The sequence below is a fragment of the Stenotrophomonas sp. YJH_SMC_36 genome, assembly GCF_059369935.1.
Map to the genome: position 1 here is coordinate 163,647 of NZ_JCAFTD010000007.1, position 56,131 is coordinate 219,777.

Below are 56,131 nucleotides of genomic sequence, written 5' to 3' on the forward strand. Positions count from 1 at the left end.
TTCTCGGTCTGCGGCGCGGCCTGGTAGTCGTGCTGGCGCACCTTGCCCATGTCGACGTAGCGGTAGTGCATGGCCACGCCCGGGCGGGCATCACGCATGATCGCCAGGTTGATCAGCAGGGCGCTCTGATCGCCGGCCTGCAGCGGAATGGGCTGCGCGCGATCCTTTTTCACATCGCCGGTCCACTGCGCGGTGCCGGCCTGCCAGTTATAGGTACCGACGGCCTTCTTGCCCAGGAACAGGCCCTTGCGCACCGTGCTCTGGCTCAGCGGCGCATAGACGCCGCCGCGCTCCTCGAACACCGTGCTCTGCTCGATGTTCAGGCCGAGCACGCTGGCAAAGCCGCGGCGGCCCACCACCTGCATGTCCACCCGCCACTGGTTGCCGCCGGTATGGGTGACCTGCATGGTGGCATCGCCGGCTTCCTTGCCCTTGTAGAAGGCCTGGTAGGTAGCGGTGAACGGTTGCAGCGGCGGCGGTTCCCAGGCCAGCGCGGGCAGCATGGGCACGGCCGGTGCTGCCGGGGCCTGCGACGGAGCTGCCGGGTCGGCAGAGGGCTGTGCTTGGCCCCAGCCCACGCCAGGCAACACGGCAAGCGACAACAGCAGGGGCGTGCACAGCAGCGTCGTGGTCTTCATGGGGGACAGGGGCCGCAGGAGTGGGGCAGGATGCCAGCCCCGCAGTCAGCGGGGCGTGTGCAGAACGTTATCGGTTCAGGTTTCCGGCGGAATCTAGGGCCAGCGGCCTAAACAGGGGGTGACCGTCGAGGATCGCCTGTCCTTCCCGTTCAGCCAGCCGGCCATCGCACAGCAGCTGCAGGCTGGCGATCAGCAGCGGGTGTTCCACCGCCAGCACGCGCTCGGCAAGGGTCTGTGCATCGTCGCCTGCCAGCACCGGCACGCGCGCCTGCGCCAGCACCGTACCCGCGTCCAGCTCCGGCACCACCAGATGCACGCTTGCGCCATGCTCGGCATCGCCGGCTTCCAGCGCCCGGGCGTGCGTATGCAGGCCCTTGTACAGCGGCAGCAGCGACGGGTGGATGTTGACCAGGCGACCGTTGAAGCGCTGCACGAAGCCAGCGCCGAGAATGCGCATGTAGCCGGCGCAGACGATCCAGTCCGGAGCGGAGGCGGCAACCGCGTCGCCCAGGGCCAGCTCGTAGGCGGCACGATCGCTGAATTCCTTCGGTGCATGCGCCCAGCGCCGGGAAGGATCGACCCGCTGCAGGGCCGCGGCATCGGGGCGGTCGGAGAACACGCCCACTACGTCGGCCGGCAGGCGGCCCGATGCGATGGCATCCAGGATGGCCTGCAGGTTGCTGCCGCGCCCGGAGGCGAGCACGGCGATGCGGCGGGGTGCGTTCATTACCGGCAACCCAGGCGGCTCAAACGCTTGCCGACGGAGTGTCGAACACGGCTTTCACCTGGGGGCGGAGCAGGGCGATCAGGGTGAACACCCCCAGCACCGTGCCCACGGGGGTGAACAGGCAGGACAGGCCCGCGACCACCAGGCACAGCACGTAACGGCGGCGCTGCGCCAGGCAGCGCCCGGCGTAGGCGACGAAGGCGCCCAGGGTGACGCCGCCCACCACGATCACGCTGCCGATGATGGTGAACATCCAGCCGAACATCCGCTGCTCGGCGGGCGATGAGGGCTGCCCCTCCGAGCTCAGCGGCAATGCCCCGGTCAGGGCGCTCACGCCCAGCACGATGTGGATGATGAAGATCAGCGAGAACAGTGCGATGAGCGCACCAACCACGTAGTGGCCGATGGACAGCGCCCGCAGATGGCTGGCGTCCTGCGGGCCGAATACGGGTGCCGTCAGCAGCGGCGGCGGCACCGGGTTCGAGGGGGATGGGGGCATTGCGTCCATGCGGGCTCCTCTGCAGGGGTCAGGCGATGCGGACGCGCTCGGCGCCTTCGGTGGTGACGACCTGGCCGATGGTCCAGTGATCCAGGCCCTGGGCCGTGACCGCGGCGGACACCGCCTCGACCTGGTCCGGCGCGACGATCAGCACGAAGCCGATGCCGCAGTTGAAGGTGCGCCACATTTCGCTGTCGGCGACCGCGCCTTCCTTCTGAAGCCACTGGAACACCGGCGGCAGCGTCCACGAGGCCGCCTGGATGTCCAGGCCGAGGCCGTCCGGGACCACCCGGATGATGTTCTCGGTCAGTCCGCCACCGGTGATGTGGGCCATGCCATGGATGGCATCGCCGTGCGACTTCAGCAGCGACAGGATCGGCTTGACGTACAACCGGGTCGGTGCCATCAGCGCGTCGACCAGCTTCACGCCGCCTTCCAGCTCAAGATCGGCCGGACGCCCGGCGCGGTCGTAGATGCGGCGGACCAGCGAGTAGCCGTTGGAGTGCGGGCCGGACGAGGCGATGCCGATCAGCACATCGCCGGCCGCCACGCTGGCGCCATCCTTCAGTTCGCTCTTTTCCACCGCGGCCACGGTGAAGCCGGCCAGATCGTACTCGCCCGGGGCATACATGTCGGGCATTTCAGCGGTTTCGCCGCCGATCAGTGCGCAGCCGGCCTCGGTGCAGCCGTTGGCGATGCCGCTCACGACCGCCGCGGCGGTATCCACGTCCAGCTTGCCGGTGGCGAAGTAGTCCAGGAAGAACAGCGGCTCGGCGCCCTGCACCAGCACGTCGTTCACGCACATCGCGACCAGATCGATGCCGATCGTATCGTGGCGGTTCAGCTGGTGGGCCAGCTTCAGCTTGGTGCCGACACCGTCGGTACCCGACACCAGCACCGGTTCGCGGTACTTGTTGGACAGGTCGAACAGGGCGCCGAAACCGCCCAGGCCGCCCATCACTTCCGGACGGAAGCTGCGCTTGACCAGGGGCTTGATCCGCTCGACCAGTTCGTTGCCGGCGTCGATGTCGACGCCCGCGTCACGGTAGGTGAGGGGGGAGGGGGCGGAAGACGGGGTGTTGGTCACGGGCGTCGGCGCTGGCAGGGGTTGAACGGGCGATTTTAACAGGCCGCATTGGCGCACAGGCCGTATTCGGGCAACAATTCCCCCCGGATACGTCGAGCCAATGGATGTCCTGATGCGCCGCAGCCTGATTCTCACCCTGCTTCTTGCGTTGAGCCTGCCGGTGGCCACGATGGCCCAGAGCGGCCTGCGCACCGAGGGGGATGTCGCCACCGCCAGTGGGGCCTACGAGGCCGAAGTGCCGGTCAACAGCCAGGCCGAGGCCGACCGCAATGGCGGGCTGGCACGTGCCCTGAGCGTAGTGCTGGGCAAGCTGTCGGGCGACCGCAGCGTGATGTCCCGGCCAGGCGTGGTGCAGGCCCTGCGCAATGCCAAGGATTACGTGGCCAGCTACGACTACAAGCAGGACCAGAGCGTCAGCGCCAGCGGTGCGCCCAGTTTCCGGACCCTGCTGGTGGCCCGTTTCCGCGAGGATGACGTCGATTCGCTGGTCGCCGCGCTGGGCCTGCCGCTGTGGCCGCAGCCCCGACCGAAGCCGGTGCTGTGGCTGGCCGTCGATGACGGCAGCGGCCCGCGCCTGGTCAGCGTGCAGCAGGCCAATGCCGCGCGCCCGCTGCTGAACCGCGCCATCGAGCGCGGCTACAAGCTGGGCCTGCCCAGTGGGGGCGCTGCCGAACAGGCGCTGGCCGGTGCCATCTGGCGCCAGGACAGCGCCGCCGTGGCCCGCGCCTCTTCGCGCTACTCGCCGCCGATGCAGCTGATCGGCAAGCTCTACCGTGCCAATGGCGGCTGGCAGGCGGACTGGGTGTTCGTCGACGATGGCCGTGAACTGAACAGATGGACCAGCAAGGACGCCAACGCCATGCGCGCGATGGCCGCGGGTGCCGACGGCGCGGCCGACGCGCTGGTCAAGCGTTATGCCAAGGCGGGTGTGGCCACCGGCCAGGCGGGCAGCTACCGGGTGGTGGTCACCGGCATCAACAGTGCCGATGACTACCTGCGACTGGCCGCGGGCCTGCGCGACGTGCCGGTGGTGCGCAATGTCACTCCGCTGCACGCCAGCGCGGGCCGGCTGGAGCTGACCGTGGAAATGACCACCGGCCTGGCCGGCTTCAACCGCATGCTGGGTGACAGCGGCGTACTGGTTCCGAACGCCCCGCTGCCTGCCCTTCCGACACCGATCGATGACACCACCGGCGTGCCGGTGCAGGCGCCGGTCAGCAACGAGTACCGACTGCGATGACCCTGACGCCGGAAGCTGAAATCGCGCAGTTCCTGCGCCGGGTCAAATACATCCTGCTTGCCGGCCTGATCGGCTGGATCGTGTGGCTGCTGGCGCCGATCCTGACGCCGTTCGTGCTGGCGCTGGCGCTGGCCTGGCTGGGTGATCCGCTGGTGGACCGCATCGAGGCCACCGGGCGCTCGCGCATGACCGGCGTGGTGCTGGTGTTCGTGGCCATGGTGCTGGTGATCGTCGCCGCGCTGCTGGTGCTGGTGCCGATGATCGAAAAGCAGATCACCACCCTGGTGGCGGCCGTGCCCCAGGCGCAGGCCTGGCTGATGCAGACCGGCATTCCGTGGTTCGAGCAGAAGACCGGCCTGGAGGTGATGCAGTGGCTGGACCCGGATCGCCTGATCGAATGGGTGCGCAGCCATTGGCAGCAGGCGGGCGGCTTCGCCAAGACCTTCATGGGATATGTCTCGCGCTCGGGCTTCACGATGGTGACCTGGGTGGTCAACATCCTGCTGCTGCCGATCCTGGCGTTCTACTTCCTGCGCGACTGGGACAAGCTGGTGGAGCGGGTCGCCTCGGTCATTCCGCGCAACCACATCGGCACCATCACGGCGCTGGCGCGCGAATCCAACGAGGTGCTGGGGGCCTTCATCCGCGGCCAGTTCCTGGTGATGCTGGCACTGGGCGTGATCTATGCCGGCGGCCTGTCGCTGGTGGGGCTGAAGCTGGGGCTGCTGATCGGCATGATCGCGGGCCTGATCAGCTTCATTCCGTACCTGGGCGCGACCACCGGCATCCTGATGGCGATCATCGCCGCGCTGGTGCAGGCGCAGGGCTTCGACCTGAAACTGCTGATACTGGTCGGCGTGGTGTTCACGGTCGGCCAGTTGCTGGAGAGTTATGTACTGACGCCGCGCATCGTCGGCGACAAGATCGGCCTGCATCCGGTGGCGGTGATCTTCGCGGTGATGGCCGGCGGCCAGCTGTTCGGCTTCCTCGGCATGCTGCTGGCGCTGCCGGTGGCTGCCGTGTCCAACGTGCTGCTGCGCTATGCGCACCAGCGCTATCGGCAGAGCGATCTTTACGCGGGTGAGAAATCGGCGATCGTGCTTGACGGTGTGGTCGAGCCGCCCCACATCATCCTCGACACGAACGACAAGGGCCCCGACCTGAAGTGATGGGTGTGCCGCAATTGCCGCTGGCCCTGCACTACCCGCGGGACCAGCGCCTGGAGACCTTCATCGGCGCACCGGATGGTGCGCTGGCGCAGCTGCGCGCGATCGCGGTCGGTGCCAGCCACGACTGGGTCTACCTGGAAGGCGCGGCAGGCACGGGCAAGACGCATCAGGCGCTGGCGATGTGTTCCAGCGCCGAGCAGGCCGGGCGGCTGCCGACCTATGTGCCGCTGGCCAGTGCGGCCGGCCGTGTGCGTGCAGCGCTGGAGGGGCTGGAGGCGCGCGAGCTGGTCGCGCTGGACGGATTGGACGAGATTGCCGGCAACCGTGAGGACGAGATTGCCCTGTTCGATTTCCATAACCGTGCGCGCGCTGCCGGCGTGACCGTGCTCTACACGGCGCAGAAGGCGCCGGCCGAACTCGGACTGGTGCTGCCGGACCTGCGCTCGCGGCTGGGCCAGTGCGTGCGGGTGCTGTTGCAGCCGCTGGACGAGGAAGGACGCGCGGCGGTGCTGCGCGAGCGCGCGCTGCGACGGGGGCTGGCCATCGACGAGGCCGCGATCGAGTGGCTGCTGTCGCACACCGGGCGCGAGCTGGGCGGGCTGATCACGTTGCTGGACTGGCTGGACCGCGAATCGCTGGCGGCCAAGCGTCGGATCACCGTGCCGTTCCTGCGCCAGGTGCTGGAAGAAGGCCGCCCTCGCTACTGAGGTTGGGGTTTGTTTTGCAGGGCTGCCGCCCTGCACCCGCCGAAGCCAGTGCCGAAGCCGGAGCAACGTCAACGTCAAACGCTGGCTTCCTCAGGGGAGGCGGGGTGGCTCAGGTTGCGGGGGACGGCGCAAGTACGTCCATGTAGCCTCGGTCGCGCCATCCATGGCGCTCACGCCCCCGCAACCTGAGCCACCCCGCCTTCGACAGGTTCCCGCAATCTGCCGGGATTGCGTACTGCACTGCTGTTGGTGGGTGTCGACCTTGGTCGACACGGTAGAGCCACGCTACGCGTGGATGCGCTTTCGCTTCGTGAGCGAAGCGACCTGCTTCTGCTTTTCTTTACTCTCTTCCGTGGCTGGACGCGCACGGAAACTGTCAGAGGCCCGGCCAGGCACGGCTTTGATTGGAGCGACCAACCACGAGGGGCTCAGCCGTTCGCCGCCAACTCAACATCCAGCGCACGAAGGCGATCCACCGTGCCGACGTCGGTCCAGCGCCCGCGATGGTGCTGCCCCATCATCAATCCCTGCGCCATGAAGTGCTTCTGCAGTGGCACCACCGAGAACTTCGGCGGCAGCCGCTCGCTGCCCGGCGCATCACCAATCACCGTGCGCCAGTCGGCCACGATTGAAGGGCGGTACACGCCGATGCCGGCATAGGTCAGGCACGGTCCTTCGCGGTCATGGTGCAGCAGGCCCTGTGTGTCCAGCCGGTAATCACCGTGCGGATGCTGCGTGGGGTTGTCGACCAGCACCAGATGCGCCTGGCCCTGCGGCTCGCGCGGCAGTGTGTCGAAATCGAAATCGGTCCAGATGTCGCCGTTGACCACCAGGAACGGATCCTCACCCAGTGCCGGCAGAGCATTGAGAATGCCTCCGCCGGTCTCCAGCGGGGTATCGCCTTCATGCATGAAGTGCAGGCGCACACCCCATCGGCTGCCATCGCCGAGCATCGCCGGGAACTGTTCCGCCAGCCACGCGGTATTGACCACGATATCGCGCACGCCGCAGGCGGCCAGGCGCTCCAGGTGCCAGACGATCAGCGGCTTGCCGGCCACTGCGAGCAGCGGCTTGGGTGTGTGCAGGGTCAGCGGGCGCATACGCTCGCCCAGACCGGCGGCGAAGATCAGCGCCTTCATCGGGCCATGCGCATCGGTGCACCGAGCTCGGCCAGCGCCGGCTTGATGCGTGTGTCCAGCAGCTGCCGCAGGGGGGCCAGCTCGCGGTAGCGCGGCAGTACTTCGTCCAGATAGGTGATGAAGCGCGGCGCATCGTCCAGGTAATGACCCTTGTTGTCGCGGTAACGCAGGCGGCAGAACAGGCCCAGGATCTTCACGTGGCGCTGGATGCCCATCCAGTCCGCGTCACGCAGGAAGGTCGCACGGTCGGGCACCGGCAGGCCCGCAGCGTGCGCGCGCGCGTGGTACTGCGCGAGCCACTCGTCCACGCGCTGCAGCGGCCAGCTCAGGAACGCGTCCTTGAACAGGCTCACGGCATCGTAGGCGATCGGGCCCCGCACCAGGTCCTGGAAATCCAGCACGGCCGGACCGTCGGCAACGGGCATCAGATTGCGCGGCATGTAGTCGCGGTGGGTCATCAGCTGCGCCTGGCCCAGTGCGTTGTCCATCAACCGGCGATGGACCAGCTGCAGGCCCTCGACCTCGCCGCAGTCCAGCTGCAGGTTGAGATGGCGCTGCAGGAACCATTCGTCGAACAGGCCGGCATCACGCTGCAGCAGGGCTTCGCCGAACTGGCCGAAGTCGGCCGGCACCGGGATCGCCTGCAGGCGCAGCAGCTGATCGATGGCGCGGCCGAACCATTCATCGGCGTTGCGCTCGTCGAGGATTCTCGCCAGGGTCGGACCGCCGAGATCCTCCAGCAGCAGGAAGCCGGCGTCCAGATCCTGCGCAAGCAGGGCCGGCACACGCAGGCCATGGTCGTGCAGCAGGCCGCGCATGCGCAGCCAGGGGCGGGGGTCTTCCAGTCCCGGCGGAGCATCCATCACGATGTGGCTGCCGCGTGTACCGGTGACGCGCCAGTAGCTGCGCATGCCCGCATCGACCGAGGCACGTTCAACCACGGCCTGTGCATCGCCAAGCTGGATACGGGCCCACTGCAGTCGCTGCGCGCTGCGCTGGGGATCGGAGGCGGGTTCGGTCATGCGGGCATATCCGGGCGCGCGGGGCGCGCCGACGTCGGGGACAGGAGGGAAAGGTGGGGCCGTTTCAGCGGCGACCGCTGAACAGGCGCAGGATCGCCAGCACGGCCACCGCGCCGACCACGGCACCGAGGAACCCAGCCGGTTCGCCGGGGGCGTACCAGCCCATGTACTGGCCGAACCAGCCGGCCAGCAGGGCACCGAGGATGCCCAGCACGATGGTCAGCAGGCAGCCCATGCGGTTGTTGCCCGGCATGACGAAGCGCCCGAGCAGGCCGACGAAGAAGCCGACCAGCAGGATGTACAGCCAGCTGCTGCTGCCGAACAGACCATTCATGCGTGTGCGTTCCGCTTGAGAAGAACGCAGCCTAGCAAGGCCGGGCTGCGTCCGTCACGGTGTGCCGGATCAGCAGCAGCCGTGGTCGCCATGGCGCGTGCCGCTGTCGGCGGCCACCGGCGAACCACTGGTCTCGCCACGCAGGCTGGCGGCGTAGTGCTCGCTGATCACCTTGGACACGCAGGCGGTGACCTTCTTGCCCATCGGAATGTGCAGGAACTCGTTCGGGCCATGCGCGTTCGAGTGCGGGCCAAGCACGCCGGTGATCATGAACTGGGCACCGGGGAACTTCTCGCCCAGCATGCCCATGAACGGAATCGAGCCGCCTTCGCCCATGTACATCGCCGGCTTGCCGAAGAAGGTCTGGCTGGCTTCGTCGATGGCCTTGGTCAGCCACGGCGCCATGGCCGGGGCATTCCAGCCGGTGGAGGCCTTTTCCAGATCCAGGGTGACCTGCGCGCCGTTCGGAGGATCGCGCAGCAGCGCTTCTTTCAGCAGCTCGCCGCAGGTCTTGCCATCGGCGGTGGGCGGCAGGCGCAGCGACAGCTTCACCGAGGTCTGCGGGCGCAGCACGTTGCCGGCCGATTCCAGCGGCGGCATGCCGCCGATTCCGGTGACCGACAACGCCGGGCGCCAGGTGCGGTTGAGCACCAGCTCAGTGAGGTCTTCGTTCATCGGGCGCAGGCCATCGACCAGCGGGAACTTCTCGAAGATGGCCGTATCGACCACTTCGGCGGCACGCTTGGCCTGTTCCTGGCGCTCGGCCGGGATTTCCACGTTCATGCCGTCGATCAGGATGCGGCCGGTGTCCTGGTCCTCGATGCGCGACAGCAGCTGGCGCAGCAGGCGGAAGCTGGACGGCACCACGCCGGAGGCATCGCCGGAATGCACGCCTTCGTTGAGCACCTTGACGGTGAAGTTGCCCCCGGTGAGACCGCGCAGCGACGTGGTGCACCAGAGCTGGTCGTAGTTGGCGCAGCCCGAATCCAGGCAGACCACCAGCGACGGCTTGCCGATGCGGTCGGCCAGATGGTCCACGTAGGCGGGCAGGTCGTAACTGCCGGACTCTTCACAGGCTTCGATCAGGACCACGCAGCGCGCGTGCGGCAGGCCCTGGGCCTGCAGGGCCAGCACGGCGGCCAGCGAACCGAAGATCGCGTAGCCATCGTCGGCGCCGCCGCGGCCATAGAGCTTGTCGCCACGCAGGACCGGGGTCCACGGGCCCAGGTCGTCGTCCCAGCCGGTCATTTCCGGCTGCTTGTCCAGGTGCCCGTAGAGCAGGATGGTGTCGTCGCCGGTTTCACTGCCGGTGGCGGGAATTTCCAGAAGAATCAGCGGGGTACGGCCTTCCAGGCGGACCACTTCGACCTTCAGGCCCGGCAGCTCCTGTGCCTTGGCCCAGGTCTCCATCAGGGTGACCGCCTGTTCCATGTAGCCGTTCTGCACCCAATTGGCGTCGAACATCGGCGACTTGTTGGGAATGCGGATGTAGTCGACCAACTGCGGGACGATTTCGCTGTCCCACTTGTCATTCACGAATTGGCCGAGCTTGGCGCTGTCCATCTGAAACTCCGGTTGCATGGCTGATCCAGCCATTCTACGCCTGCGCCGGGGGTAGGGTTTTTCCTACATCACGTCGGGTATTTGGCTGGCTTTTAGAAATCCACGAAACCGATAGTCTGTGTGTATGTGGTGACGGACACTGTTCCTACCGACGGGATTGCCGGTCGGGGCGGCCAGAACCACAAGGAGTTATACGTCGTGCCTTGGTTAGTCGTGTTGAGGGCACTGGTACTGGCAATGGGGATCGCAGGGGCGCATGCCGCCGAACCGATCGACATCAACCGGGCCGATGTCCAGGCGCTGCAGCAGGGATTGACGATGGTCGGAGCCAGGAAGGCTGCGGCGATCGTCGAGCACCGGCGCAGACACGGGCCCTTCAAGCGCGTCGAGGATCTGACGCAGGTGAAGGGGATAGGGACAGTGATCGTCGAACGGAATCGACAGCGGATCACCGTAGGCGACAGGCTGTTGCCCGCGGATCCGGTACCCGGATCGGTACCGGTGCGGACCGTACCAAGGCGTTGACAACAGGAATCGTCGGGACCCGCAGGAGGCCGGTCCACCGGGCACCGCCAGGGAGGCTGTGTTCACCGACCGTCGCAGGAGGCGGCACCAATCACCAGGATGGTGGCATCACAGACCTGTGGAAGGGGCTGAGATACAAGCAGGACAGACGCGGCCGCGTGCAGGATGCAACGCCACCCCCACCTCGCAGGACGCGCGGGGGAGGCAGCAGGCCGACAAGGACGTGACGATTGCCCGGTACGACACAGGGTTGTGTCGCCGGGCATTCTCTTTTGGCGCGTTCGCTACGGCGCGATGGTGTACGGTGACCGCTTCGCATGGAATGGAACCTCCGCTGGATGCGTCTGCACCGTCCGTCCCTGATGCTCTCCCTTGTCCTGGCACTGCCGCTGACCGTGCAGGCCGGGCCGCCGTCTTCGCACTCGACCGACCCGTCCGGGCCGGTGGCCGCCGAACGCGGGCCTACTGATCTCAAGCCGGGCGAATTCCTCTGGCATCCGGAGATTTCCCCGGCCGGCCCGATCGTGCTGGTCGTCAGTCTGGACGAGCAGCGCGCCTACGTGTATCGCAACGGGATCGCCATCGGGCTGACCACGATCAGTTCGGGCAAGGCGGGACACGAGACGCCGACCGGGGTGTTCACGATCCTGCAGAAAGACAAGGACCACCGCTCCAACCTCTATAACAGCGCACCGATGCCGTACATGCAGCGGCTGACCTGGGACGGCATCGCCCTGCATGGCGGCAGCCTGCCGGGGCATCCGGCCTCGCATGGCTGCGTACGGCTGCCCCAGGCGTTCGCGCAGAAGCTGTTCAGCGAGACCCGGCGCGGCGATACGGTGGTGGTGGCCGATGCCAAGAGCGCGCCGATGACGCTGGCCTATCCCGCCGTACTGGCGCCGGTCAACGCGCGCGGCGAGGCCCTGCCCGAAACCGGCGACGGCAGTGTGGCGGCGGCCTGGTGGAACGACAGCGCGGCGCCGGCCGGGCAGGTCGGCATCCTGGTCAGCCTGCACGACCAGCGGCTGTACGTCCTGCGCGACGGCGTGATGATCGGCGAATCGCCGCTGAAAGCCGACGCGCTGCCAGCCTTCCAGGGCACCACGCTGTTCGTGATGGGGCAGGGCTACAGCGATGTTCCCAGCCCGCTCGATGCGAAGCAGCGCCTGCATCAATGGACGGCCTATCCGTTGCTGGGCCAGGACCGTGCGCAGGCGACCCCGGACCTGTTGGCCACGCCGTCGCTGCCACTGGCGCTGCCGGCCGATTTCGCCCGCCAGCTGTACCAGGTGCTGGTGCCGGGCACGACGCTGCTGGTGACCTCGCTGCCCGCCGTGCGCCCAAGCCCGGCTGAATCCGGCCTGCAGCCGGTCTTGGAATCCGAGCCGGCAGGGTCCACTCTCACAGGCAACTGAGTCCTGTGTCCCGTCCATGACCGCATCCCGCCTGTGCCGGCTGGCCACGCTTGGCCTGCTGGCAACCTCGGCCAGCGCACCCGCGTTGGCGCAGACGCCCGCCATCGCGACCCGTGCCGAGGATCTGGCCGCCCTGCTGGCACGCACCGCGCCGAAGGCCGATCGCCATGTGCTGCAGCTGGCGGCGCAGGCCATGCGCTGCGCCCTGTTGCGACCGGAGCTGGGCATCAGCGGCGAACGCCTGAGCGTGATCGACTATTCGCGGCCCTCCACCGAGCCGCGCCTGTGGGTGTTCGACCTGGCGCACCAGCGGCTTTTGTTCGAGGAATGGGTGGCGCACGGCCGCAACAGTGGTGAGAACCGGACCGAGCATTTTTCCAATCGCGACGGCAGTTACATGTCCAGCCTCGGTGTGTTCACTGCGCAGGAAACCTACATGGGCGGCAACGGCTACTCATTGCGGCTGGCCGGGCTGGAACCGGGCTTCAACGACCGCGCGCGCGAGCGTGCGATCGTCATCCATGGCGCCCCCTACGTGAATCCGGCGACCGCCCAGCTGCAGGGTCGGCTGGGCCGCAGCCTGGGGTGTCCGGCGGTGCGGCTGTCGGTGGCCAGGCCGCTGATCGACGCGTTGCGTGGTGGCACGATGGTGTTCGCCTATTACCCCGACCAGGACTGGCTGAAGCATTCGCAGCTGCTGGGTGGCCAGTGCGGCGCGCAGGGTACGGTCGCCACGCGCTGATGCGCGATTGCACGTGGCGTGGTGCAATGCAGACATGGATATCGATGCGCTGCTGAAGACTCCGAGCCAGGTGATTGCCCGCCTGGATTACCGCCGCGAACGCTGGCGCAATGGCCTGGGCTGGACCCGCGAAATCCTGCGGCTGCCGGCGCACGGGGACGACTGGGCCCTGCGCCTGTCCGTGGCGGAGATCGAGCAGGATGCCGCGTTCTCCGCATTTCCGGGCGTGGAGCGCGAACTGGTACTGCTGCAGGGCAACGGTGTGCGCCTGCGCTTCGCCGATGGCCGGGTGGCGGAGGTGCTGCCGCCGCATGGTCGCGTGCGCTTTGCCGGCGAAGAGGCACTGCACGGCGAACTGGTCGATGGCACCACCCATGATTTCAACCTGATGTGGAAGCGCGGGCAGTTGCACGCCGAGCTGCTGCACCGGCCGCTGGTGGGGTCGATGTTCTTCTTCTGCGAGCCAGGCGTGGCCTGGGCGCTGCACCTGCTGGCGGGTGAGGCCGGCTTTGCCGAGGACAGTGGCTTGCCGCCGATGCAGGCAGGCGACACTGCATGGCTGGCGGCCGGCGAGCGCCAGCGGCATGCGCTGCAGGGCAGTGGCGAGCTGCTGGCGATACGGGTGAGCGCCGCGGACTGATGATTCGCATGCGCCGATGGGCATCATCCGCGCATGCGCTGGGCGCTGCCTGGGCTAATACACATCACGGCGGTAACGGCCGGCCACCAGCAGGGCCTCCTTGCCGTCGGTACCCAGCACCTGCTCGATGACCGCATCCACGGCTGGCGCCATGCCCTGCAGGCTGCCGCAGACCAGGATCGTGGCACCTTCATCGACCCATTGCCGCAGCGTTGCCGCCTCCGCCAGCAGGCGGTCCTGCACGTAGCGGTGGCTGCCGCCGTCACGGCTGAACACCGTATCCAGACGCTGCAGCGTGCCGGCCGCCAGCATCGCCCGCAGTTCGTCACCGAAATGGAAGTCGTGCGCGGCCGAGCGCTCGCCGAACAGCAGCCAGGTGCGGTGCGCGCCGACGGCCGCGCGCTCATGCAGGTGTGCACGCAGGCCGGCGATGCCCGTGCCATTGCCGATCAGCAGCAGCGGCGCCGCAACGGCGGCACCGTGGAAGTTGTCGTTGCGGCGCAGGCGCAGTTGTACCGGCTCGCCGATGACGGCGTGGTCGCACAGCCAGGCACTGCCGATGCCGGGCGTGCCATCGGCACGCAGCTGCCGGCGCACCAGCAGTTCCACCGCACCATCCTCCATCACCGAAGCGATGGAGTACTCACGATGCGGCAGCGGCTGCAGGGCCGCCAGCAGGGCGGGCAGATCACCCGGTGGCACCAGCGAGGGCAGGTGCGAGCGTTCGACACGGGCCAGCAGCGTCTGGCCGTCCTCGATCACCGTCTGCGGATCGAAACCCTGTGATTCCAGCCAGGCCCGCGCGCTGTGCCGCGCGTGCTGCGGGCCGATCTCGGCAATGTCGCCGGCCTGCCAGCGCACGCCGTCGATGGCAGGCGCCTGCAGGCGCAGCCAGTACACCGGTCCGCCCTGGCTGCCGGGATTGAGGTGCCGGCGTTGCAGCAGCGTCCACGGCTGATATTCGGCCGGGCTCCAGTCGGGCAGTTCGCTGGCGCCACCGGCAAGTTGTCCGAGCAGTTGCTGCCAGTGCCGCAGTGCAGCGGGATCGGCGTTGTCGACCTCGATGGCGTCGAACAGGGCATGTGCGCCGTGCTGGCGCAGCCAGTCGTCGAGCTGGTGACCGAAGGCGCAGAAGTGACCGTAGCTGCGATCACCCAGGGCGAGAACGCCGTACGAAAGATGCTGCAGCGATGACGGCAGGGCCATCATATGGCGCAGGAAGGGCACTGCATGATCGGGCGGGTCGCCTTCGCCGGTGGTACTGGCGATGAACAGTGCACGCTGGCTGCCGGCCAGCAACGTGGCGTCGACCTCATGCAGACCGCGCACACGCACCGGCACGCCGGCACCACGCAATGCCTCGGCACTGCGTTCGGCCAGTTCGCGGGCGAAGCCGGTCTGGCTGGACCAGACCAGCAGGATCGGCGCGACGTCGCCAGAGGCAGCATCGTCGCGCGGTCGCCCACGCCACCACAGTGCGGTGCAGACCAGCGCATAGAGCGCGGTGGCGATGATGGCGATCTGCGATTGCCGCGCCGGCGGTGCGCCCTGCCACCAGGCTTCGCCGAGATGCAGTCGCAGCAGCGCCCAGCCGATCAGCGCCAGCAGGATCAGTACAAGCGCGTTGCCGAGCAGCGCGCGCGACGGCCGTGCGCTCATGCGTCCCGCTCGTCGAGCAGACGCTGGAAGGCGCTGCTGAGAAACTCGTGCGGGCCATCCGCTGCGCGATGCAGGTAGCGTGCGGCCAGTCCTTCGCGTTCGGCCAGCGCCATGCCGTGCTCGCGGCCGAGTACGGTGAGTGCGGTGGCCCAGGCATCAGCATGCATCGCGTCGTCGGCGACCACCGTCACCGCCGCTGCAACCTTGCGTACCGGCCTGCCGGTGCGCGGGTCGAGGCTGTGGCTGTAGGCCTCGCCATCGGCCTGATAGTGATGCCAGCGATCGCCGGAGGTAGCGACCGCCTTGCCGTCCAGCGCCAGCACCCGCGGTGGTGTTTTGGCGTGCGCGTCTTCTTCCGGCGCCGATTCCACCAGCACGCGCCACCGTTGGCCATCGGGCTTGCGGCCGTAGCCGGCCAGTTCGCCACCGACCTCGATCAGTGCAGCAGCGATGCCCTGATCGCGCAGCCACGCGGCCACGTGATCGACGCCGAACCCCTTGGCGATCGCAGAGAGATCCAGTTCCAGTCCGCCGGGTTGCAGCAGCGCATCGCCGCGCCATTGCAACCGCTGCCAACCGCAGCGCTCGCGCGTGGCCTGCACGGTGACGGCATCGGGTTGGCGGCGTTCGCCGGCACGTGCACCGAAACCCCACAGTGCCACCAGCGGGCCGATGGTGGGATCGAACGCACCGTCGCTGGCGGCAGCGATGGATTGCGCGCAGGACAGGACGTGACGGGTTTCGGCAGGCAGGGGGTACCACTGGCCTGCATCGGCGCTGTTGTAGCGGCTGAGGTCCGAGCCGGCGTCCCACGTACTCATCTGCGCGACCACATCATCCAGGCGCGCCTGGATGCCGGCGTGCAGCGGGTGCAGGTCGCGCTGGCGCGGCGCGACCAGCGACACGCTCCAGGTGGTGCCCATGGTGGTGCCGCCGAGGCGGGCGATGTCGAGCAGGGTATTGGTCATGACGGGGCGTGGCGGCTGCGATGCCGGGGCGTGCCCGGCATCGCGGTCCCCATTACTGCGGCAGCACTTCCAGCGTAGCCACGTAGCTCAGGCGACGCTTGGCGGCCTGCTTCACCGAGGTCTTGTTGTCTTCAGTACCGGTTTCCAGCCAGTACATGCCAGCTTCCGGCCAGGTCACCTTGATCTCGCCCTTGGCGTCGCTGGTCACCTTCAGTTCGTCCTGCGCGTTGCGGTAGCGGGTGGCGCCGCGCACGATCTCGAAGGCAAGGCCAGCCGTCGGCTTGCCGTCGACCAGCACGCGGAAAGTGGCTTCCTCGCCGGCGAACAGGTCGTTCGGGTGACCGACCGCAACCAGCTCGATGCCGCGGTTGGTCGGCTTCAGTGCGGTATCGTTCGGCGCGCCATTGGTCACGAACGTCTCCACGCGGCCGACCGACTGGCTCACTTCCAGCTTCTCCGCGTCCTTGGGCAGTTCGCCGAAGGTGGCGGCGGTACCGCGCCAGCGCTTGCGCTCGCCGTTCTGTTCGTAGGTGGCGAACAGGCCGTCATTGACCGAAGCGATGCGGTAAGTGCCCTGCTGCTTCAGCTCCAGATCGAACACGCTGCGGTACTTGCCGGTCGAGGCGTTCTGCGGCTGCACGGTGCTGCCGTCCGGCGCGGTGATCACCAGCGATTCCAGGCGCAGCGGCACGTGGTTGAAGTAGAACAGGTCGTTGGAGACCGCACCATCAACAGTGATCCACGGCGCATTGCCGGCGATCACGGTCTGCGAAGGCAGCAGCCAGGCCTTGTGGGCGAGTGCGGAAAAGGGAAGGGCAGCGGCCAGAGCGGCGGCGAGGACGAGCGTGCGCTTCATGCGGAAGACTCCAGGGACGTTGGATGGGTGGGGTCAGAGCCCTTCCTGTGGAAGGGGGCCGACCCCGGGGTCGGACCCCTTTCCAACGGAAAGGGCTCTGACCCCGGCTCAGGCGGTTACGGTTTGATGGCGAGGGTGACCTGGCCCAGTTCGGTGGCGCCCTGCGCCTTGCCGTTCTGTGCGGCGGTGGCCGGCCAGGTGAAGGGGATCTTCAGCAGTTCGCGGCCACCGACTTCGCGCACCGCTTCCACCACCAGGGTGTAGTTGCCCGGGGCCAGCTGCTTCAGCGCCGGCTGCTTGTCGTTGAACGACAGCGCGTGCTTGCCGGCCGGGCGGGTCGGGCCGGTCACGCCGTCCACCGGCACCTGCAGGGTGCGGCCGCTCTTGCGCCACCACTGGCGCAGGTCGGGCAGCCACTTGGTGCCATGGCCTTCGCTGTTGCTGGTCTGCTGGTACCAGACCGACAGGTTGGCGGCCACCTTCTGGTCGGCACCTTCCAGCCACACCGCTACGTAGGGACGGTGATACTCGGCGACATTGAGCTTGGGCACCTCGACGTTGATGTCGAGCGTGGCGGCATAGGCCGGCGAGGTGGCCAGCAGGCCGCTGAGGGCGATGGTCAGGGTGACGCGCATGGGGCGGCTCCGGAAACGGGGAAAAGTCAGTGGATCAGCAGCAGGGCGATCAACAGCGGGATCATCAGGCCCAGGCCGACCAGCGGCCAAGTCATGCGCCGCTGCCGTGCATGCAGGTGCAGCAGGAACAGGCCGGTGATGCAGAACACCAGGCAGGCCACGGCGAACAGGTCCAGGAACCAGCCCCACGCCGGGCCCGCGTTGCGGCCCTTGTGCAGGTCGTTGAGGTAGGACACCACGCCGCGGGAGGTTGATTCGTACTCCACCGCGCCGGTTTCGCGATCGATGCTGAGCCAGGCGTCGCCGCCGGGGCGTGGCAGCGACAAGTAGATCTCCTCGGCCGACCACTCGGCCGGGCGACCGCCGATGGCGATGCCCAGCTGCGTATCCAGCCATTGCCGGGCCGGGCGGGGGATCGGCGCGTGGCCGTCCTCGCGCGTGCCGAGCTGGCCGAGCAGATCGGCCGGAAGTTGCAGCTGCTGGTTCTGCACCTCGGGCTTGGCCTCGATCTTCGCTGCATGGTTGAGGGTCAACCCGGTCACCGCGAACAGCAGCATGCCGATCAGGCACACCGCCGAGCTGATCCAGTGCCACTGGTGCAGCGTCCGCAGCCAGAAGCCGCGGCTCTGTTGCTGCTGCACGTTGGAGGGAACGGAACGGCTCACGACGGGGATTCAGGGCGGATGCGGACTGCGCATTACATCATTGATGAGAATAGCTCGCAATTGCGTATCGTTCTGTATCCCGGCGCCGGCCACGGCCGGCACCGGTCAGGGTCGCCTCAGAACTTCGCGTTCAGCGAGATCCAGTAGCTGCGGCGCTGGTCCTTGGTTGCGTAATCGTCCACGCAGCTGAACTCGCTCTGGCTGATCAGCAGGCACGACTGCGAGACGAAGTCCTTGTCGAGCAGGTTGTTGACGCGTGCGTTGACGGTCAGCCATGCGTTGGCCTTCCAGCTGCCGCCGAGGTGGAAGATCGTGTAGTCCTCGTAGACGCGGTCGTGGCTGTTGCCGGCCGCATCGAGGATCGTATCGCGGTAGCGGTCGTAGCGGCCTTCTCCTATCAGCGACAGACTGACCGCGTCGCTGACCTGCCAGTTGAGGCTGGCGTTGGCCATATGCCGGGCCGGCATGGTGCCACTGATCGGCAGTCCCTTCTGCGGGCCACTGGTCTGTTCGCTGCGGGTCCAGGTGTAGTTGCCCCGCAGCTGCAGGGTTTCCAGCAGATCGACGTGCGCGGCCAGTTCGGCGCCACGGGTTTCGGCCTTGTCGATGTTCACGCTCTGGGTGAAGGTGCTGTACCCCAGCGAGGCCCAGCCCGGCCCGATGTCCACGCAGTAGCCGCTGCCGGCCGGAGCCACTTCGCAGTTCGGGAAGGTGCCGCCGCTGGCGATCTTGTCGTCGAACCGGTTGAAGAAGCCGGTCACGTTGAAGCCCCAGCGCTGGCCTTCGTAGTAGGCAGCCAGCTCGTAGTTGGTGCTGGTTTCCGGCTTGAGGTTCGGCGAACCCACCAGCGGCAGCACGCCCTGCCCACCGAAGCCGGTGATGCCCGGGAACAGCTGGTCCGGGCGCGGTGTCTTGTAGCCGGTGCTGACACCGCCCTTGAAGGTCCATGCGTCGCTCGCATTCCACACCAGGTAGCCGCGCGGGCTGACATGGCTGCCGAACACGTTGTGGTCGTCGTAGCGCAGGCCGAAGGTCGCCGTGAGGGTATCGGTCAGTGCCCAGTTGTCCTCCGCGAACAGGGCCCACATGCGGTGCTTCTGCCGGGTGTTGCTGCGGTAGCCGGCGCCATCCATGCCGAACACGCCGTCGACCATGTCGGTGTCGTTGTACTGTCCGCCAACGGTCAGTTTGTGCGCGCCGAAATCGAGGTCGAGCATCGTGTCGAGCACGTAACCCTCAAGCTCCATCGTGCGCAGCGGACGTGGCAGGAACGCCTGCAGGCGCGCCATCTCGCTCGGGTCGAGGGCAGACAGCGCATTGCCACGACCGGCCGCGCAGTTGTTGGCGGCGCCGGTGCGGCGGCAGACGTCATTCCACAGCGTCTGCAGGTTGGCGCGCTCGTCCAGGGTCAGTGGCAGCGAACGGCCGAGGTTGCTGCTCTTGCTGTGGGTCAGCGAGGTCTGCCAGGTGCCGAAGCTGTAGCGGCCCTGATGGGTCAGCGAGACCTGGTCACGCTCATAGCGCTGGTAGGCGGTGTAGCCCACGCGCGGCTGCACCACGCGGCGGGTGATGGTGCCGCCGCCATCCGGATCGGGGATGACCGCATTGCCGACGCGCCACAGGCTGGCCAGGCTGTCGAGCGTGCCGGTCTGGCCCCCGCTGTTGTCGTACTTCTGCCGCGACACGTCGTAGTCCAGCCACAGTTCGTGGTCGTCATTGACGTGGACGTTCAGGCGCACGCCCGTGTTCCAGTTGGTGTTGGCCACCGACTTGCCGCCACCTCCGAAGCCGATGCTGCGTTCCCACAGGGTGCCATCGGGCAACGGCAGCGCATCCCATTCCGGATTGGACGCCTTCGCATCGTAGTAGCTGCCGCGCACGGACAGGCCCAGGCGGTCCTTCAGCAGCGGACCACTCAGGTACACGTCGGTGCTGCGGGCATCGCCGAACTGGTCGTCCTGCTGCACGGTGAAGCCCTGGGTCAGCGCGCCGTGCCAGCTGTCCTGGTTGCGGCGGGTGATGATGTTGATGACACCGCCCATCGCATCCGAGCCGTACAGCGTGGACATCGGGCCGCGCACCACTTCGATGCGCTCGATCGCATCCAGCGGCGGCAGGTAGGAGAACTGTCCGCCACCGAAGTTGTTGGGATACAGCTGGCCGACGTTGCTCTGGCGGCGGCCGTCGATCAGTACCAGGGTGTATTCCGAGGGCAGGCCACGCATGGAGACGGTGGCGCGGCCATTCTTGTCGGTGGCTTCCAGGCCGACGTCGATGCCTTCCACATCGCGCAGCGCATCGACCAGGCTGGTGTAGGGGCGCTTGCTCAGTTCCTCGCGGCTGACCACGCTGATGCTGGCCGGGGCATCGGTGATCTTCTGTTCGAAGCCGGAGGCGGTGACGACCACCTTGTCCAGGGTCTGCGGCGCTCCGGCGATCTCTGCATGGGCGAAAGCTGGGGCCGCCATCGCCGCCAGCACGGCGCTGGTCAGCAGGGGGCGGGACAGGGACGAACGGACACGATGGCGCTGGGCCATGGCAGATACCTCGAAGGATGTAAGGCAGCGCGATGCCGGGTGCGGAGCGCACACGGCAGGCAGGGAAAGCCCGGTCAGGGGCGGCAGGGAAGAAGCAGTCAGCGGCGTGTGGACGCGACCGCGCAGGCGGTCACGTCGGGCCGTGGATCAGGCGAGCGGCGGCGCCTGACCGCGTTGCTGGCGACGCCCGGGCGCGTCGGCCCAGGGCGTGTCCGGAGCGGCCAGTGGCCAGTCCGGGCGCACACCGGACATGGCCGGCGTGACGGGTACGAGTTCAAGTTCGGTACGCAGCCACTGGCTGGCCAGCAGCAGCGGCGGCGCCTTCTCGGCCGCTTTTACCGGGGCGGAGGCACAGCGGCGCAGCTTGGCCGGGGCTTCTTCCTGCAACGGGCCTTCGCCGCCACGTTCTTCCAGCGGCATCTGCAAGGTCATCGCTGTGGCCGGGTGCGGCAGCAGCGGCAGGGTGCCCAGCAGCAACGCCAGCATCGCCACCCATGCCAGCAGGCTGGCCAGCGCGGGACGCTGGCCGCGCATGGCGGTGCCCATCTTGCGATGGATGAGTGGGCGAGGGCGGAGCGGGCGCAGCAAGCGGGGGTCCCCAGATGGTTTGCCGGCAACGGCCAGCATCAACGGGGCGTGATTGTAATGAGAGCTGTTAGCGGATGCAAATGAGAATGATTGCTAAAATGTAGGGCGCGGCCTGGAGTGGCTCAGACCTCGCTCCAACGTCGCAGCAGGTTGTGATACACGCCGGTCAGCTGCAGCACCGCCTCAGCGTCGCCTCCGGTCTGTCGCAGGCGCTCGATGGACGTGTCCATTTCCCACAGCAGGCGACGCTGTACATCGTCGCGGACCATGCTCTGCACCCAGAAGAACGACGCCACGCGCGCGCCCCGGGTAACAGGATTGACCTGATGCAGACTGCTGGAGGGATAGACGATCAGGTCGCCGGCAGGCAGCTTCACCTCGTGCTCGCCGTAGGTGTCGCTGATGATCAGCTCGCCGCCGTCGTACTCGTCCGGCGCCGACAGGAACAGGGTGCAGGAGATGTCCGAGCGCAGCTGCTCGCCGTTGCCCAGGTTCATCACTGCGCCATCGACGTGGAAGCCGTAGGTGCCGCCGCCGCGGTAGCGGTTGAAGCGTGGGGGGAGGATCTTCAACGGCAGTGCCGCAGCGAAGAACAGCGGGCTGCGCCGCAGTGCGGCGAGCACGCCGGCACCCAGCTCGGCTTTCACCGGTGACGCGTCCGGCAGCTGTTCGTTGTGCTTCACCTGCGCACCCTGGGCACCCACGGTCTCGCGGCCATCGGTCCAGTCGGCGGTGTCCAGTTGCTGGCGGACCTGTGCCACTTCATCAGCGGTGAGCACGTTGGGAATGTGCAGCAGCATGGTGTCGTCTCGTCGTTGCGCGGGGGAGCCGGGCTCCCCCGCGCCAGGACATCAGAAGCGGATGTCCGCGCTGAGCAGGAAGGTGCGCGGGGCACCCGGGGTGTAACGGTAGCCGCTCTTGTTGATGCTGGCCACGTAGGCCTTGTCGAACAGGTTGTAGCCGTTCAAGCGCAGCGAGATGTTCTCGTTGACCGCCCACGACACCACGGCGTCGTACACCACGTAGGACTTGGTGAATGACGGCGTGCCGACAGCACCGTCGGTGCCACGATGCATGCCGGCGGCGTAGCGCACGCCACCCCCGACGGTGATGCCGTGGGCCAGCGTGTAGCTGGTCCAGCCGGTGAACGTATCGTCCGGCGTGTACGTCAGGTTGGTGGTGCCGTCGGCAGCGACCTTGGCGCCTTCCTTCACTTCGGTGTCGAGGTGGCTGAAGCCGGCCGACACCGACCAGTTGTCGGTCAGGCGGCCCACGGCGGACAGCTCCACGCCCTTCACGCGCTTGCTGCCGGTCTGGGTCGGGTTGCCGGCCTCGTCGAGCACGGTGGTATTGATCTCGTTGTCGACGTCGGTCTGGAACAACGCCAGGTTGACGGCCAGTGCATCCTCCAGGAATGCCCACTTGCTGCCGACCTCGAAGGTCTTGGCCTTCTGCGGGTCCAGCTTGGGGTTGTCGGCGCTGCTGGCCGAGCTGCTCAGCTGGAAGTTGGCACCGCCCGGGGGCTGCTGCGAGATCGCGTAGTTGGCATACACGCTGACCGTGTCGCCCACCTTGTACAGCGCGCCCAGCTTCCAGTTCAACAGAGTGTCGGAGGCCTCCAGCGTGGGGTTGCGCAGCACGGTGCCGGCCGGATTGCTGCCGCAGGCGGGACCACTCCGGCCGCCGCAGACCGAGGCGCTGGCGTACTCGGTCTTGTAGTGGTCGGCACGCACGCCGGCAGTCAGCAGGAAGCTGTCGCCGAATGCCAGCGTGTCGAACAGATACGCCGAGGACGTGGTGGTCTTGCCGTGGGCATCGGCGCCGTTATGCGCCCAGGTCAGCCCGGTCACGTTCCAGTCCGGGTCGTACAGGTTCGCGGCAGGCCAGCTGGTGCCGCCGGTGGCCGCCTGGCCGTAGCTGTCCAGTTCTTCGCGGGTGAACTCCAGGCCTGCGCTCAGGGCATGGCCGATGGCGCCGGTGCTGAAGTCGGCCCGCAGGTTCAACTGGTCGGTCAGGATGGTGTTGCGCTGGTCCTTGAAGGTCGGCAGGCTGCGCGCGATCGTGTAGGTCGAACGGTCGGCGGGGTTGGTGTAGCCGATGTTGCCGGTCGGACGACCATTGGCGCCGAGCGCGCCGGTACCCATGAAGGCGGTGAGCAGGTAGTCCTGCTCGGTGCGGCCCCAACGCGCGGTATTGGTCAGGCGCACGCTGTCGTTGAAATCATGTTCGAAGCGGAACGTGGCCATCTTCGCGGTCACGTCGTCGTGGTCGGCGCGGGTACCGTAGAAGTTCTCCGGATCCACCGGATGCCCGGCCAGGGCTTCGAGTGTCGGCTGCGGCGTCCAGCCCGGCAGCCCCAGGGTCGGCACGCCGCCGTCGGGCACGTTGTCCTGCTTCACGTACAGCAGGTTGAGGTAGTAGCGGGTCGCCGTGCCCAGGCCGAACGCCAGCGACGGGGCCAGGCCCCAGCGCTTGTTCTGCACGTGATCGCGGCCGGGCTGGTCGCTGTCCTGCCACATCGCGTTGACGCGCAGCGCGCTGGTCGCGCCCAGCGACTGGTTCCAGTCACCGGTCGTCCGGCGCTGCTGGTCACTGCCCAGCGAAACGCTGGCCGACGTGGCGTCCTGCAGGGTGGCCTGCTTGCTCACCAGGTTGATGGCGCCAGTCGGCGCCGAGCGACCATTGTCGGTCCCTGCTGGCCCCTTGGTCACTTCCACCTGTTCGATGTTGAACACGTCGCGCGAGATCGAGCCGAGGTCACGCACGCCATCGACGAACAGGCTGTTGGAGGTGTCGAAGCCGCGCATGAACAGCGCATCGCCGGTGGTGGTGTTGCCGTTCTCGCCGGCATAGAAGGTACCCACGCCCGGGCTGTTGCGCAGCGCTTCGGTCAGGGTGGTGGCGCCCTGCTGGTTGAACAGGTCGCTGGTGATGACCTGGATGGTCTGCGGGGTGTCCTGCAGCCGCTGGGTGAACTTCGGCGAGGCGACCTTGTCGGCCTTGTAGCCATGTGTGGCGTGCACGTCGATCTTGTCCAGCGTGCGGGCATTGTCGGTCGCTTCGGCGTGGGCCAGCGCGGGCAGCGTGGCCAGGCCGAGGCCGGCGGCCAGGCTGGCGGTCGCCAACGGCAGGTTGCGGAGTGGGGAGGCGTGCTTGCGGCTCTTGATCGGGTTCATGGGTCTGGGTGGGTAGCGGGACAGGAACGATCCGCCGGTGCCGGATGACGGCGCGGCAGGCAGGATCGGAAGCGGACTCGAAGCGGGATCGGAGGTGGAGGTCCGGCAAGCGCCGGACGCCCGGGCGCGGCCGGGGGAAGCGTCAGCTCAGCAGGGACGGAGGCGCCTGGCCGGGGGGATGCTGGTAGCGCGACGGCAGCGCCGGGGCCGGGTAGGGCGACGGCGCGGCTGCCGGCACCAGTGGCGGCACCGGAAGCGGGCCACACAACCGCCGCAGCAGCGGGGACTTGATGCTCCGGCTGTCATCGGGCTCGGCTTCCACCCGTGGCATGGCCTGCTCGCGGGGCGGCGTGCCGAAAGGCGCTGCGGGCAGGCTGTCCTGCGCCTGCAGCGCCGGCGTGGTGACCAGCGAGCTGCGCGACCCTTCATGCAGCGCCGACCATCCCAGCAGCAGTGCCAGCAGCAGCGCAGCCAACAGCGGCCCGCCCGTGCGGGCAAGCTGGCAGAGCGTAGCGATGGGCGCGGGCGAGGCCATGGCGCGGCGGTGGGCATTACGAAGATGTTACGTAGAGTAACAGCAACGATAATGATTCGCATCTTCGGTGTTGCGGGAGGTCTTTACCTGGCCACTCGCGGCCCTGTGGGCGCCTGCAGGGCCCTTCCCAGGCGGGGCGGATGGGCCGGTCAGTCCCGGTCGTCGCGGGTCCAGATGGCGTCGTGCTCGCGCTTGACCGGGAACTTGGGGACCGGGCTGTACGCGGGGGCACACAGGGCACGACCATCACGCACGTCGAAGCGGGCACCGTGCAGCACGCACTCGACGCTGCCTTCGGTGGTGTTGAACTCGCCGGAGGACAACTCGAATTCCTCGTGCGTGCACTGGTCTTCCAGGGCATACAGCTCGCCATCGAGGTTGAACACCACGATCGGCGTACCGGTAACCTCGTCGAACACGCTCTTCATTTCACCCGGCAGCAGGTCGCTGCCGGCGCAGACGAAGGTCCACGCGTCGCTCATGCGGTGGCTCCCGCCAGCGGCTTTTCCAGGATCTCGAAGCGCAGATCGTCGCGCTTGGGAATGCCGAAGCGCTCGTCGCCGTAGGGAAACGGCTTCTTGATGCCGGTGCGGCGGTAGCCGCGGCGCTCGTAGAAGGCGATCAGTTCGTCGCGCACGTCGATCACGGTCATCTGCATCACCGGCACGCCCCATTCGCGCGCGGCGTGGGCTTCGGCCGCATCCATCAGCTGCTTGCCGACGCCGCCACCCTGCTGGGCCGGATCGACCGAGAACATGCCGAAGTAGCCCTTGCCGTCGACATCGGCGACGTGGGCGCAGGCCACGAGGCGGCCCTCGCGCTCCGCCAGCAGGATGGTCGAGCGGGGCCGGTCGAGGTCGGTCTGGATGCCTTCGGCATCGATGCGGGCGCCGTCCAGCAGGTCGGCTTCGGTGGTCCAGCCGGCCCGGCTGGCGTCACCCCGGTAGGCGGAGGTCACCAGCGAGATGAGGGCGGGGATATCGGCCGACGTAGCGGCGCGGAAGGTCAGGGTGCTCATGGCGCCATTCTAGGTGGGGCGTGGGCGGCCGCAAATGGGGAGGTGGGGTCAGATCCCTTTCGCGCGACGAAAGGGATCTGACCCCGGCGTCTACTGACCCGACGCCACACCATGAACCGACTGGCACGGGCGCTGAATCGGCAGATGCTTGGGGTCAGATCCCTTCGCGCAGTGAAGAGCTCTGACCCCTTGTTTCCAGGAGGAGCCCATGCCAAGGCCACCACGGATCGATGCACCCGGATACCCGCAACATGTCGTCCAGCGCGGCAACAATCGCCAGCCCGTGTTCTTCACCGAGGGCGACCGCGTCGCCTACTTGCGCCTGCTGTGCCACCACGCGGGCCAGCAGCACTGCCGGATTCACGCCTATGTCCTGATGGACAACCACGTCCACCTTCTGGTGACGCCTGATGTTTCCGGTGGGCTGTCGCGGATGATGCAGGCGGTGAACCGGGCCTACGTGCGCCGGGTGAATGATCGGCAGGGCCGCACTGGAACCCTGTGGGAGGGGCGTTTCCATTCCACGCTGGTGGATACGGATCGCTATCTGCTGGCCTGCCAGCGCTATATCGAGCTCAACCCGGTGCGTGCGGGGACGGTGGAGCATGCCGGACACTATCGCTGGTCGAGCTATCGAGCCAATGCGCAGGGCAGAGCGAATGCGCTGGTCTTGCCGCATTCGGCATTCGAGCTGATTGCCTTGGATCTGGATGAACGGCGCAGGCGCTATGCGGAGTTCATCGAGGAAGGTATTCCTGCCGCGGATGTGGCGGCGATCCGGCGAGCATTGCAGTCGCAACGGCAGTTGTCGGGAATGCTGATGGGGTCAGATCCCTTTCGCGGTGCGAAAGGGATCTGACCCCGGTGTGCTGGGCGGCGTAGGCGTTATGCGGAATTCGTTGCGCAGGGCATTCCTGCGGGTGATCTGGCGGAGATTCGGGGAGCGTTGCAGTCGCAGCGACGGTTGTCGCGGATGCTGACGGGGTCAGAGCCCTTTCGCGATGCGAAAGGGATCTGACCCCGGTGTTCCGGGTCAGCCGAGCAGCTTACGTACCTTGGTCAGCGCGGTCATGAACCGCTCGATCTCTTCGTGCGTGTTGTAGAACGCCAGCGAGGCACGGCAGGTGGCCGCGACGCCGAAGTATTGCAGCAACGGATGTGCGCAGTGCTGGCCGGAACGCACAGCCACGCCTTCCAGGTCGAGCAGGGTGGCCAGGTCGTGTGCATGCGCGCCGTCGATCAGGAACGAGACCACGGCCGCCTTCTCCGGCGCTTCACCGATGATGCGCAGGCCCTCGACGCGGCGCAGCTCTTCGGTGAAGTGAACGAGCAGCTCGGCTTCCCGCGCCTCCACGTGCTCCTGGCCGATGTCCTGCAGGTAGTCGGCGGCCACGCCCAGGCCGATGAAGCCGGCGATGTTCGGGGTGCCGGCCTCGAACTTGTGCGGGGCATCGTTGAACACGGTGCCGTCGAAGCTGACTTCCTTGATCATCTCGCCACCGCCGAGGAACGGCGGCATCGCGTCCAGATGCTCGCGGCGTGCCCACAGGGCGCCGGTGCCGGTCGGTCCGCACATCTTGTGGCCGGTGATGGCATAGAAGTCGCAGCCGATCGCGGCGACGTCGACCTTGCGGTGTGGTGCGGCCTGCGAACCGTCCACCACAGTGATGATGCCGCGCTTGCGCGCCTCACGGCAGATCTCGCGCACCGGGTTGACCGTGCCGAGCACATTGGACACGTGGGTGACCGCCAGCAGCTTGACCTCGGGGGTCATGGCCGCACGCAGCGCATCCAGGTCGAGCGCGCCATCCGGGGTGATCTCGGCCACGCGGAGGGTGGCGCCGGTACGCTGCGCGACCAGCTGCCACGGCACGATGTTGGCGTGGTGCTCCATGCGCGAGACCAGGATCACATCACCGGACTTCAATCGCGGCAGCGCCCACGAGTACGCCACCAGGTTGATGGCGAAGGTGGTGCCGCTGCACAGCACCAGATCGCTGGGGCGCACGTTGAGGAAGCGCGCCAGTTTGTTGCGCGCACCTTCGTAGGCATCGGTGGCTTCGCTGCCCAGGGCATGCACCGCGCGGCTGACGTTGGCGTTGTAGCGGCGATAGAACTCATCCACCGCGCCGATCACCTGCACCGGTTTCTGGCCGGTGTTGGCGTTGTCGAAATAGACCAGCGGCTTGCCATGCACTTCACGCATCAGCAGCGGGAAGTCGAGACGCACGCGATCCCAGTCAGGGGCGCTGGCGCGTTCTTCGATCGGACGCGGGGTGGAGAGATTCATGCCACACCCGCCTCGGCCAGGGCCTTGTCCAGGCGGCGTGCCAGCTGCTCGCGCAGCGCGTCCGGCAGTACCTTCAGCGGCTCATGGCAGAACGCGGCACTCAGCAGTGCCTGCGCCTGTGCCTGCGGCAGGCCACGCGAGCGCAGGTAGAACAGCGCGTTCGCGTCGAGCTGGCCGACGGTCGCACCGTGTGCGGCTTTCACTTCGTCGGCATCGATCACCAGCACCGGCTGGGTGTCGATCTCGGCGTCGGCCGACAGCAGCAGGTTCTTGTTGGACAGGTTCGCGTCGGTGCCGTCGGCGCCTTCGCGGATCTGGATGCCACCATGGAACACCACGCGGCTGCGGTTGGCGGCCACGCCGCGCCACAGCAGCTCGCTACGGGTATCGCGGGCGATGTGGTCGATGCCCAGGCGGGTATCGACGTGGCGGCGGCCATTGCCGAGCAGCACGCCATTGGCGGTCAGCTGCGCGTTGTCGCCTTCCAGCCGTACGTTCAGTTCATGGCGGCTGAGCGCGGCGCCCAGTTCCAGGTCTACGCGGTGATACTGCGCGTCACGGGCCAGCACCGCGTCGGTGCGCAGGATGCTGGTCTGGCGTGCACTGCCGGCCTGCACGCGCGCATGCTTGAGCACGGCATCGCGCGCAACGTGGACGTGCAGCACGGTGTTGTCCAGGTGGGCGGAGTCACCGACGCTGAAGCGGTGTTCGACCACGCCCAGGCTGGCGCCGGCACGCAGTTCGATCAGGTGGCGGTGGTGCCAGGCCAGATCGGTGTCACCGGCGACGCTGGCGAACACCAGCTGCAGCGGTGCCTCGACCTGCACGCCGTCGTCCACGCGCAGCACCGCGCCTTCATCGGCCAGGGCGGCATTCAGGCGGGCGAACACTTCGTCGCTGCGCTCGTAGCGGCGGCCGAGGAAACGCGCGGCATCCTCACCGGCGGCCAGCGCCGAGGACAGCGGTTCCAGCTGCACGCCGGCCGGCAGGCCGTGGGTGTCGCTCAGTGCGTCGCTGAGGCGGCCGTTGACGAACACCAGGCGCGGCGCGGGGATGTCTTCCAGCACGGCCACATCCAGCACCGGCGGCGACAGCGGCGCGGCGGCGAAGGCACGGCGCTCCAGCTGGCGCAGCGAGGTGTACTTCCAGGCTTCGTTGCGGGCGGCCGGCAGGCCATCACGCAGGGCTGCATCCAGCACTTCGCGGCGCGCATCGCTGCCGCAGAAGGCCTGGGCCATGGAATCAAGCAGGGCGCTCATCAGACCGCCGCCTCGGGCACGACCCGGTCCTTCAGGAAGTCATAGCCGTGCGCTTCCAGTTCCAGCGCCAGTTCCGGGCCACCGCTCTTGACGATGCGGCCGTCGGCCAGCACGTGCACCACGTCCGGCTTGATGTAGTCCAGCAGGCGCTGGTAGTGGGTGATGACCAGGAACGAACGGTCGGCGGCGCGCAGCGCATTGACGCCGTCGGCCACGCTCTTCAGCGCATCGATGTCCAGGCCCGAATCGGTTTCGTCGAGGATCGCCAGCTTCGGTTCCAGCACGGCCAGCTGGAAGATCTCGTTGCGCTTCTTCTCGCCACCGGAGAAGCCTTCGTTGACGCCACGGTGCAGCAGTTCGTCCTTCAGGTGCAGCACGGCCAGCTTCTGCCGTACCAGCTTGAGGAACTGCATGGAATCGAGTTCGTCCTCGCCGCGTGCCTTGCGCTGTGCGTTCAGTGCCGCGCGCAGGAAGTAGGTGTTGTTCACGCCCGGGATTTCCACCGGATACTGGAACGCCAGGAACAGGCCGGCAGCGGCGCGCGCTTCCGGGTCCTGGTCGAGCAGATCGACCCCGTCGAACCGGACGCTGCCCTCGGTCACTTCATAGCCGTCGCGGCCCGCCAGGACGTTGCCCAGGGTGGACTTGCCGGCGCCGTTCGGGCCCATGATGGCGTGTACCTGGCCGGGCTGGACGTCCAGCGAAAGGCCCTTGAGGATTTCCTTGTCGCCGATGCGGGCGTGGAGGTTTTCGATCTTCAGCATGGTGGGGATTTCCGTGAGGCGGGCCGCAGCCCGCCGATAAAAAGAATGCGTTGCGAGGGCAGGGCTCAGCCCACCGAACCTTCCAGCGAGACTTCCAGCAGCTTCTTGGCTTCCACTGCGAATTCCATCGGCAGTTCGCGGAACACCTGCTTGCAGAAGCCGTCGACGATCATCGACACCGCGTCTTCCTGGCTGATGCCACGGGCGCGGCAGTAGAACAGCTGGTCATCGGAAATCTTGGAGGTGGTGGCCTCGTGCTCGACGGTGGCGCCCGGGTTCTTCACCTCGATGTAGGGGAAGGTGTGGGCGCCGCACTGCTTGCCGATCAGCAGCGAATCGCACTGGGTATAGTTGCGTGCGCCCTCGGCATTGCGGTCGACCTTGACCAGCCCGCGGTAGGTGTTCTGGCCGCGACCGGCGCTGATGCCCTTGCTGACGATCTTGCTCTTGGTGCGCTTGCCGACGTGGATCATCTTGGTGCCGGTGTCGGCCTGCTGGCGATGGTGGGTCAGTGCGACGGAGTGGAATTCGCCGACCGAGTCATCGCCCAGCAGCACGCAGGAGGGATACTTCCAGGTGATCGCCGAGCCGGTCTCGACCTGGGTCCAGGTGACCTTGCTGCGTGCACCGCGGCACTCGGCGCGCTTGGTGACGAAGTTGTAGATGCCACCGACGCCGTTCTCGTCGCCCGGATACCAGTTCTGCACCGTGGAGTACTTGATCTCCGCATCTTCCAGCGCCACCAGCTCGACCACCGCGGCGTGCAGCTGGTTCTCGTCGCGCATCGGCGCGGTGCAGCCTTCCAGGTAGGACACGTAGGCCTTGTCCTCGCACACGATCAGGGTGCGCTCGAACTGGCCGGTGTGGCCGGCGTTGATGCGGAAGTAGGTGCTCAGCTCCATCGGGCAGCGCACGCCCCTGGGAATGAACACGAAGCTGCCATCGGAGAACACCGCCGAGTTGAGCGCGGCGAAGTAGTTGTCACCGACCGGCACCACGGTGCCCAGGTACTGGCGCACCAGTTCCGGATGTTCCTTGATGGCTTCGGACATCGAACAGAAGATGATGCCCTTCTCGGCCAGCTCCTTGCGGAACGTGGTGCCGACCGAGACCGAGTCGAACACCGCGTCCACCGCCACACCGGCCAGCTTGGCGCGCTCGTGCAGCGGCACGCCCAGCTTGTCGTACGTATCGAGCAGTTCCTTGGGCACGTCATCCAGCGAGGCGTACTTCGGGCCCTTCGGTGCCGAGTAATAGCTGAGCGCCTGCAGGTCGATCGGGGCGATCTGCAGCTTGGCCCAGTTCGGCATCGGCATCGTCAGGAAGTGGCGGTAGGCGTCCAGGCGCCACTGCGTCATCCATTCCGGCTCGTCCTTCTTGGCGGACAGCGCACGGATGGTGTCCTCGTCCAGGCCCGGGGGCAGCGAGTCCGATTCGATGTCCGTGACGAAGCCGGCCGAGTACTTGCGGCCGAGCTGCTCATGGATCTCGCGGTTGGGGGTGTCGTCGTGGGCGACGGTTTCGATGGTTTCGGTGGCCATGGGGGGCTGCCTACGGATCAGGAGACGACGTCGACAGCGATGGTGCGGCGCTGTTCGTCATCGACAAGGGGAAGAGGGGGCAGGATCTGCGCCAGGCTGACATCGCGAAGGGCCTCGGAGACCACGTCGTTGATCAGCCGCCAGCTGCTGCGCGCGCCGCACTTGGGCGCCATGCCGCACTGGTGGTGGTCGTGGCTGCACTCGGTCAGGGCCAGCGGCCCTTCCATTGCTTCCACCACTTCGAACAGCGAGACCTCCACGGCGGGCCGGGTCAGCCGATAGCCGCCGCGGACGCCGCGCAGGCCCTCGACCAGGCCGGCCTGTGCCAGCGGCTTGAGAACCTTGCTGACGGTGGGCGGCTCCAGGCCGGTGAATTCGGCCAGCTCGGTGGCGCTGAGCACTTCGCCCGGACGGGCGGCGAGCACGGTCAGCACGACGGTGGCGTAATCGGTGAGTTTGGTGACGCGCAACATGGGGGATGCGAGCGGTTCTTAAAGCGGACTGAAATTGTACGCTTTTCTTCGCCGGCATCCAACCCGGGCATTCAGCCGGCGCTGGGAGACCCTGGCCGGGGCCGTTCACCCGCAGTCACGATCGGGGCGACATGCTGGAGCATCGGGACGATTTTCGCAATTGCCCGGAATGGGCGAGAATCCGGGTTCCTTTCGCTGCAAACAGCCCGTGCCGATGCCGAAGAAGATCCAAGCCCGCAAGTCCGCCATCCATGGCAACGGTGTGTTCGCCGTGGCCCCGATCAAGCAGGGCGAGCGCGTGATCCAGTACAAGGGCCTGCTGCGCAGCCATGGCGACGTCGATGCCGATGACAGCGGTGACGTCGAAAGCGGCCACACCTTCCTGTTCACCCTCAACGACGACTGGGTGATCGATGCCAATTACAAGGGCAACGATGCGCGCTGGATCAACCACAGCTGCGACCCCAACTGCGAGGCGGTGATCGAGGAAGATGCGGACGGCGACAGCCGTGGTGACAAGGTGTTCATCGAAGCGCTGCGCGATATCGCCGCCGGTGAGGAGCTGACCTACAACTACGGCATCGTCCTGGCCGAGCGCCATACGGCCAAGCTGAAGAAGATCTGGGAGTGCCGCTGCGGTTCCCCCAAGTGCACCGGCACCATGCTGCAGCCCAAGCGCTGACCGGCACCGGGTACGGCCGGCCGATCGCCGGCCGCATCGCGGACATGCACCTGCCATCGACACGCGGGTCACTCCGCTTCAATGCACGTTGCCGCACGCTGGGTACTCATCCTCACCAACGGGAGTGCACCCATGGCCCAGCGCCTCAAAGGCAGGCAGATCGCCATCCTGGCCACCCACGGCTTCGAGCAGTCCGAACTGATTGAACCCAAGCGCCTGCTTGAAGCGGAAGGCGCCCGGGTCAGCGTGATATCGCCGGCGAAGGAAGCCACCATCAAAGGCTGGAAAGAGAAGGACTGGGGCGAGGCGGTGGCGGTGGACATCCCCCTGAGCGAAGCCGACGCGGCAGGGTTCGACGCGCTGGTGTTGCCTGGTGGCGTGATCAATCCGGACACGCTTCGCACGGATCAGGCCGCCGTGGACTTCATCCGCGACGTGGCGGCGGCCGGCAAGCCGGTCGCGGCGATCTGCCACGGCCCCTGGCTGTTGATCAACAGTGATCTGGCCAACGGTCGCGAGGTCACCTCGTGGCCGTCACTGCAGCAGGATCTGCTCAACGCCGGTGCGCGCTGGCAGGATGCCGAGGTGGTGGTGGACGGCAATCTGATCACCAGCCGCAAGCCCGACGACATTCCCGCCTTCAGCGAGGCCGTCGTCCGCGCGCTGGCCGCCTGACGATTCCAAGCTGACATCGTGGCGTGCCCGGCCGCTGGACGCCGCCGGGCACCGTGTTGCAGCTCGGCTCAGTTGCCGAGCAGGCCCGCAGGCACCAGGTTGCCGAGGTTCTGGTTGAAGGTGACGACCAGCTTGCCGTTCTTCACCTGTGCCGATTGCACCTGCAGCGCACCGAGCATGCCGGCCACGGCCGGATCAAGCTTGTAGATCGGTTCACGCTGCGCATAGTCGCTCAGCCAGGCATTGAGCAGCCCGCGGGTACGTGAATCGAGGCGGCCGCCCTGATTGGCCGGGGTGAAATCGTCCACGCTCGGCTGCTGCAGGTGGAAGCCCTGGGTCTGGGCGTCATAACGCAGGCCGCTGCTGAGCTTGACCGTACCGAGCTTGGCCGGACTGCCGCCGGCGGTCGCAAGCGCCACGTCCATGCCCAGGTTCAGGCGTTCGCCTGCGGGAAGGCTCAGTTGCGGATGGCTCATCGTCAGCGCGATCAGGCCGCCAAGTGCATCCTGTGTACGCGGGAAACTGCCGTCCAGGTACTGCTGCACGTCGCTGGCGCCAACCGAGAGTTCGCGGCCGGAAATCGAAGGTGCGGCCTGCGCGCCGATCGCAGCGGCGATCAGGACGGTGGCGGCGGCGAGGCGGGTCATCAGGGGACGCAGGCGCATGGCGGTGACCGGAAAGGGCGGGGTGGCTACAGAGTAGCTTTGCAGGCTGAATCGAGCGTGCATGCCGTTGCAGCGGTTCAGTCCAAAGAGGGCCGCAGCTGCGCCGACTGGATCTGCCAGGCACTGCCGTCGGCGTTGGGCTGCACGCGATACCAGCCACCAAAGCGGAAGGTGCCGTCGGCGGTCACGGCGCGGACCTGGACCGGAACTTCCAGCAGCTGCGGCGGATGCTTGCCGTCGACGGCGACCGGCGTCTGGCTGCGCAGGCGCAGGGCGCGCACGTTGTCCAGCTGGCGCAGCGCGGCGTCATCCGCCCGCCGCGGATCGGCGGGGGGGAAGGTCCAGGCAGCGTCGCTCGCGGCGCGGTCGCGATTGAGCAGGTCGGTCATGTAGCGGCTGAGCATGTCCCCGGGCGGCTCCGCGTCGTCGGCCACTGCAGCCAGCAACGGGAGGACGGTGGGTGGCCGCAGCGGTGCAGCCTCATCGTCCGCAGCCGTCGGTTGCCGGCGTGCATCATCCGGTCTGGTGGCGACCGGGGCGGTGATATCCACTGCGGGGGGCGGCCGGGAACAGCCCAGCGCCACCAGTGGCATCAGCAACAGCAGGGTCCTGCGCATGGTGCCTCCTCCCCGAGGCGACCTGGAGGACGGCAGTGTATCGACTACGGGGCCTTCAGCGGGAGGAGGGCAGCTGATCCAGCGCATCCAGCGCCGGCAGGACCTGGGCGGCGAGTGCGGCCAGTGCATGACCGTCGGTGTCGGCATGACGCTGCACGATGTCGCGCAGCAACTGGGTGGCGACCACCAGCGTGGCGCGCTCGTCGCCACTGAGCCCTGCGGTGCGCGGTGCCGCTTCGAGCAGTCGCATCAGGTCGCGACTGGCGCGATGTTCCAGTTCGATGGTGCAGCGCCCGGTGCACTGCAACCCGTCCTTTTCGATCGGAGTCACCGAGATCCGGTAGCGGGTGGAGGGGCTGGCCATGAGAGGTGCTCGCCGTTGCTGTGGGGGAATGTGCCCACCATAGGCAAGGCCGCCGCCGGCGGCGACGGCCGGCGCTGCACGCAGTGTTCCACCCGGTTGGACGAAGTGCGGGGGAAGCGTGGCCGCAGCCTTTGGTGGCGGGCCTGGGAGGCCGATTGCGCTGCTGGGGCAACGCTGTGTTGCGATGCCCGGCGCCGTGCCCGGAAGATGGTCGCTGCCTGCGCGGAACCGCCGGGGGCGCCAAAAAAAAACGGGACGGCCTGGGCCGTCCCGTCATGCATCCGCCGAATGGCGCGCGCTTACAGCGCGGCGTCCTTCAGCTTCTTGAGCGGACGAACCTTCAGCTTGGTGGTGGCCGGCTTGGCGGCGAACCACTGCTCTTCCTTGGTGAACGGGTTGATGCCCTTGCGCTTCGGCTTGGCCGGCACATTGACGGTGGTGATCTTCAGCAGGCCCGGCAGGGTGAAGGAGCCAGCGCCCTTCTTGTGCACCGAAGAGGCGACAGCGCCTTCCAGCGAGGCCAGCACAGCGCGCACGTCCTTGGCGACAACGCCGGAGGCTTCAGCGATGTGTGCAACCAGGCCGGACTTGGTCAGCACTTCCTTGATCGGCTTCGGAGCGGCCGGCTTGGCGGCAGCCTTCGTCGCGACTTTCTTCACTGCCTTCTTCGGGGCAGCCTTCTTAGCGGTCTTTGCCATGGTTTCCTGTTCCGTGAACGGTTGGTTGTTTGGTCGGCGCCGAACCCCGTCGGCAAGCGCAATGTAGGGCAACTCTCGGGCGCCGCCAATAGCCCGGAGCGCGGAAAGTGCATGTTTTTTCATATCCAGGCCGATTCAGTACATGGCCGGCGGTAGGGGGCAGGGGCACCCGGAGGGGCAGGAAAGCGCCGGCCCTTTCGCCGGGTGGAAGTGCGAAACCGCTGAAAACAAGGGGAAAACGGCATGGCGCGGAGGTGGCGCGAAGCAACCGGAGCACGCGTGCCGGGCACGCTGCAATGCGGCAGAGCGACGCAGGCATAACGTGCGCCATGCGAGGGTGACCGTTCATCACCGCCACACAGGAGCAGCAAATGGGAATCTCGCGACACGCCACCGCGCACTGGGAAGGCGATCTGAAGTCCGGCAAGGGACAGTTGAGCACGCCGCAGAGTGGCCTGCTGGACAAGACCCGCTATGGGTTCAACAGCCGTTTCGGCGAGGAGAAGGGCACCAACCCGGAAGAGCTGATCGCCGCCGCGCATGCCGGCTGTTTCACCATGGCGCTGTCGGCCAAGCTCGGCGAGGCCGGTTTCACTCCGACGTCGCTGGATACCGAGGCGAAGGTGGATCTGTCGATGGAAGGTGGCCCACAGCTTTCGCAGATCCGGCTGAAAGTGAAGGCCGTGGTGCCCGGGATCGATGCGACGCAGTTCCGTGCCATCGCCGACGATGCCAAGCAGAACTGCCCGGTGTCCAAGGCACTGAGCGCGGTGCCCATCAGCCTGGAGGCCGAGCTGGGCTGAGGTCGGTAGCGCCGGGCCATGCCCGGCGTCCCAGGGCAACCACCCATCACCAATCAAGGGTGCCGGCGATCACCGTCTGCACCTGACCGCCGGACCAGACCTCGCCGGCCTCGTCCACGCGCAGGGTCAGGCGTGCGTCATGCCCGACCTCCCGGCCCTGGCTGACGTCGAATGCCTCGCGGCCCCGCGGCAGGGCGCCGCGCAGGTCCAGCCATGCCGCCAGCACGGCGTTGGCGGCGCCGGAGGCGGCATCCTCGAAGCGGCGCCCGTTGCCGACGAACGCGCGCACGGCCAGATCGAAGCCTTCGTTGCCGTCGGCGAATGCATAGGCGAACACGCCCATGCTGTCGGTGGATTCGGCCAGCGCAGCCACCGCGTCCCAGTCCGGGCGCAGCGCGCGCAGGGCCGATTCATCGGCAACCTGGACCACCCACCAGCTGCGCCCGCCCTGCATGCGTGCGGGCGGCAACCGACCCAATGGCCAGCCCTTCAGGGCCGCCTGCAGGCGCGGATCGTCCGCCTGCGCGGTTTCGGCCAGCTGCGCGCGCGGGGTACGGATGGCAATGCGCTGTTGCGCGCCTTCGCCGCTGACCCGCAGCGGCAGCGCGCCGGCAATCCCGTCCTGCACCAGCAGGCCATCCACCGCCTCCGCCAGGCCCGCCTGCAGCACGGCATGCGCGGTGCCTACGCTGGGGTGCCCGGCAAACGGGACTTCCTTCTGCGGACTGAACATGCGCAGGCGGTAGCTGGTTCCCGCCGTCTGCGGCGGGAACACGAAGGTCGTCTCGGGCAACCGCGTCCAGCGGGCGATGGCCTGCATGGTGTCGTCGTCGAGTCCGTCGGCATCCAGCACCACGGCCAGCGGATTGCCGGCACCGGCGCGCGGGGAGAACACATCCAGTTGCAGGAAACGGCGTGCGGACATCAGTGACAACTCCAGGAAACGATGGGACGGTGGCGCGGGGCCATGCTCCGCGAGCGCGCAGCGCGGCGAGTCGCCGGGCATGGCCCGGCGCTACCGGCAAGGCGGCATAGGGTAGCGCGGGGGCTACCAGTGAATCTGCCCATCGATCACCGGCTGCACCTGGCCGCCAATCCATACCGTGCCCTGCGCATCGACCTGGACCTGGACCTCACCATCGCGGCCCACTTCGCGGCCCTGGCTGGCCACGTAGCCGGCATCCGTGCCCGGCAGCGCGCTGCGTTGCCGCAGCCAGGCGCCAATCAGCGCATTGGCACTGCCGGTCACCGGATCCTCGGGGACGTTCACCGCATCGCCGGGGCAGAAAGCGCGCACCACGAGCGCGTGCGCGGCCGCCTGTTCCGGTGCGAACACGGCCACGCCGGTGGCGCCGGTGGCATTGGTCCAGTCGCGCACGGCGGCCATGTCCGGCGCCAGGGAGCGCACGCTGGCGGCATCACGCAGGGGCAGCAGCCACCATCGTGGACCGTTGTCCCACAACTCGGCCACCTGGCCCTCGGCGGCCTGGGCCAGCAGCGCTTCCGGCACCGCCCCGGGAGCGGCATCCAGGTGCCGTGCTGCGGGGCTGGCGAGCTGGATCGTCGGTGCGGCAGCCGGGCCGGACACGCGCACCGGCAACAGCCCGGCGGCGCACTGCTGCACCAGGGCACCGTCGCGCGGCACGGCCAAGCCGCTGGTCACCGCTGCCCAGGCGGCACCGACACTGGGGTGGCCGGCGAACGGCAGCTCGCTGGCCGGGGTGAAAATGCGTACGTGGTAGTCGGCACCGGCCGCGGTGGGGCGGATGAAGAACACTGTCTCGGACAGGTTCAGCCAGGCGGCCAGCGCCTGCATGCGGTCGCTGGAAAGCCCGTCCGCGTCAAATACGACACCCAGTGGGTTGCCCGTGCCGGGACGGGGAGCAAAGACATCGAGCTGCAGGTAACGATAGGCGGTCATGGCGGGGATATTGGGCTTAGAATCGAAGGTTCCGCCCCCCGGGGGCGGCTTCCCCACAATACACATAGCCAATCCATGTCAGCTTCCCCCCTTGTCGATCGTTGGATCGTACTGAAGTTCGGCGGCACCTCGGTGTCGCGTCGCCATCGCTGGGACACGATCGGGAAGCTGGCGAAAAAACGCGCGGAAGAAACCGGCTCGCGCGTGCTGGTGGTGGTTTCGGCGCTGTCCGGGGTGACCAATGAGCTGACCGCGATCGCCGACGGTGCGGCGGACAGCCGTGATCGCGTCGCCGCGCTGGTCGAACGCCACGAGGCATTCCTGGTCGAGCTGGGCCTCGGCCGCGAAGTGCTGGCCGAGCGTCTGGCCGCCCTGCAGGGCCTGCTGGACGATCCGCGCGCGGCCACCCGGCCGCTGGACTGGCAGGCCGACGTGCTGGGCCAGGGTGAACTGCTGTCCTCGACCGTGGGCGCTGCATACCTGCGCGCGTCCGGGCTGGACATGGGCTGGATGGATGCCCGGCACTGGCTGGATGCACTGCCGCCGCAGCCGAACCAGAGCGACTGGTCGCAACGCCTGTCGGTGAACTGCCAGTGGCGCTCGGATGCGGACTGGGCGCAGCGCTTCCGTGCGCAGCCGACCCGCCTTCTGATCACCCAGGGCTTCATCTCGCGGCACGCGGACGGTGGCACTGCCATCCTCGGCCGTGGCGGTTCGGACACCTCGGCGGCGTACTTCGGTGCGCTGCTCGGCGCCAGCCGGGTGGAAATCTGGACCGACGTGCCGGGCATGTTCAGCGCCAATCCCAAGGATGTGCCGGACGCGCGCCTGCTGACCCGTCTGGATTACTACGAGGCGCAGGAAATCGCCACCACGGGTGCCAAGGTGCTGCATCCGCGCTCGATCAAGCCGTGCCGCGATGCCGGTGTACCGATGGCGATCCTCGACACCGAGCGCCCCGAGCTTCCAGGTACCAGCATCGACGGCAATGCCGCGCCGGTACCGGGCGTGAAGGCAATCAGTCGTCGCAACGGCATCGTGCTGGTGTCGATGGAAGGCATCGGCATGTGGCAACAGGTCGGCTTCCTGGCCGATGTGTTCGCCCTGTTCAAGAAGCACGGCCTGTCGGTGGACCTGATCGGTTCGGCCGAAACCAATGTCACCGTGTCGCTGGATCCGTCGGAGAACCTGGTCAACACCGATGTGCTGGCCGCGCTGTCGGCCGACCTGTCGCAGGTGTGCAAGGTCAAGGTGATCGTGCCCTGTGCGGCAATCACCCTGGTCGGGCTGGGCATGCGCTCGCTGCTGCACAAGCTGTCGGATGTGTGGGCCACGTTCGGCCGTGAGCGCGTGCACATGATCTCGCAGTCGTCCAACGACCTGAACCTGACCTTCGTCATCGATGAGGCCGATGCCGATGGCCTGCTGCCGATCCTGCATGCGGAACTGATCGACAGCGGCGCCATGCCGGTGGAGGAAACCGAGGTGTTCGGCCCGCGCTGGCGCGAGATCGCCGGCACTGTTCGCCCGCGCGGCACGCCCTGGTGGCGCGGCCAGCGGGCACACCTGCTGCAGCTCGCCGACGCGGGCACCCCGCGCTACGTCTATCACCTGCCGACCGTGCGGGCGCGTGCCCGCGCGCTGGCTGCGATCAAGCCGATCGACCAGCGTTACTACGCGATCAAGGCCAACAGCCACCCGGCCATCCTGCAGTTGCTGGAGTCGGAGGGTTTCGGCCTGGAGTGCGTTTCGCATGGCGAGCTGAAGCATGTGTTCCAGCACCTGCCGGAACTTTCGCCCAGGCGTGTGCTGTTCACCCCCAGCTTCTGCCCGCGCAGTGAGTACGAGGCCGCGTTCGCACTTGGCGTGACCGTCACCGTCGACAACGTCGAAGCCCTGCAGCGCTGGCCGGACCTGTTCCGCAACCGCGAGCTGTGGTTGCGCGTGGACCTGGGGCGCGGCGAAGGTCACCACGCCAAGGTCCGCACCGGCGGCAAGGAGTCCAAGTTCGGCCTGCCGATCGCCCGCGTCGATGAGTTCGTCCGTGCCGCCACCGAACTGGGCAGCCGGTTGGTCGGCCTGCACGCCCACCTGGGCAGCGGCGTGGAAACCCCGCAGCATTGGCGCCTGATGTGCGATGAGCTGGCAGGCTTCGCCCGCCGCATCGGCAGCGTGCAGACGATCGACATCGGCGGTGGCCTGCCGATTCCGTACAGCGACGAGGACGAGCCCTTCGATCTGGACGCGTGGGCTGCTGGCCTGGCCGAGGTCAAGGCGCTGCACCCCGCATTCCGCCTGGCCATCGAGCCGGGGCGCTACCTGGTGGCCGAGTCCGGCGTGCTGCTGACCCATGCCACCCAGGTGGTGGAGAAGGACGGCGTGCGCCGCGTCGGCCTGGATGCCGGCATGAATACGCTGATGCGTCCGGCCCTGTACGACGCCTGGCACGACATCGAGAACCTCAGCCGCCAGGGCGGGTACGCCGAGGCGGCATTCGATGTCGTCGGCCCGATCTGCGAGTCCAGCGATGTGTTCGGCAAGCGGCGCAAGCTGCCGGTGTCCACCGCGCCGGACGACGTGATGCTGATTGCTGACGCTGGCGCCTATGGCTACGTGATGTCCAACACCTACAACCAGCGGGCGCTGCCGCGCGAGGATGTGATCGAGTGATCGCCCTGCGCGCGCTGCACCCGCCCACCGACACGCCCCGCGCAACCGCGCGGGTCCGTGCCTGACCGGATACACCATGACTGCTTTCGACAAACACCAGGTCTCCCGTTTCCGCTTCGTCCGCTGCGAATTTGCCGCGGACAGCGGCGTGGCACGGCTGGTCTACGCCTTCGATGATGGCCCCGAGATGGTGGAAACCATCACCGTTCCCGGCGCCCCGTTCGTCCTCGACCCGGCGCGCGCCGCTGCCGTGCAGCGAGCGCTGCAGCTGCTGCACCTGATCGCCGGCGTCAGCTACTACAAGGCCGGCGTGCCGGAGATCGTCAGCATCGACAGCTACGCCATCGATGCCGATACCGCGGCGCTGGTGGAAGCGATCTACCTCAACGGCCTGGGCGAGTTCGCCTACCGCAACGGCCTCAACCTGCGTGGCCGCTTCCGCCTGCCGGTGCAGGGCGAGCCGGTGCAGGCACCGGAGGTGGGCCTGCATCCGCATGCGCTGGTCGCCATCGGTGGCGGCAAGGATTCGCTGGTCAGCATCGAAGCGCTGCGACGGGCGGGCGTGGACGAGACGGTCACCTGGATCGGCGGTTCGCAGCTGATCCGTGCCTGCGCCGAACGCACCGGCCTGCCGACGCTGAACCTGGGCCGCGCGCTGGCGCCGGAGCTGTTCGAGCTCAACCGCCAAGGGGCGTGGAACGGCCATATCCCGGTGACCGCGGTGAACTCGGCGATCATGGTGCTGGCAGCCCTGCTGCAGGGCGTGGACCAGGTGGTGTTCTCCAACGAACGCTCGGCCAGCTACGGCAGCCAGATTCCGGGCACCGGCGAGGTGAACCACCAGTGGTCCAAGGGCTGGGCGTTCGAGCAGGCCTTCGGCAGCCATGTGCAGGCGCACGTGGCCGCAGACCTGCAGTACTACTCGCTGCTGCGACCGATGTCGGAACTGGCGGTGGCCCGCCAGTTCGCCAAGAGCGACTTCTACGACGCGCATTTCTCCAGCTGCAACCGCAACTTCCATATCCTCGGCGAGCGCCCGGTGAACCGTTGGTGTGGCGTCTGCCCGAAGTGCCATTTCGTGTTTCTGGCGCTGGCCCCGTTCATGCCCAAGACCCGCCTCGTGCGCATCTTCGGTCGCAATCTGCTGGACGATGTCGAGCAGGCCGGTGGCTTCGACGCGCTGCTGGAGTTCCAGGATCACAAGCCGTTCGAGTGCGTGGGCGAAGGTCGTGAATCGCGTGCAGCAATGGCGACCCTGGCGCAGCGACCGGAGTGGAAGGAAGATGCGCTGGTGAAGCGCTTCTGCAACGAGATCCAGCCGCAGCTCGACGCGGCCGAACTGGAGCTGGCGCCGATGCTGCAGCTGCAGGGCGAGCACCGCATTCCGGCTGCGCTGTGGGAACGGGTGCGTGAAGATTTCTCAGCTTGAAGGAAAGCGCGTCGCGCTGTGGGGCTGGGGGCGTGAGGGCCGTGCCGCATTCGCGGTGCTGCGTGCACGCCTGCCGACGTTGCCGCTGAGCCTGTTCTGTCCGGCCGCCGAAGCCGATGCGGCGCGCGCGGAAACGCAGGGGTCACTGGAGGTGCGTGGCGAGCCTTCGGCCGAGGCGCTGGCCGCGTTCGACGTGGTGATCAAGTCACCCGGCATCAGTCCCTACCAGCCGATCGCGGTGGCCGCGGCGGCACGGGGCACGCGTTTCATCGGGGGCACCGCGCTCTGGTTCGCCGAGCATGCCGCTGACGACGGCATTGTCCATGACACCGTGTGCGTGACCGGTACCAAGGGCAAAAGCACCACCAGCGCGCTGGTCGCGCACCTGCTGCGTGCCGCCGGTCATCGCACCGGCCTGGTCGGCAACATCGGCCTGCCGCTGCTGGAGGTGCTGGACCCGCAGCCGGCGCCCGCGTATTGGGCGGTGGAATTGTCCAGCTACCAGACCGGCGAAGTGGCGCGCAGTGGCGCGCGACCGCAGGTGGCGGTGGTGTTGAATCTGTTCCCTGAGCATCTGGACTGGCATGGCAGCGAACAGCGCTATATCGAGGACAAGCTGCAGCTGGTCACCGATGCCGCTCCGTGCATCGCCGTGCTCAATGCCGCCGATCCGCATCTGGCGGAACTGACGCTGCCGCACAGCCAGGTGGTCTGGTTCAACCAGCCGCAGGGTTGGCACATGCGTGGCGACATCGTGCATCGTGGCGAACAGGCGGTGTTCGATACACGCAGTACGCCGCTGCCGGGCCGCCACAACCGCGGCAACCTGTGTGCGGTGCTGGCCGCGCTGGAAGCGCTGGGCCTGGACGCGGCGGCGCTGGCGCCGGCCGTGCAGGATTTCCGTCCGCTGCCCAACCGGCTGCAGCGCATCGGCGTGGCCGATGGGCTGACCTACATCAACGATTCGATCAGCACCACGCCCCACGCCAGTCTGGCGGCACTGGAGTGCTTCAGCGGCCAGCGCATCGCGCTGCTGGTGGGCGGGCATGACCGCGGCCTGGACTGGACCGATTTCATGCAGCACATGGCGCACGATGTGCCGCCGGTGGAGATCGTGACCATGGGCAGCAACGGCCCGCGCATCCACGCGATGCTGCAGCCGCTGGCCGATGCAGGTCGATTCGGGCTGCATGCGGCCGTCGACCTGCCGGAGGCCATGGCGCTGGCACGCGCTGCGCTGGGCCAGCAGGGCGGGGTGGTGCTGTTGTCGCCGGGCGCACCAAGTTTTGGGGCCTACCGCGATTACGTTGCGCGCGGACGTCACTTCGCCGAGCTGGCCGGATTCGATCCGGACAGCATCAGCGCGATTCCGGGCCTGGGCATCGCCTGAGGGGGGCGGATCCCTTTCCGCAGGAAAGGGTTCTGACCCCGGCGGGATCCCGGCCGGCAACCCACCGGCAAATTCATCCACGCAGGCGTGGATCTACGCTTCCTCGATGAACGCGTAGTCGCCGTCAATCAACTGCTGCAGATACGCATCGAAGCCGGGCGCGATGACCGCATAGCTGTCCGGATCATGCAGGTAGCGCACCACCTGGCCGACGGAGCCACCCGGTGCCGGGTCGAAATCCAGGTACAGCATCGAGGTGCCGCCGTTGTTCATGCAGTGCGAGAAGCACAGGCGGCGGCTCATCGGTACGTCGGCATCGATGCCGTCGCCGAGAATCTCCGGTTCGTCGTCCAGCCATTCTTCGTAGATCGAGCGGATGCTGTCGTCCCAGTGCCGGTGATCCTCGAAGATCTGTGCGACCGAGCGCAGGTAGTAGGGGTATCCGCCGCCTTCCACGTCCGAGCCGAGCATCAGCACGCAGACCTCGCCCTCGGGATACCGGCGGAAATGCGTGCCATCCACGCGCGACAGCAGCGCAACCAGACTGTCAGGTACCTGCGGCCACTGCGCACGCAGGCGTTGCAGGTCTCCGGCGCTGGCGCCCTGGACATGCGCCCATTGCGCAGCATCGTCGGCGGGCAGGCGCGGCATCAGGCCGGACAGGAATTGATCGACAAGGTTCATTCGCAAACAGGGGCTGGGCGGAATCAGGGCGTATCCAACCACACCTGCGTCACGCCGCCAATGCAGAATGCGGACGGGAGGGGGACATCAGGCGACCCCTCTGTTTTCTTTTCTCTGGAGCAGGCGCATGAATGCATGGCGTTGCGGTGTGGCGATGGTCCTGGGTCTGGCGGCGCTCCCGGCGTGGGCGGCGATGAAGACCCAGCCGGTGGAGTGGACGCACCAGGGCACGACCTTCAGCGGGGTGCTGGTCTATGACGACGGGGACAGTGACAAGCGCCCCGGACTGGTGATGGTGCCGAACTGGAAGGGTGTGAACGAATCGGCGGTCGAGAAGGCCAAGCAGCTGGCCGGCGATGATTACGTGGTGCTGGTGGCCGATGTCTATGGCAAGGGTGTGCGGCCGAAGACCGATGCCGAGGCAGGGCCGGTCGCCACCGCGTTGCGCAACGACCGGCCGCTGCTGCGTGCGCGTGCGCTGGAGGCGGTGAATGTGCTCAAGGCACAGGCCGGCAAGGTGCCGCTGGATGCCAGCCGCATCGGTGCGGTCGGCTTCTGCTTCGGCGGTACCACCGTTCTGGAGCTGGCCCGCGCGGGCGCGCCGCTGGCCGGCGTGGTCAGCCTGCATGGTGGGCTGGGCTCGCCGCTGCCGGCGCAGGCCGGTGGAGCGCATCCCTCGGTGCTGGTACTCAATGGTGCCGATGACAGGAGCGTGACTGCGGCCGACATCGCCAGCTTCCAGAACGAGATGAATGCCGCCAAGGTCGACTGGGAATTCACCAACTACAGCGGCGCCGTGCATTGCTTTGCCGAGCGTGATGCCAACAATCCGCCGGGGTGCCAGTACAACGAACGGGCGGCGAAGCGCGCGTGGAAGGCACTGGATGAATTCTTCGAGGAGCGCTTCGAGAAGCGCTGAGGCACCGGGTTCGCCGGGCATGGCCCGGCGCTACCACAGCACACCGCTCACGCAGGGTGCAGCGGCATCAGGTAGCGCCGGGCCATGCCCGGCGAGCGCGGTCAATGCGTGCGCTGCACCGCGTAGCGGGCCAGTCCACGCAGAGCGGCGACGGCATCATTGTCGCCCAGCCCGTCGAGCGCACGCTCGGCGCGCTCTGCGTATTCCTCGGCCCGGCGACGACTGTAGTCCAGGCCGCCGGTGGCGTGGATCGCGGCCAGCACTTCCGGCATTGCCGACGCATCGCCTTCCTGCACGATGGTGCGCAGGCGCTCGCGGGTGGCGTCGTCGGAGCGGGCCATGGCATGGATCAGCGGCAGCGTTGCCTTGCCTTCGGCGAGGTCGTCGCCCAGATTCTTGCCCAGCTCCTCGGCGTTGGCCGAGTAATCCAGCACGTCATCGGCGATCTGGAAGGCGTAGCCCAGATGCATGCCGTAGTCGTACAGCGCCTGCTGGGTGGCTTCGTCCACGCCGCTGGCCAGCGCGCCCAGGCGGGTGCCGGCAGCGAACAGCACGGCGGTCTTGCGCTCGATCACGCGCAGGTAGGCCGCTTCGTCGGTATCCGGGTTATGCACGTGCAGCAGCTGCAGCACTTCGCCTTCGGCGATGCGATTGGTGGTGTCGGCCAGGATCCGCATCACCGGCATGCGGTCCAGCTCGACCATCAGCTGGAAACTGCGCGAGTACAGGAAGTCGCCAACCAGCACGCTCGGTGCGTTGCCCCACAGGGCATTGGCGGTGCTGCGGCCGCGCCGCAGGCTGGATTCGTCCACTACGTCATCGTGCAGCAGGGTGGAGGTGTGGATGAACTCGATGATCGCCGCCAGCTGGTGGTGCTCGGGGCCGGCATGGCCGACCGCATGACCGGCCAGCATCACCAGCATCGGCCGCAGGCGCTTGCCGCCGGCGGAAATGATGTGGTCCGCGATCTGGTTGATCAGCACGACGTCCGAGGACAGCCGGCGCCGGATCAGGGCGTCGACGGCGGCCATGTCGGCCGCAGCAAGCGACTGGATCTGGGGCAGGCCCAGGGCGGGGCGGGTGTCTTCGGTGATGGTCATGCGATCAGGCTTTCAGGCTCGTCGATGATTATAGGCGCTGCCCGTGAATTCGGGCGCAAACCGGCCTGCGGGTCTGATCGCCCCGGCCGTCCGTGACTGCCTGGCGTGAATACGTATGCAGGTGGCGCCATCCCCGGGGAGGCACCGCTAAGCTTGCGGGACTTGGTTTTCGGCCCGCTTCCGGCGGGTCCCGCATGCCCGGAGGGGGGCTGTCGATGTCGCACTATCCATGGTGGCGCGGAGCCGTCATCTACCAGATCTATCCGCGCAGTTTCCTTGACGCCAACGGCGACGGGGTCGGTGACCTGCCAGGGATCATCCAGCGCCTGGACCACATCGCCACGCTGGGTGTGGATGCCATCTGGATCTCGCCGTTCTTCAAGTCGCCGATGGCCGACTTCGGCTATGACATCGCCGATTACCGCGACGTCGACCCGCTGTTCGGCAGCCTGGAGGACTTCGACCGCCTGCTGGCCAAGGCCCACGGCCTGGGGCTGAAGGTGATGATCGACCAGGTCCTCAGCCATACCTCGATTGAGCACGCGTGGTTCCGCGAGAGCCGCCAGGATCGCAGCAATCCGAAGGCCGACTGGTACGTCTGGGCCGACCCGCGTGAGGACGGCACGCCGCCCAACAACTGGCTGTCGCTGTTCGGCGGCTGCGCCTGGCAGTGGGAACCGCGCCGCGAACAGTACTATCTGCACAATTTCCTGGTCGACCAGCCGGACCTGAACTTCCACAACCCTCAGGTGCAGCAGGCCACGCTGGACAACGTGCGGTTCTGGCTGGACCGTGGCGTGGATGGCTTCCGCCTGGATGCGATCAACTTCTGCTTCCATGACGCGCAGCTGCGCGACAACCCGGCCAAGCCCGCTGACAAGCGCGTTGGCCGAGGCTTCAGCCCGGACAACCCGTACGCATACCAGTACCACTACTTCAACAACACGCAGCCGGAGAACCTGCCGTTCCTGGAGCGGCTGCGCGCGCTGCTCGACCAGTACCCCGGTGCGGTCAGCCTGGGCGAGATCTCCTCGGAGGATTCGCTGGCCACCACCGCCGAGTACACCCGCGATGGCCGCCTGCACATGGGTTACAGCTTTGAACTGCTGGTGGACGACTACAGCGCGGCCTACATCCGCGAGACTGTCTCGCGCCTGGAAACCGCGATGAGTGAAGGCTGGCCGTGCTGGGCGGTGTCCAATCACGATGTGGAGCGCGCGGTCACCCGCTGGGGCGGCCATCCGGCCGATCCGCGCCTGGCGCGCATGCTGGTGGCGCTGCTGAGTTGCCTGCGCGGCTCGGTCTGCCTGTACCAGGGCGAGGAACTGGGCCTGGCCGAGGCCGAGGTGCCGTTCGAGGCGCTGCAGGATCCCTACGGCATCACCTTCTGGCCGAACTTCAAGGGCCGCGATGGCTGCCGCACTCCGATGCCGTGGACGGATGCGCCACTGGCCGGTTTCACTACCGGTCAGCCGTGGTTGCCGATTCCGGCCGGGCACCGGGCAGCGGCCGTCGCGGTGCAGGACGCTGACCCGCAGTCGGTGCTGGCGGCCTTCCGGGCATTCCTGGGCTGGCGTCGCCATCAGCCCGTCCTGCAGCATGGCAGCATCCGGTTCCTTGACAGCAGTGAGCCAGTGCTGCTGTTCGAGCGTATGCTTGCAGATGAAACCCTCCTGCTGGCCTTCAACCTGTCGGGCGAGGCGGTGACCCATCCGCTGCCGGCCGGCCGTTGGCAGCAGATGGATGTGCCGGGCCCGGATGCGGGCACGGTGCAGGGTGGCGAACTCCAGCTGCCGCCGCGTGCGGTGTTCTGCGCACGACGCAGCTGATCGATTTCTCCGGTGGCGGTACTTGCGGGGACGGGGCCGAAGCGCCCCGTCCCTTTTTTATGGGCCGTGCCGTGGCTGGCGGACCCCGCCCAAAAGAAAACCCGCTGCTTAGGCGCAGCGGGTTTCCGGTCATGCCTGCGGTCCTCGCCGCCGGGCATGGCCCGGCGCTACCGATGGAGCGGTTGCCGGGCAGCGTCCGGCATTCGATGGGCGGTTGCCGGCCTGGGGCCGGCATTGCCCGGTGAGGGTCAGAACTTGTAGTTCACGCCCAGCACGTAGGTGCGGCCCCACTCGATGTATTCCAGCGGGCGATCCTTGGTGCCGGCGTAGGTGCGGTACGGCTCGTTGGTCAGGTTGCTTCCCTGCAGCAGCAGGGTCAGCCCGCGCAGGGCGCTGCTGTCGCTGAAGGTGTAGCTGATCTGCGCATCGGTCACGTTCTCGCCCACCACATAACGCAGGGTGCGGTTGCCGTTGAAGTTGCCGATCTCACCGATGAAGTCCGAACGACGGCGCTGGCTCACGCGGGCCTCGAAACCATTGCGCTCGAAGTACGCGGTGAAGTTGTACACACGCTTGGACAGGCCCGGGAGGCTGATTGGATCGGTACCCACGCTGGAGGCGCTTTCCGGGTCGAGGATCTTGATGTCGCTGTCGTTGAACGTGGCACTGGCCTGCACGCCGAAGCCGCGCAGGCTGTCGGTGAGCATCTCCAGCGGGAACGAACCGGTCAGCTCGAGGCCGCGCAGGGTACCGCCCTCACCGTTCACCGGCGTGGAGAAGGTGCCGGTCGGCAGCACGGGCACCACCATGCCCGGCGGCGGCACGTAGTTGCCGAGCAGCCCGCTGAAGTCGTAGTTGTCCACCGACTGCGTGTAGACGTAGCTCTTCAGGTCCTTGTAGAAGATCGCCGCAGCGACGTAGGCCTTCTCGCCGAAGTACTTCTCATAGGACAGATCCAGCGCGGTGGCGCGCCACGGGTCCAGCCGCGGATTGCCGCCGCTGCCGCCGGGGCGGCCGGTGGAGGTATCCACGCCGAACTCCAGGCCGGCGCGCATCTGGTCCACGCGTGGGCGCGCGACCTGCTTGGCTGCCGCGAAGCGCAGGGTCTGTTCGTGCGGGAACATGAAGGCCAGATTCAGGCTCGGCAGCCAGTCGTTGTACTTGCGGCCGTCGGAGTAGGGCTGCACGTTGCTGCCGGCGGGCTGCGACGCGTCCCAGTAGCGGGAGTCCGAACTCTGATCGGTGCGCTGCATCTGCACGCCGATGTTGCCGCGCACGCCGACAACGCCGATGTCGGTGTTGATGTTCAGGCGCGCCCAGGCGGTGGTGATCTTCTCCTGCACCGTCCACGACTTGGGAATCAGGTAGTCCAGGTTGTCGACCGGATCGAAGGTCATGTAGCGGGCAACCGCCGCCGGCACGTTCCAGGCCGGGATGGTACCGAGGCCGGCAAAGCCCAGGTTCACCGGGTCGTACTGCAGGTCCGCCGCGATGTTGGCATCGCCCTGGGCACCGAGCAGGATGTTGCCCTCGGACTGGGTCTTGACCTTGCGGCGATCGGCATAGTTCACGCCGATGTCCAGGTCCGGTGCCCACGACGCCATCGCTTCGGGCAGGGCGATGGTCGCCGCCAGCTTGCCGCCCTTCAGGCGATCTTCCACCTTCGGCACCTTGCCGTAGCCGGACCCATAGATGGTGTTGGTCAGGAACAGGGAATCGGGATTGGAGTAGTTCAGCCCCGGGCTGATCTGCGAGAAGCCGTTCTGGCGGATCTGCACGCCGACCGTATCCAGCTGCGGCATGGGCGTGAGCTGCAGATTGTTCTCCAGGTTCAGCTCGTCACGCGTGGCCTTGGAGTAGTTCAGGTCGGCGACCAGCCTGACGCTGCCGAAGTTGAATTCGTTGTTCCAGCCGAACGCGTCGATCTTGTCCTTGCGCTTGTTGTACATGCCGCGCACCAGCGGGTACACGCCGCTGGCGGTACCGCCGGTGAAGGTGCCGTCGGCGTTGATCTGCGGATTGCTGATCAGCAGGCCCGGCAGGTAATTGCCGTTGTAGTTGCTGAGGTTCAGTTCGAACTGGTTGGCGGTGTCGATCTGCTCGGCTTCGGTGTGGAACGCATCGAAGGTGCTGCTCCAGCTGTTGTTGGGCCGGAACTGGATCGTGGCCATCACGCCATCGCGCTTGTTGTTGCCGGTACGGCGCAGCGCCTTGATGCCGTCGGAGAAATAGGTGCCTGCAGCAACGCCGGGACGTTTTCCGTCCGTGGTGTACTGGGTGGTCCACGGCTCGTACAGGCCGACCTGGTTTTCCTGGATCGGGTTGTCGCTGTGCGCGTAACCGATGGCGATGCCCAGGGTCTTGTCGAAGAACTGGTCGATGTAGCTGGCGCTGAAGCGGTTGCCGAACTCATCGACGTTGGCCGCATCGCCGAGCGAGCTCTTCTGCAGGCGCCCGCTGACGGCGATCACCCGGTCGGGGAAGCTGAGCGGACGGGCGGTCTGCATGTCGATGGTGCCCGACAGGCCCTGGCCGACCAGTGCCGCATCGGGCGTCTTGTACACCGTCACGCCGTTGACCAGCTCGGATGGATACTGGTCGAACTCGACGCCACGGTTGTCGCCGGTGCTGACGACCTCACGGCCGTTGAGCAGGGTGGTGGCGAAGTCCGGTGACAGGCCGCGCACGCTGATCACCTGTGCACGCCCGGCGACGCGCTGCGCGGCCAGGCCGGGCAGCCGCGAGATGGATTCGGCAATGCTGACGTCGGGCAGCTTGCCGATGTCCTCGGCGGAGATCGCTTCCACCACCGAGGTGGCGTCCTGCTTGATCGCGATCGCGTTCTCGATGCCGCGGCGGATACCGGTGACCTGCACCGTATCCAGGTTGGTGGCGGCGGTGCCGGCCGGCGTGGTGGTGCTCTGCGTGGTCTGTGCCGCCGCCAGTGACGGCGCCAGGACAACGGCCAGCGCGATGCTCAGCGCGCTGCGCTTGTGGTTCAACATTTTCCCCTCCCAGGCAATGTTGTTGTTCATTTCGAGGTCGTTCCGGCAACGCCGTGAACGTGCGACGCGGTGGCCGCTGTCGTCGCCGCTATGGTAGGCAGCGGGTTCTCCGCGGGAATCACCCTGCATACGTATTCAATGACGTTTGCAGGGTTGTAATCGCTTTCAGATCCCCGCCACGGTAGCGCCGGGCCATGCCCGGCGAACGTCACGCGGGGGCATTCATCACTCCAATGGCGTGAACCGAATGGCCTGCCCGCCGCCCGGCGCCAGCATCAGGGTCAGTGCATCGGCGCTGGTCACTTCACGCGTCTGCCGCGTGAACGCGAACGGATTGCTGCGGTAGTCCGCACCGTCGCCATCGCGATAGATTTCCGCGCGGTAGCGCACGCCCGGCTCCAGGAAGCCCAGCGACACCGGCAGCACGCGGCCATGCTCGTCGGTGATGCTGCCCAGGAACCAGTCACGGCTGTTGCGGTCGCGGCGCACGATCGTCACGTAGTCGCCCACTTCACCATCGAGCACGCGGCTCTGCTCCCAGTCCACCGCCACGTCTTCGATGAAGCGGAACGCCTCCCGATGCTGCAGGTAGTGTTCGGGCAGATCGGCGGCCATCTGGATCGGGCTGTACAGCACCACGTACAGCGCCAGCTGACGTGCCAGGGTACTGGGGATGGCCTGGCCGTGGCGGCCCTTCAGGCTGAGGATGCCGGGGGTGTAATCCATCGGTCCGGCCAGCATCCGGGTGAACACCAGATTGACTTCGTGTTCGGGCGGGTTCGGCGGCTGGCCCCAGGCGTTGTACTCCATGCCGCGCGCGCCTTCGCGGGAGATCCAGTTGGGATAGGTGCGGCGCAGGCCGGTGTCCTTGATCGGCTCGTGCGGATTCACCGACAGGTGCCGGCGCGCGGCTTCCTGCACGACATGCAGGTGGTGGCGCGCCATGAACTGGCCGTCGTGCCACTCTCGCCACAGCGGGCCACCCGACGGGTTGCGGCGGTCGACCTGGCCGTCGTCGCAGACGTAGCCGGTCTTGAACTGGTCCACGCCCAGCCGCGCATACAGGTCCAGCGCGGCGTCGAGCTGCGCCTCATAGTGTTCGATGGCACAGCCGGTTTCATGGTGGCCGATCAGGTGCACGCCCTTCTTCAGTCCATATGCCGAAAGCGCTTCAATGTCGAAATCGGGCGTGGCGCGAGTGAAGTCGAAGTCGTAGCCATTGCCCACCCACATGCCGTCCCAGCCGGGATTCCAGCCCTCCACCAGGACGCCACGGAAGCCGTGCGCGGCGGCGAAATCGATCACCTTCCTGGTCTTGGCGGTGGTCGCCGCATGCTTCGGTCCGGTCGCCCAGCTTTCGTTGTCCAGGTGCATCGACCACCACACGCCCAGGTACTTGGCCGGCTTCACCCAGCTCACATCGCCCAGTGCATTGGGCTCGTTGAGATTGAGGATCAGGTCGGACTCGACCAGGCCGCCGGCGCGGTCGGCGATCTGCAGCGTGCGCCAGGGCGTGACGAAGGGCAGGGCACGGCGCACCTTCCACCCTTCGGCCGAGGGCGAGAGCTGCGCGCGCAGGCGCTGGCCTTCGGTGCGGCGCAGCCACATGCCGGCGTAGTCCACCAGCGCAGCCTCATGGATCGCAACGTGCAGGCCATCGCGGCTGCGCAGCGTCATCGGCGTGTGCACCAGCGGCACTTCGCGCAGCGGGGTACGCTGGTACAGGTACTCGTAATGGATCGGTTCGCCAGCCGGAATCCACCAAGCGGTAGAATCCTGTGCGACGGCAAACTCGGTCAGCTCGTCGTCGATGATCGCTTCGCGCAGGTTCGGTTGCTCAGGGAACACATAGCGGAAGCCCAGGCCGTCGTCGTAGACGCGGAACACCACATCCAGCCGGCGCTTGCTGCCGGTGGTTTCGGCCAGCTGCACGGTCAGCTCGTTGAAGTGGTTGCGGGTGAGGCGGCGTTCCCCCCACGGCTGTTCCCACGTCTCATCGACGCTGCGTCGTTGCTGCCCGAGCAGGATGAAATCCCGGTCCAGGCGGCCATCGCGCAGTTCGAAGCCAAGCCTGGAATCCTCCACCACGGCTTCACCGAAGCGCTCCACCCGGTAGCGGGCGGTGCCGCCGTCCAGCACCAGGCTGACCTTGAGCACGCCGCCGGGCGATTGGACGCTGGTGATCTGCGGGGCGGCCTGCGCCAGCGTGGCCAGGCCCAGCAGCGCAACGCCCATGATTCGCGCGAACACCGCACGTACAACACTGGATGACATCGGCATTTCCCCTCCCAAGGCGCCGTTGGCAGACCCGGACCATAAGCCAGCCCGGCGGGCGTACTGCCGCGTCGGTGCATGAATACGTATGCAGCTGGACGCAGGCGACAGCCCCGCGTCTACCATGGGCCCAAGGCACCTTGAGGGAGGCGCCGCGCCCGCGCGCCGGTCACGGCTGCGCGGACCTATAAACGGTGCAGAGAGGGAGGGAGGTCGACGGGCGCAAGCCGGTCTGCCGCTTCGATGCTGAAGATCATTTGCCTGACCGCTGCCCTGGGGGCAGCGCTGGGGACGACCGCGCATGCGGCCGACCTGGAATTCGACGGCCGCCATGCGCGTGCCGAAGCGGCTGCCAGGGGCAGCTTCGTGCTGCACACGCCGAACGGCGCTGTGCCGATTGCCGCCGCGCCGATGCGCAGCCAGACCGGAAGCGTGATGTTCGACGCGCTGTTCGCGCTGGCCCAGCAGGAGATGGCGCAGGACCGGGTCGATGCGATCCGCGACCCCGCCTTTGACGAAGGGCGGCCGGTGCCATGCGACTGCTTCCAGACCGGCGCCCGCTGGCCCTACGTGTGGACCCGCGATGTCAGCTTCGCCGCCGACCTGGCGTTGGCGCGGCTGGATCCGCAGCGCACGCGTCAGTCGTTGCAGTTCAAGTTGTCGGCTGCCCGCGATGGGCGCACGCCCGGCCTGTTCGTCGCGCAGGATACCGGCTCCGGCGGCAGCTGGCCGATCAGCAGCGACCGTGTGGTGTGGTTCCTGGCCGCACGCCACCTGCTGGATGATCCTGCTTTTGCCGAACAGGTCTGGCAGGCGCTGCAGGGCACGCTGGCGCAGGACCGGGCGATGGTGTTCGACCCACAGATGGGCCTCTATCGCGGCGAAACCTCGTTCCTCGACTGGCGTGAACAGACGTATCCGGACTGGACCCGGGAGAACGTGCGCTTCATCGGTGATTCCTACGCGCTGTCCACCAACGTCCTGCACTACCAGGCACTGCGGCTGGCAGAGCAGATGGCCGCGCAGCGGGGCGATGATCGCCGTGCGCAGTACAAGGCGTGGGCCGATGAACTGGCGGTACGGATCGATGCGCGCTTCTGGCGCGACGACATGGGCCAGTACATGAGCTACATCGGTGAGGCGGCGCATCCGGTGCCCTACGCCAAGGTCGACCTGCTGGGCCTGTCGCTGGGCATCCTGGCCGACGTGCTGCCCGAGGCGCGGGCGCGCCGCGCGCTGGCGAACTACCCGATGGGGCCGGCCGGCAGCCCGGTGGTGTGGCCACAGGAAGCCCAGCAGCCGATCTACCACAGCCGTGCGATCTGGCCGTTCGTCAGTGCGTATTCGCTGCGTGCTGCGCGACAGCTGGACGACGCGCCGCGCATCGCCGCCGAGATCCGCTCGCTGATGCAGGGGGCGGCACTGGCTGGTTCCAACATGGAAAACTACGAGCTGGCCAGCCAGGCCGTGCATGTGGACGAAGGCGCGCTGAGCGGGCCGGTGGTCAATTCAGAGCGCCAGCTGTGGTCGGTGGCGGGCTATCTGGCCATGGTCACCGAAGGCGTGTTCGGCGTGCAGGACGATGGCCGCGTGCAGCCCAAGCTGCCGGCCGCGCTGGTGCCGGAACTGTTCGGCACACATCCCCGTATCACGTTGGAAGCCAACGGCAAGCGCTATGTGCTGGAGCGCCCGCAGAACGTGGGCGATGGCCTGCTGGTGGCCGGCAGAACCACCATGCGTGGCAGCACCACCACGGTGCAGCTGGTCGCCGCCCCGGCGGCAACCGGTTTCGCTGTCACGACCGCGGATGCCAACGTGCGTGCGCCGGCCACGCCGGTTGCGCCGCAGGCCCTGCGCAAGGGCGCGGGCTGGAACGTTCCGGTGGCAGCCGATCAGGTGCTGTGGAAGGACGGCAAGGCGGTCACCGACAGCAACGGCGTGGCGCGCATCAGCGACGATGGCCTACAGCATTGCCTCAGCCTGACCCGGCGCGAA

The 56,131-nt window shown here is 67.4% G+C and carries 52 protein-coding genes (2 of these 52 only partly in view); 17 read left to right on the top strand and 35 right to left on the bottom strand.

Going from position 1 to position 56,131, the window contains the following annotated elements:
- The 4 genes from AC5P76_RS14865 to purM form a co-directional block, all read right to left on the bottom strand.
- Positions 1–638, bottom strand: the 5' portion of a protein-coding gene (locus AC5P76_RS14865) for a DUF3108 domain-containing protein (protein ID WP_065174536.1). 175 nt of this gene lie to the left of the window's left edge; 638 of the gene's 813 nt are visible here — the first part of the coding sequence; it begins with the start codon at positions 636–638; the stop codon falls past the left edge of the window.
- A 67-nt stretch (positions 639–705) separates the two neighbouring features.
- A complete protein-coding gene (gene purN, locus AC5P76_RS14870; RefSeq protein ID WP_445393800.1) occupies positions 706–1,365 on the bottom strand; it encodes a phosphoribosylglycinamide formyltransferase in 660 nt (219 codons plus the stop codon).
- Between the two features lie 19 nt (positions 1,366–1,384).
- On the bottom strand, positions 1,385–1,873 hold the full coding sequence (locus AC5P76_RS14875; protein ID WP_053519429.1) for a hypothetical protein: 489 nt from the start codon (positions 1,871–1,873) through the stop codon (positions 1,385–1,387).
- Between the two features lie 19 nt (positions 1,874–1,892).
- A complete protein-coding gene (gene purM / locus AC5P76_RS14880; RefSeq protein WP_253118898.1) occupies positions 1,893–2,951 on the bottom strand; it encodes a phosphoribosylformylglycinamidine cyclo-ligase in 1,059 nt (352 codons plus the stop codon).
- A gap of 112 nt (positions 2,952–3,063) precedes the next feature.
- On the opposite strand from purM, the gene AC5P76_RS14885 reads away from it, so the two are divergent.
- The 3 genes from AC5P76_RS14885 to hda are packed head-to-tail and all read left to right on the top strand — an operon-like array spanning position 3,064 to position 6,067.
- The gene (locus AC5P76_RS14885) at positions 3,064–4,191 is read left to right on the top strand and encodes a DUF2066 domain-containing protein (RefSeq protein WP_227255408.1); all 1,128 of its coding nucleotides are present in this window, start codon (positions 3,064–3,066) and stop codon (positions 4,189–4,191) included.
- Positions 4,188–5,360, top strand: coding sequence for an AI-2E family transporter (locus tag AC5P76_RS14890; protein WP_065174539.1), 1,173 nt, complete (start codon positions 4,188–4,190; stop codon positions 5,358–5,360). Before AC5P76_RS14885 ends, AC5P76_RS14890 begins: the two co-directional genes overlap by 4 nt.
- Positions 5,360–6,067, top strand: coding sequence for a DnaA regulatory inactivator Hda (gene hda, locus AC5P76_RS14895; RefSeq protein ID WP_065182429.1), 708 nt, complete (start codon positions 5,360–5,362; stop codon positions 6,065–6,067). Before AC5P76_RS14890 ends, hda begins: the two co-directional genes overlap by 1 nt.
- A gap of 428 nt (positions 6,068–6,495) precedes the next feature.
- Here hda and murU read toward each other — a convergent pair whose 3' ends face one another.
- The 4 genes from murU to AC5P76_RS14915 form a co-directional block, all read right to left on the bottom strand.
- A complete protein-coding gene (gene murU / locus AC5P76_RS14900) occupies positions 6,496–7,206 on the bottom strand; it encodes an N-acetylmuramate alpha-1-phosphate uridylyltransferase MurU (RefSeq protein WP_253118899.1) in 711 nt (236 codons plus the stop codon).
- Positions 7,203–8,228: an aminoglycoside phosphotransferase family protein gene (locus AC5P76_RS14905; protein ID WP_253118900.1), complete on the bottom strand. Its 1,026-nt coding sequence runs from the start codon at positions 8,226–8,228 to the stop codon at positions 7,203–7,205. The genes murU and AC5P76_RS14905 overlap by 4 nt, the downstream gene beginning before the upstream one ends.
- Positions 8,229–8,292: 64 nt before the next feature.
- Positions 8,293–8,562, bottom strand: a complete 270-nt coding sequence (locus AC5P76_RS14910; protein WP_065174540.1) for a GlsB/YeaQ/YmgE family stress response membrane protein — start codon at positions 8,560–8,562, stop codon at positions 8,293–8,295.
- Between the two features lie 69 nt (positions 8,563–8,631).
- Entirely contained in the window at positions 8,632–10,125 is a 1,494-nt protein-coding gene (locus AC5P76_RS14915; RefSeq protein WP_053516630.1) for a M20 family metallopeptidase, read from the bottom strand.
- Between the two features lie 198 nt (positions 10,126–10,323).
- Between AC5P76_RS14915 and AC5P76_RS14920 the strand changes: the two genes are divergently transcribed.
- The 4 genes from AC5P76_RS14920 to AC5P76_RS14935 all read left to right on the top strand — a co-directional run bounded on the left by AC5P76_RS14920 (position 10,324) and on the right by AC5P76_RS14935 (position 13,447).
- Positions 10,324–10,650, top strand: coding sequence for a ComEA family DNA-binding protein (locus tag AC5P76_RS14920; protein WP_229765793.1), 327 nt, complete (start codon positions 10,324–10,326; stop codon positions 10,648–10,650).
- A 338-nt stretch (positions 10,651–10,988) separates the two neighbouring features.
- Positions 10,989–12,065 carry a L,D-transpeptidase gene (locus AC5P76_RS14925; protein WP_111185995.1) on the top strand — a complete coding sequence of 359 codons (1,077 nt, stop codon included), beginning with the start codon at positions 10,989–10,991 and terminating at the stop codon, positions 12,063–12,065.
- Between the two features lie 16 nt (positions 12,066–12,081).
- Positions 12,082–12,807 (top strand): murein L,D-transpeptidase catalytic domain family protein, encoded by a 726-nt coding sequence (locus AC5P76_RS14930; protein ID WP_053516633.1) that lies wholly within the window; start codon positions 12,082–12,084, stop codon positions 12,805–12,807.
- A 34-nt stretch (positions 12,808–12,841) separates the two neighbouring features.
- The gene (locus AC5P76_RS14935; RefSeq protein WP_253118901.1) at positions 12,842–13,447 is read left to right on the top strand and encodes a HutD/Ves family protein; all 606 of its coding nucleotides are present in this window, start codon (positions 12,842–12,844) and stop codon (positions 13,445–13,447) included.
- Between the two features lie 54 nt (positions 13,448–13,501).
- On the opposite strand, the gene AC5P76_RS14940 is transcribed toward AC5P76_RS14935, so the two are convergent.
- The 12 genes from AC5P76_RS14940 to AC5P76_RS14995 form a co-directional block, all read right to left on the bottom strand.
- The gene (locus tag AC5P76_RS14940) at positions 13,502–15,106 is read right to left on the bottom strand and encodes a sulfite reductase subunit alpha (RefSeq protein WP_253118902.1); all 1,605 of its coding nucleotides are present in this window, start codon (positions 15,104–15,106) and stop codon (positions 13,502–13,504) included.
- A complete protein-coding gene (locus AC5P76_RS14945; RefSeq protein ID WP_253118903.1) occupies positions 15,103–16,074 on the bottom strand; it encodes an FAD:protein FMN transferase in 972 nt (323 codons plus the stop codon). Before AC5P76_RS14945 ends, AC5P76_RS14940 begins: the two co-directional genes overlap by 4 nt.
- Before the next feature lie 52 nt (positions 16,075–16,126).
- A complete protein-coding gene (locus AC5P76_RS14950) occupies positions 16,127–16,930 on the bottom strand; it encodes a DUF4198 domain-containing protein (RefSeq protein WP_111185997.1) in 804 nt (267 codons plus the stop codon).
- A gap of 116 nt (positions 16,931–17,046) precedes the next feature.
- Entirely contained in the window at positions 17,047–17,565 is a 519-nt protein-coding gene (locus AC5P76_RS14955) for a DUF2271 domain-containing protein (RefSeq protein ID WP_065182424.1), read from the bottom strand.
- 26 nt (positions 17,566–17,591) lie between these two features.
- Positions 17,592–18,230: a PepSY-associated TM helix domain-containing protein gene (locus tag AC5P76_RS14960; protein ID WP_065182423.1), complete on the bottom strand. Its 639-nt coding sequence runs from the start codon at positions 18,228–18,230 to the stop codon at positions 17,592–17,594.
- Between the two features lie 116 nt (positions 18,231–18,346).
- Positions 18,347–20,767, bottom strand: coding sequence for a TonB-dependent receptor domain-containing protein (locus AC5P76_RS14965; protein ID WP_253118904.1), 2,421 nt, complete (start codon positions 20,765–20,767; stop codon positions 18,347–18,349).
- 147 nt (positions 20,768–20,914) lie between these two features.
- On the bottom strand, positions 20,915–21,313 hold the full coding sequence (locus AC5P76_RS14970; protein WP_065182421.1) for a hypothetical protein: 399 nt from the start codon (positions 21,311–21,313) through the stop codon (positions 20,915–20,917).
- A gap of 164 nt (positions 21,314–21,477) precedes the next feature.
- Entirely contained in the window at positions 21,478–22,155 is a 678-nt protein-coding gene (locus tag AC5P76_RS14975; protein WP_253118905.1) for a Fe2+-dependent dioxygenase, read from the bottom strand.
- A gap of 51 nt (positions 22,156–22,206) precedes the next feature.
- Positions 22,207–24,531: a catecholate siderophore receptor Fiu gene (locus tag AC5P76_RS14980; protein WP_253118906.1), complete on the bottom strand. Its 2,325-nt coding sequence runs from the start codon at positions 24,529–24,531 to the stop codon at positions 22,207–22,209.
- A 142-nt stretch (positions 24,532–24,673) separates the two neighbouring features.
- Positions 24,674–25,066 carry a hypothetical protein gene (locus AC5P76_RS14985; RefSeq protein ID WP_253118907.1) on the bottom strand — a complete coding sequence of 131 codons (393 nt, stop codon included), beginning with the start codon at positions 25,064–25,066 and terminating at the stop codon, positions 24,674–24,676.
- A 149-nt stretch (positions 25,067–25,215) separates the two neighbouring features.
- Positions 25,216–25,548: a non-heme iron oxygenase ferredoxin subunit gene (locus tag AC5P76_RS14990; RefSeq protein WP_053516647.1), complete on the bottom strand. Its 333-nt coding sequence runs from the start codon at positions 25,546–25,548 to the stop codon at positions 25,216–25,218.
- A complete protein-coding gene (locus AC5P76_RS14995) occupies positions 25,545–26,084 on the bottom strand; it encodes a GNAT family N-acetyltransferase (protein WP_111186002.1) in 540 nt (179 codons plus the stop codon). The genes AC5P76_RS14990 and AC5P76_RS14995 overlap by 4 nt, the downstream gene beginning before the upstream one ends.
- A 208-nt stretch (positions 26,085–26,292) precedes the next feature.
- Between AC5P76_RS14995 and AC5P76_RS15000 the strand changes: the two genes are divergently transcribed.
- Entirely contained in the window at positions 26,293–26,943 is a 651-nt protein-coding gene (locus tag AC5P76_RS15000; protein WP_253118908.1) for a transposase, read from the top strand.
- Positions 26,944–27,117: 174 nt separating this feature from the next.
- Here the strand turns inward: AC5P76_RS15000 and AC5P76_RS15005 are convergent, their stop codons facing one another.
- The 5 genes from AC5P76_RS15005 to AC5P76_RS15025 all read right to left on the bottom strand — a co-directional run bounded on the left by AC5P76_RS15005 (position 27,118) and on the right by AC5P76_RS15025 (position 32,411).
- On the bottom strand, positions 27,118–28,374 hold the full coding sequence (locus AC5P76_RS15005) for a cysteine desulfurase (protein ID WP_253118909.1): 1,257 nt from the start codon (positions 28,372–28,374) through the stop codon (positions 27,118–27,120).
- Positions 28,371–29,633: a Fe-S cluster assembly protein SufD gene (gene sufD, locus AC5P76_RS15010; RefSeq protein ID WP_065182414.1), complete on the bottom strand. Its 1,263-nt coding sequence runs from the start codon at positions 29,631–29,633 to the stop codon at positions 28,371–28,373. The genes AC5P76_RS15005 and sufD overlap by 4 nt, the downstream gene beginning before the upstream one ends.
- The gene (gene sufC / locus AC5P76_RS15015) at positions 29,633–30,397 is read right to left on the bottom strand and encodes a Fe-S cluster assembly ATPase SufC (RefSeq protein ID WP_053516654.1); all 765 of its coding nucleotides are present in this window, start codon (positions 30,395–30,397) and stop codon (positions 29,633–29,635) included. Before sufC ends, sufD begins: the two co-directional genes overlap by 1 nt.
- Before the next feature lie 65 nt (positions 30,398–30,462).
- A complete protein-coding gene (gene sufB, locus AC5P76_RS15020) occupies positions 30,463–31,938 on the bottom strand; it encodes a Fe-S cluster assembly protein SufB (RefSeq protein ID WP_065182413.1) in 1,476 nt (491 codons plus the stop codon).
- Positions 31,939–31,955: 17 nt separating this feature from the next.
- Positions 31,956–32,411 (bottom strand): SUF system Fe-S cluster assembly regulator, encoded by a 456-nt coding sequence (locus AC5P76_RS15025; RefSeq protein WP_053516656.1) that lies wholly within the window; start codon positions 32,409–32,411, stop codon positions 31,956–31,958.
- A gap of 214 nt (positions 32,412–32,625) precedes the next feature.
- Between AC5P76_RS15025 and AC5P76_RS15030 the strand changes: the two genes are divergently transcribed.
- Positions 32,626–33,093 carry an SET domain-containing protein gene (locus AC5P76_RS15030; protein ID WP_053516698.1) on the top strand — a complete coding sequence of 156 codons (468 nt, stop codon included), beginning with the start codon at positions 32,626–32,628 and terminating at the stop codon, positions 33,091–33,093.
- 132 nt (positions 33,094–33,225) lie between these two features.
- Positions 33,226–33,768, top strand: a complete 543-nt coding sequence (locus AC5P76_RS15035; RefSeq protein ID WP_111186009.1) for a type 1 glutamine amidotransferase domain-containing protein — start codon at positions 33,226–33,228, stop codon at positions 33,766–33,768.
- 68 nt (positions 33,769–33,836) lie between these two features.
- On the opposite strand, the gene AC5P76_RS15040 is transcribed toward AC5P76_RS15035, so the two are convergent.
- The 4 genes from AC5P76_RS15040 to AC5P76_RS15055 form a co-directional block, all read right to left on the bottom strand.
- A complete protein-coding gene (locus AC5P76_RS15040; protein ID WP_065174554.1) occupies positions 33,837–34,433 on the bottom strand; it encodes a YceB family lipoprotein in 597 nt (198 codons plus the stop codon).
- Positions 34,434–34,510: 77 nt separating this feature from the next.
- Positions 34,511–35,050, bottom strand: coding sequence for a hypothetical protein (locus AC5P76_RS15045; RefSeq protein WP_053516659.1), 540 nt, complete (start codon positions 35,048–35,050; stop codon positions 34,511–34,513).
- A 55-nt stretch (positions 35,051–35,105) separates the two neighbouring features.
- Complete coding sequence (locus AC5P76_RS15050) at positions 35,106–35,414, bottom strand: DUF3861 family protein (protein ID WP_053516660.1); 309 nt, start codon at positions 35,412–35,414, stop codon at positions 35,106–35,108.
- A 299-nt stretch (positions 35,415–35,713) separates the two neighbouring features.
- Entirely contained in the window at positions 35,714–36,112 is a 399-nt protein-coding gene (locus AC5P76_RS15055; RefSeq protein ID WP_053516661.1) for an HU family DNA-binding protein, read from the bottom strand.
- 371 nt (positions 36,113–36,483) lie between these two features.
- Between AC5P76_RS15055 and AC5P76_RS15060 the strand changes: the two genes are divergently transcribed.
- A complete protein-coding gene (locus tag AC5P76_RS15060) occupies positions 36,484–36,915 on the top strand; it encodes an OsmC family protein (RefSeq protein WP_053516662.1) in 432 nt (143 codons plus the stop codon).
- 46 nt (positions 36,916–36,961) lie between these two features.
- Here the strand turns inward: AC5P76_RS15060 and AC5P76_RS15065 are convergent, their stop codons facing one another.
- Positions 36,962–37,840 (bottom strand): PhzF family phenazine biosynthesis protein, encoded by an 879-nt coding sequence (locus AC5P76_RS15065; protein ID WP_065182410.1) that lies wholly within the window; start codon positions 37,838–37,840, stop codon positions 36,962–36,964.
- 123 nt (positions 37,841–37,963) lie between these two features.
- On the bottom strand, positions 37,964–38,836 hold the full coding sequence (locus AC5P76_RS15070; protein WP_253118910.1) for a PhzF family phenazine biosynthesis protein: 873 nt from the start codon (positions 38,834–38,836) through the stop codon (positions 37,964–37,966).
- 75 nt (positions 38,837–38,911) lie between these two features.
- Here AC5P76_RS15070 and AC5P76_RS15075 point away from each other — a divergent pair, with 75 nt between their 5' ends.
- From AC5P76_RS15075 to murD, 3 genes are all read left to right on the top strand, one after another.
- Positions 38,912–41,506 (top strand): bifunctional aspartate kinase/diaminopimelate decarboxylase, encoded by a 2,595-nt coding sequence (locus AC5P76_RS15075; protein ID WP_253118911.1) that lies wholly within the window; start codon positions 38,912–38,914, stop codon positions 41,504–41,506.
- A gap of 76 nt (positions 41,507–41,582) precedes the next feature.
- Complete coding sequence (gene murL, locus AC5P76_RS15080) at positions 41,583–42,935, top strand: UDP-N-acetyl-alpha-D-muramoyl-L-alanyl-L-glutamate epimerase (RefSeq protein WP_197572648.1); 1,353 nt, start codon at positions 41,583–41,585, stop codon at positions 42,933–42,935.
- On the top strand, positions 42,916–44,325 hold the full coding sequence (gene murD, locus AC5P76_RS15085) for a UDP-N-acetylmuramoyl-L-alanine--D-glutamate ligase (RefSeq protein ID WP_053516669.1): 1,410 nt from the start codon (positions 42,916–42,918) through the stop codon (positions 44,323–44,325). The genes murL and murD overlap by 20 nt, the downstream gene beginning before the upstream one ends.
- A gap of 93 nt (positions 44,326–44,418) precedes the next feature.
- Here murD and AC5P76_RS15090 read toward each other — a convergent pair whose 3' ends face one another.
- Positions 44,419–45,009, bottom strand: coding sequence for an SMI1/KNR4 family protein (locus AC5P76_RS15090; RefSeq protein ID WP_197601296.1), 591 nt, complete (start codon positions 45,007–45,009; stop codon positions 44,419–44,421).
- 127 nt (positions 45,010–45,136) lie between these two features.
- Between AC5P76_RS15090 and AC5P76_RS15095 the strand changes: the two genes are divergently transcribed.
- Positions 45,137–45,928: a dienelactone hydrolase family protein gene (locus tag AC5P76_RS15095; protein ID WP_053516673.1), complete on the top strand. Its 792-nt coding sequence runs from the start codon at positions 45,137–45,139 to the stop codon at positions 45,926–45,928.
- 101 nt (positions 45,929–46,029) lie between these two features.
- Here AC5P76_RS15095 and AC5P76_RS15100 read toward each other — a convergent pair whose 3' ends face one another.
- Positions 46,030–47,028 carry a polyprenyl synthetase family protein gene (locus AC5P76_RS15100; RefSeq protein ID WP_253118913.1) on the bottom strand — a complete coding sequence of 333 codons (999 nt, stop codon included), beginning with the start codon at positions 47,026–47,028 and terminating at the stop codon, positions 46,030–46,032.
- Positions 47,029–47,243: 215 nt separating this feature from the next.
- On the opposite strand from AC5P76_RS15100, the gene AC5P76_RS15105 reads away from it, so the two are divergent.
- A complete protein-coding gene (locus tag AC5P76_RS15105; protein WP_065182403.1) occupies positions 47,244–48,857 on the top strand; it encodes an alpha-glucosidase family protein in 1,614 nt (537 codons plus the stop codon).
- A gap of 248 nt (positions 48,858–49,105) precedes the next feature.
- On the opposite strand, the gene AC5P76_RS15110 is transcribed toward AC5P76_RS15105, so the two are convergent.
- Together AC5P76_RS15110 and AC5P76_RS15115 are read right to left on the bottom strand one after the other, a co-directional pair.
- Positions 49,106–51,862, bottom strand: coding sequence for a TonB-dependent receptor (locus tag AC5P76_RS15110; RefSeq protein ID WP_253118915.1), 2,757 nt, complete (start codon positions 51,860–51,862; stop codon positions 49,106–49,108).
- Positions 51,863–52,087: 225 nt separating this feature from the next.
- Positions 52,088–54,142: a glycoside hydrolase family 97 protein gene (locus AC5P76_RS15115; protein ID WP_253118916.1), complete on the bottom strand. Its 2,055-nt coding sequence runs from the start codon at positions 54,140–54,142 to the stop codon at positions 52,088–52,090.
- A gap of 237 nt (positions 54,143–54,379) precedes the next feature.
- Between AC5P76_RS15115 and AC5P76_RS15120 the strand changes: the two genes are divergently transcribed.
- On the top strand, positions 54,380–56,131 hold the 5' portion of the coding sequence (locus AC5P76_RS15120) for a glucosidase family protein (RefSeq protein WP_495222787.1). The gene runs 441 nt beyond the window's last position; only the first 1,752 of its 2,193 coding nucleotides appear in the window; its start codon is at positions 54,380–54,382; the stop codon falls past the right edge of the window.

Excerpts from the sequence above, each read along its gene's own strand:
- AC5P76_RS14985 (WP_253118907.1), bottom strand. The coding sequence starts at position 25,066 with ATGGCCTCGCCCGCGCCCATCGCTACGCTCTGCCAGCTTGCCCGCACG.
- AC5P76_RS14995 (WP_111186002.1), bottom strand. The coding sequence starts at position 26,084 with ATGAGCACCCTGACCTTCCGCGCCGCTACGTCGGCCGATATCCCCGCC.
- AC5P76_RS14930 (WP_053516633.1), top strand. The coding sequence starts at position 12,082 with ATGACCGCATCCCGCCTGTGCCGGCTGGCCACGCTTGGCCTGCTGGCA.
- AC5P76_RS14915 (WP_053516630.1), bottom strand. The coding sequence starts at position 10,125 with ATGGACAGCGCCAAGCTCGGCCAATTCGTGAATGACAAGTGGGACAGC.
- AC5P76_RS14905 (WP_253118900.1), bottom strand. The coding sequence starts at position 8,228 with ATGACCGAACCCGCCTCCGATCCCCAGCGCAGCGCGCAGCGACTGCAG.
- AC5P76_RS14980 (WP_253118906.1), bottom strand. The coding sequence starts at position 24,531 with ATGAACCCGATCAAGAGCCGCAAGCACGCCTCCCCACTCCGCAACCTG.
- purN (WP_445393800.1), bottom strand. The coding sequence starts at position 1,365 with ATGAACGCACCCCGCCGCATCGCCGTGCTCGCCTCCGGGCGCGGCAGC.
- sufD (WP_065182414.1), bottom strand. The coding sequence starts at position 29,633 with ATGAGCGCCCTGCTTGATTCCATGGCCCAGGCCTTCTGCGGCAGCGAT.
- AC5P76_RS14955 (WP_065182424.1), bottom strand. The coding sequence starts at position 17,565 with ATGCGCGTCACCCTGACCATCGCCCTCAGCGGCCTGCTGGCCACCTCG.
- AC5P76_RS14950 (WP_111185997.1), bottom strand. The coding sequence starts at position 16,930 with ATGAAGCGCACGCTCGTCCTCGCCGCCGCTCTGGCCGCTGCCCTTCCC.
- AC5P76_RS14965 (WP_253118904.1), bottom strand. The coding sequence starts at position 20,767 with ATGGCCCAGCGCCATCGTGTCCGTTCGTCCCTGTCCCGCCCCCTGCTG.
- AC5P76_RS15065 (WP_065182410.1), bottom strand. The coding sequence starts at position 37,840 with ATGTCCGCACGCCGTTTCCTGCAACTGGATGTGTTCTCCCCGCGCGCC.
- AC5P76_RS15055 (WP_053516661.1), bottom strand. The coding sequence starts at position 36,112 with ATGGCAAAGACCGCTAAGAAGGCTGCCCCGAAGAAGGCAGTGAAGAAA.
- AC5P76_RS14925 (WP_111185995.1), top strand. The coding sequence starts at position 10,989 with ATGCGTCTGCACCGTCCGTCCCTGATGCTCTCCCTTGTCCTGGCACTG.
- AC5P76_RS15030 (WP_053516698.1), top strand. The coding sequence starts at position 32,626 with ATGCCGAAGAAGATCCAAGCCCGCAAGTCCGCCATCCATGGCAACGGT.
- AC5P76_RS15110 (WP_253118915.1), bottom strand. The coding sequence starts at position 51,862 with ATGTTGAACCACAAGCGCAGCGCGCTGAGCATCGCGCTGGCCGTTGTC.
- sufB (WP_065182413.1), bottom strand. The coding sequence starts at position 31,938 with ATGGCCACCGAAACCATCGAAACCGTCGCCCACGACGACACCCCCAAC.
- AC5P76_RS15075 (WP_253118911.1), top strand. The coding sequence starts at position 38,912 with ATGTCAGCTTCCCCCCTTGTCGATCGTTGGATCGTACTGAAGTTCGGC.
- AC5P76_RS15005 (WP_253118909.1), bottom strand. The coding sequence starts at position 28,374 with ATGAATCTCTCCACCCCGCGTCCGATCGAAGAACGCGCCAGCGCCCCT.
- AC5P76_RS14970 (WP_065182421.1), bottom strand. The coding sequence starts at position 21,313 with ATGGGCACCGCCATGCGCGGCCAGCGTCCCGCGCTGGCCAGCCTGCTG.
- AC5P76_RS14945 (WP_253118903.1), bottom strand. The coding sequence starts at position 16,074 with ATGACCAATACCCTGCTCGACATCGCCCGCCTCGGCGGCACCACCATG.
- AC5P76_RS15050 (WP_053516660.1), bottom strand. The coding sequence starts at position 35,414 with ATGGCCAGCCCCTCCACCCGCTACCGGATCTCGGTGACTCCGATCGAA.
- AC5P76_RS14890 (WP_065174539.1), top strand. The coding sequence starts at position 4,188 with ATGACCCTGACGCCGGAAGCTGAAATCGCGCAGTTCCTGCGCCGGGTC.
- AC5P76_RS15100 (WP_253118913.1), bottom strand. The coding sequence starts at position 47,028 with ATGACCATCACCGAAGACACCCGCCCCGCCCTGGGCCTGCCCCAGATC.
- AC5P76_RS14875 (WP_053519429.1), bottom strand. The coding sequence starts at position 1,873 with ATGGACGCAATGCCCCCATCCCCCTCGAACCCGGTGCCGCCGCCGCTG.
- AC5P76_RS15090 (WP_197601296.1), bottom strand. The coding sequence starts at position 45,009 with ATGAACCTTGTCGATCAATTCCTGTCCGGCCTGATGCCGCGCCTGCCC.
- hda (WP_065182429.1), top strand. The coding sequence starts at position 5,360 with ATGGGTGTGCCGCAATTGCCGCTGGCCCTGCACTACCCGCGGGACCAG.
- murL (WP_197572648.1), top strand. The coding sequence starts at position 41,583 with ATGACTGCTTTCGACAAACACCAGGTCTCCCGTTTCCGCTTCGTCCGC.
- AC5P76_RS15060 (WP_053516662.1), top strand. The coding sequence starts at position 36,484 with ATGGGAATCTCGCGACACGCCACCGCGCACTGGGAAGGCGATCTGAAG.
- AC5P76_RS15040 (WP_065174554.1), bottom strand. The coding sequence starts at position 34,433 with ATGCGCCTGCGTCCCCTGATGACCCGCCTCGCCGCCGCCACCGTCCTG.
- AC5P76_RS15025 (WP_053516656.1), bottom strand. The coding sequence starts at position 32,411 with ATGTTGCGCGTCACCAAACTCACCGATTACGCCACCGTCGTGCTGACC.
- AC5P76_RS14885 (WP_227255408.1), top strand. The coding sequence starts at position 3,064 with ATGCGCCGCAGCCTGATTCTCACCCTGCTTCTTGCGTTGAGCCTGCCG.
- AC5P76_RS14935 (WP_253118901.1), top strand. The coding sequence starts at position 12,842 with ATGGATATCGATGCGCTGCTGAAGACTCCGAGCCAGGTGATTGCCCGC.
- AC5P76_RS14910 (WP_065174540.1), bottom strand. The coding sequence starts at position 8,562 with ATGAATGGTCTGTTCGGCAGCAGCAGCTGGCTGTACATCCTGCTGGTC.
- AC5P76_RS15000 (WP_253118908.1), top strand. The coding sequence starts at position 26,293 with ATGCCAAGGCCACCACGGATCGATGCACCCGGATACCCGCAACATGTC.
- AC5P76_RS14990 (WP_053516647.1), bottom strand. The coding sequence starts at position 25,548 with ATGAGCGACGCGTGGACCTTCGTCTGCGCCGGCAGCGACCTGCTGCCG.
- AC5P76_RS15105 (WP_065182403.1), top strand. The coding sequence starts at position 47,244 with ATGTCGCACTATCCATGGTGGCGCGGAGCCGTCATCTACCAGATCTAT.
- AC5P76_RS15070 (WP_253118910.1), bottom strand. The coding sequence starts at position 38,836 with ATGACCGCCTATCGTTACCTGCAGCTCGATGTCTTTGCTCCCCGTCCC.
- sufC (WP_053516654.1), bottom strand. The coding sequence starts at position 30,397 with ATGCTGAAGATCGAAAACCTCCACGCCCGCATCGGCGACAAGGAAATC.
- AC5P76_RS15115 (WP_253118916.1), bottom strand. The coding sequence starts at position 54,142 with ATGCCGATGTCATCCAGTGTTGTACGTGCGGTGTTCGCGCGAATCATG.
- AC5P76_RS15095 (WP_053516673.1), top strand. The coding sequence starts at position 45,137 with ATGAATGCATGGCGTTGCGGTGTGGCGATGGTCCTGGGTCTGGCGGCG.
- AC5P76_RS14975 (WP_253118905.1), bottom strand. The coding sequence starts at position 22,155 with ATGCTGCTGCACATTCCCAACGTGCTCACCGCTGATGAAGTGGCACAG.
- murU (WP_253118899.1), bottom strand. The coding sequence starts at position 7,206 with ATGAAGGCGCTGATCTTCGCCGCCGGTCTGGGCGAGCGTATGCGCCCG.
- AC5P76_RS14940 (WP_253118902.1), bottom strand. The coding sequence starts at position 15,106 with ATGAGCGCACGGCCGTCGCGCGCGCTGCTCGGCAACGCGCTTGTACTG.
- AC5P76_RS15035 (WP_111186009.1), top strand. The coding sequence starts at position 33,226 with ATGGCCCAGCGCCTCAAAGGCAGGCAGATCGCCATCCTGGCCACCCAC.
- AC5P76_RS15045 (WP_053516659.1), bottom strand. The coding sequence starts at position 35,050 with ATGCGCAGGACCCTGCTGTTGCTGATGCCACTGGTGGCGCTGGGCTGT.